Origin of the sequence: Nocardioides limicola, assembly GCF_016827675.1 — a bacterium.
GTDB classification, from domain to species: domain Bacteria; phylum Actinomycetota; class Actinomycetes; order Propionibacteriales; family Nocardioidaceae; genus Nocardioides; species Nocardioides limicola.
On the sequence record NZ_JAERJA010000010.1, the window covers coordinates 56,855 to 114,119 of the forward strand.

At 69.8% G+C, this 57,265-nt stretch carries 54 protein-coding genes (2 of these 54 cut by a window edge); 34 read left to right on the forward strand and 20 right to left on the reverse strand.

From position 1 onward, the window contains the following. The 3 genes in view from JKG67_RS15380 to JKG67_RS15390 are tightly spaced (at most 8 nt apart) and all read left to right on the forward strand, a layout consistent with a single transcriptional unit that may run on beyond the window. Positions 1-564, forward strand: partial view of a hypothetical protein gene (locus JKG67_RS15380; protein ID WP_203338219.1) — the final stretch only. It extends 705 nt beyond the left edge of the window; 564 of the gene's 1,269 nt are visible here — the last part of the coding sequence; its start codon lies off the left edge, out of view; its stop codon occupies positions 562-564. Then, positions 561-1,163, forward strand: coding sequence for a class F sortase (locus tag JKG67_RS15385; RefSeq protein WP_203338220.1), 603 nt, complete (start codon positions 561-563; stop codon positions 1,161-1,163). Before JKG67_RS15380 ends, JKG67_RS15385 begins: the two co-directional genes overlap by 4 nt. Before the next feature lie 8 nt (positions 1,164-1,171). Further along, entirely contained in the window at positions 1,172-2,005 is an 834-nt protein-coding gene (locus JKG67_RS15390; protein ID WP_203338221.1) for an alpha/beta hydrolase, read from the forward strand. Here the strand turns inward: JKG67_RS15390 and JKG67_RS15395 are convergent. Further along, positions 1,989-2,375: a hypothetical protein gene (locus JKG67_RS15395; RefSeq protein ID WP_203338222.1), complete on the reverse strand. Its 387-nt coding sequence runs from the start codon at positions 2,373-2,375 to the stop codon at positions 1,989-1,991. The genes JKG67_RS15390 and JKG67_RS15395 overlap by 17 nt on opposite strands. Then, a complete protein-coding gene (locus JKG67_RS15400; RefSeq protein ID WP_203338223.1) occupies positions 2,375-2,737 on the reverse strand; it encodes a hypothetical protein in 363 nt (120 codons plus the stop codon). Before JKG67_RS15400 ends, JKG67_RS15395 begins: the two co-directional genes overlap by 1 nt. A gap of 56 nt (positions 2,738-2,793) precedes the next feature. On the opposite strand from JKG67_RS15400, the gene JKG67_RS15405 reads away from it, so the two are divergent. The 3 genes from JKG67_RS15405 (at position 2,794) to JKG67_RS15415 (ending at position 5,959) form a co-directional block, all read left to right on the forward strand. Next, positions 2,794-3,621 carry a DUF1707 domain-containing protein gene (locus JKG67_RS15405; RefSeq protein ID WP_203338224.1) on the forward strand — a complete coding sequence of 276 codons (828 nt, stop codon included), beginning with the start codon at positions 2,794-2,796 and terminating at the stop codon, positions 3,619-3,621. A 65-nt stretch (positions 3,622-3,686) separates the two neighbouring features. After that, a complete protein-coding gene (locus JKG67_RS15410) occupies positions 3,687-5,111 on the forward strand; it encodes a YncE family protein (RefSeq protein WP_307816592.1) in 1,425 nt (474 codons plus the stop codon). 17 nt (positions 5,112-5,128) lie between these two features. After that, complete coding sequence (locus JKG67_RS15415) at positions 5,129-5,959, forward strand: alpha/beta fold hydrolase (protein ID WP_203338225.1); 831 nt, start codon at positions 5,129-5,131, stop codon at positions 5,957-5,959. 1 nt (position 5,960) lies between these two features. On the opposite strand, the gene JKG67_RS15420 is transcribed toward JKG67_RS15415, so the two are convergent. Continuing rightward, positions 5,961-7,835, reverse strand: coding sequence for a penicillin-binding transpeptidase domain-containing protein (locus JKG67_RS15420; RefSeq protein WP_203338226.1), 1,875 nt, complete (start codon positions 7,833-7,835; stop codon positions 5,961-5,963). 84 nt (positions 7,836-7,919) lie between these two features. Continuing rightward, the gene (locus JKG67_RS18935) at positions 7,920-8,051 is read right to left on the reverse strand and encodes a hypothetical protein (RefSeq protein ID WP_275403394.1); all 132 of its coding nucleotides are present in this window, start codon (positions 8,049-8,051) and stop codon (positions 7,920-7,922) included. 194 nt (positions 8,052-8,245) lie between these two features. Here JKG67_RS18935 and JKG67_RS15425 point away from each other — a divergent pair, with 194 nt between their 5' ends. From JKG67_RS15425 to JKG67_RS19115, 3 genes are read left to right on the forward strand one after another with little or no spacing between them, the layout of a single operon-like run. Next, positions 8,246-8,989: an SDR family oxidoreductase gene (locus tag JKG67_RS15425; protein ID WP_203338227.1), complete on the forward strand. Its 744-nt coding sequence runs from the start codon at positions 8,246-8,248 to the stop codon at positions 8,987-8,989. A gap of 34 nt (positions 8,990-9,023) precedes the next feature. Next, a complete protein-coding gene (locus JKG67_RS15430; protein ID WP_203338228.1) occupies positions 9,024-9,656 on the forward strand; it encodes a histidine phosphatase family protein in 633 nt (210 codons plus the stop codon). 55 nt (positions 9,657-9,711) lie between these two features. Continuing rightward, complete coding sequence (locus tag JKG67_RS19115; RefSeq protein ID WP_203338229.1) at positions 9,712-11,445, forward strand: DEAD/DEAH box helicase; 1,734 nt, start codon at positions 9,712-9,714, stop codon at positions 11,443-11,445. A gap of 22 nt (positions 11,446-11,467) precedes the next feature. Here JKG67_RS19115 and JKG67_RS15440 read toward each other — a convergent pair whose 3' ends face one another. Continuing rightward, positions 11,468-11,863: an SseB family protein gene (locus JKG67_RS15440; RefSeq protein WP_203338230.1), complete on the reverse strand. Its 396-nt coding sequence runs from the start codon at positions 11,861-11,863 to the stop codon at positions 11,468-11,470. An 82-nt stretch (positions 11,864-11,945) separates the two neighbouring features. On the opposite strand from JKG67_RS15440, the gene JKG67_RS15445 reads away from it, so the two are divergent. The 3 genes from JKG67_RS15445 to zwf are packed head-to-tail and all read left to right on the forward strand — an operon-like array spanning position 11,946 to position 15,476. After that, a complete protein-coding gene (locus JKG67_RS15445) occupies positions 11,946-13,154 on the forward strand; it encodes a TerC family protein (RefSeq protein ID WP_238998534.1) in 1,209 nt (402 codons plus the stop codon). A 38-nt stretch (positions 13,155-13,192) separates the two neighbouring features. Then, positions 13,193-13,993 carry a metallophosphoesterase gene (locus tag JKG67_RS15450; RefSeq protein ID WP_203338231.1) on the forward strand — a complete coding sequence of 267 codons (801 nt, stop codon included), beginning with the start codon at positions 13,193-13,195 and terminating at the stop codon, positions 13,991-13,993. A gap of 43 nt (positions 13,994-14,036) precedes the next feature. After that, positions 14,037-15,476: a glucose-6-phosphate dehydrogenase gene (gene zwf / locus JKG67_RS15455; protein WP_203338232.1), complete on the forward strand. Its 1,440-nt coding sequence runs from the start codon at positions 14,037-14,039 to the stop codon at positions 15,474-15,476. Positions 15,477-15,484: 8 nt separating this feature from the next. Here zwf and JKG67_RS15460 read toward each other — a convergent pair whose 3' ends face one another. Both JKG67_RS15460 and JKG67_RS15465 read right to left on the reverse strand, forming a co-directional pair. Beyond that, positions 15,485-17,011, reverse strand: coding sequence for a flotillin family protein (locus JKG67_RS15460; protein ID WP_203338233.1), 1,527 nt, complete (start codon positions 17,009-17,011; stop codon positions 15,485-15,487). A gap of 22 nt (positions 17,012-17,033) precedes the next feature. Further along, positions 17,034-17,543: an NfeD family protein gene (locus tag JKG67_RS15465; protein ID WP_203338234.1), complete on the reverse strand. Its 510-nt coding sequence runs from the start codon at positions 17,541-17,543 to the stop codon at positions 17,034-17,036. A gap of 122 nt (positions 17,544-17,665) precedes the next feature. Between JKG67_RS15465 and JKG67_RS15470 the strand changes: the two genes are divergently transcribed. The 3 genes from JKG67_RS15470 to JKG67_RS15480 all read left to right on the forward strand — a co-directional run bounded on the left by JKG67_RS15470 (position 17,666) and on the right by JKG67_RS15480 (position 24,048). After that, positions 17,666-18,970, forward strand: a complete 1,305-nt coding sequence (locus JKG67_RS15470; protein WP_203338235.1) for an MFS transporter — start codon at positions 17,666-17,668, stop codon at positions 18,968-18,970. A 96-nt stretch (positions 18,971-19,066) separates the two neighbouring features. Next, the gene (locus JKG67_RS15475) at positions 19,067-20,377 is read left to right on the forward strand and encodes a copper amine oxidase (RefSeq protein WP_275403401.1); all 1,311 of its coding nucleotides are present in this window, start codon (positions 19,067-19,069) and stop codon (positions 20,375-20,377) included. A 422-nt stretch (positions 20,378-20,799) separates the two neighbouring features. Beyond that, positions 20,800-24,048, forward strand: coding sequence for a choice-of-anchor G family protein (locus tag JKG67_RS15480; protein ID WP_203338237.1), 3,249 nt, complete (start codon positions 20,800-20,802; stop codon positions 24,046-24,048). A 58-nt stretch (positions 24,049-24,106) separates the two neighbouring features. Here the strand turns inward: JKG67_RS15480 and JKG67_RS15485 are convergent, their stop codons facing one another. Continuing rightward, entirely contained in the window at positions 24,107-25,633 is a 1,527-nt protein-coding gene (locus tag JKG67_RS15485) for a glycerol-3-phosphate dehydrogenase/oxidase (protein WP_203338238.1), read from the reverse strand. Continuing rightward, complete coding sequence (locus tag JKG67_RS15490; RefSeq protein WP_203338239.1) at positions 25,630-26,199, reverse strand: TetR/AcrR family transcriptional regulator; 570 nt, start codon at positions 26,197-26,199, stop codon at positions 25,630-25,632. Before JKG67_RS15490 ends, JKG67_RS15485 begins: the two co-directional genes overlap by 4 nt. 17 nt (positions 26,200-26,216) lie before the next feature. Between JKG67_RS15490 and JKG67_RS15495 the strand changes: the two genes are divergently transcribed. From JKG67_RS15495 to JKG67_RS15515, 5 genes are all read left to right on the forward strand, one after another. Beyond that, positions 26,217-27,788: an FAD-binding oxidoreductase gene (locus tag JKG67_RS15495; RefSeq protein WP_238998536.1), complete on the forward strand. Its 1,572-nt coding sequence runs from the start codon at positions 26,217-26,219 to the stop codon at positions 27,786-27,788. Continuing rightward, the gene (locus JKG67_RS15500) at positions 27,785-28,690 is read left to right on the forward strand and encodes a diacylglycerol/lipid kinase family protein (protein ID WP_203338240.1); all 906 of its coding nucleotides are present in this window, start codon (positions 27,785-27,787) and stop codon (positions 28,688-28,690) included. Before JKG67_RS15495 ends, JKG67_RS15500 begins: the two co-directional genes overlap by 4 nt. Positions 28,691-28,959: 269 nt before the next feature. After that, the gene (locus JKG67_RS15505; protein WP_203338241.1) at positions 28,960-29,439 is read left to right on the forward strand and encodes a hypothetical protein; all 480 of its coding nucleotides are present in this window, start codon (positions 28,960-28,962) and stop codon (positions 29,437-29,439) included. A 14-nt stretch (positions 29,440-29,453) separates the two neighbouring features. Beyond that, positions 29,454-30,848 carry a helix-turn-helix domain-containing protein gene (locus JKG67_RS15510; RefSeq protein WP_203338242.1) on the forward strand — a complete coding sequence of 465 codons (1,395 nt, stop codon included), beginning with the start codon at positions 29,454-29,456 and terminating at the stop codon, positions 30,846-30,848. A 255-nt stretch (positions 30,849-31,103) separates the two neighbouring features. Continuing rightward, on the forward strand, positions 31,104-31,826 hold the full coding sequence (locus JKG67_RS15515) for a hypothetical protein (protein WP_203338243.1): 723 nt from the start codon (positions 31,104-31,106) through the stop codon (positions 31,824-31,826). Positions 31,827-32,136: 310 nt separating this feature from the next. On the opposite strand, the gene JKG67_RS15520 is transcribed toward JKG67_RS15515, so the two are convergent. Then, entirely contained in the window at positions 32,137-32,883 is a 747-nt protein-coding gene (locus tag JKG67_RS15520) for a pirin family protein (RefSeq protein WP_203338244.1), read from the reverse strand. Between JKG67_RS15520 and rfbB the strand changes: the two genes are divergently transcribed. From rfbB to JKG67_RS15535, 3 genes are all read left to right on the forward strand, one after another. After that, positions 32,882-33,874 carry a dTDP-glucose 4,6-dehydratase gene (gene rfbB / locus JKG67_RS15525; protein WP_203338245.1) on the forward strand — a complete coding sequence of 331 codons (993 nt, stop codon included), beginning with the start codon at positions 32,882-32,884 and terminating at the stop codon, positions 33,872-33,874. The genes JKG67_RS15520 and rfbB overlap by 2 nt on opposite strands. Positions 33,875-33,958: 84 nt before the next feature. After that, a complete protein-coding gene (locus tag JKG67_RS15530; RefSeq protein WP_203338246.1) occupies positions 33,959-34,384 on the forward strand; it encodes a hypothetical protein in 426 nt (141 codons plus the stop codon). Between the two features lie 171 nt (positions 34,385-34,555). Continuing rightward, complete coding sequence (locus JKG67_RS15535; RefSeq protein ID WP_203338247.1) at positions 34,556-34,882, forward strand: hypothetical protein; 327 nt, start codon at positions 34,556-34,558, stop codon at positions 34,880-34,882. Between the two features lie 6 nt (positions 34,883-34,888). Here the strand turns inward: JKG67_RS15535 and JKG67_RS15540 are convergent, their stop codons facing one another. The 6 genes from JKG67_RS15540 to JKG67_RS15565 all read right to left on the reverse strand — a co-directional run bounded on the left by JKG67_RS15540 (position 34,889) and on the right by JKG67_RS15565 (position 39,473). Continuing rightward, positions 34,889-36,892: an NADPH-dependent 2,4-dienoyl-CoA reductase gene (locus tag JKG67_RS15540; RefSeq protein WP_203338248.1), complete on the reverse strand. Its 2,004-nt coding sequence runs from the start codon at positions 36,890-36,892 to the stop codon at positions 34,889-34,891. A gap of 15 nt (positions 36,893-36,907) precedes the next feature. Continuing rightward, on the reverse strand, positions 36,908-37,435 hold the full coding sequence (locus JKG67_RS15545) for a PadR family transcriptional regulator (RefSeq protein WP_203338249.1): 528 nt from the start codon (positions 37,433-37,435) through the stop codon (positions 36,908-36,910). Between the two features lie 95 nt (positions 37,436-37,530). Next, positions 37,531-37,854: a hypothetical protein gene (locus tag JKG67_RS15550; RefSeq protein WP_203338250.1), complete on the reverse strand. Its 324-nt coding sequence runs from the start codon at positions 37,852-37,854 to the stop codon at positions 37,531-37,533. A 65-nt stretch (positions 37,855-37,919) separates the two neighbouring features. Further along, a complete protein-coding gene (locus JKG67_RS15555; protein ID WP_203338251.1) occupies positions 37,920-38,312 on the reverse strand; it encodes a hypothetical protein in 393 nt (130 codons plus the stop codon). A gap of 4 nt (positions 38,313-38,316) precedes the next feature. Next, positions 38,317-38,982, reverse strand: coding sequence for a hypothetical protein (locus tag JKG67_RS19315; protein WP_238998537.1), 666 nt, complete (start codon positions 38,980-38,982; stop codon positions 38,317-38,319). 44 nt (positions 38,983-39,026) lie between these two features. Continuing rightward, positions 39,027-39,473 carry a hypothetical protein gene (locus tag JKG67_RS15565; RefSeq protein ID WP_203338252.1) on the reverse strand — a complete coding sequence of 149 codons (447 nt, stop codon included), beginning with the start codon at positions 39,471-39,473 and terminating at the stop codon, positions 39,027-39,029. Positions 39,474-39,548: 75 nt separating this feature from the next. Between JKG67_RS15565 and JKG67_RS15570 the strand changes: the two genes are divergently transcribed. From JKG67_RS15570 to JKG67_RS15585, 4 genes are all read left to right on the forward strand, one after another. Beyond that, entirely contained in the window at positions 39,549-39,926 is a 378-nt protein-coding gene (locus tag JKG67_RS15570; protein WP_203338253.1) for a hypothetical protein, read from the forward strand. 1 nt (position 39,927) lies between these two features. Next, on the forward strand, positions 39,928-40,251 hold the full coding sequence (locus JKG67_RS15575) for a hypothetical protein (protein ID WP_203338254.1): 324 nt from the start codon (positions 39,928-39,930) through the stop codon (positions 40,249-40,251). A 64-nt stretch (positions 40,252-40,315) separates the two neighbouring features. Then, entirely contained in the window at positions 40,316-41,467 is a 1,152-nt protein-coding gene (locus JKG67_RS15580; RefSeq protein WP_203338255.1) for a CaiB/BaiF CoA transferase family protein, read from the forward strand. 103 nt (positions 41,468-41,570) lie between these two features. Beyond that, positions 41,571-42,215, forward strand: a complete 645-nt coding sequence (locus tag JKG67_RS15585; RefSeq protein WP_203338256.1) for a DUF5701 family protein — start codon at positions 41,571-41,573, stop codon at positions 42,213-42,215. Positions 42,216-42,274: 59 nt separating this feature from the next. Here the strand turns inward: JKG67_RS15585 and JKG67_RS15590 are convergent, their stop codons facing one another. Continuing rightward, on the reverse strand, positions 42,275-44,374 hold the full coding sequence (locus tag JKG67_RS15590) for a DUF2207 family protein (RefSeq protein WP_203338257.1): 2,100 nt from the start codon (positions 44,372-44,374) through the stop codon (positions 42,275-42,277). 179 nt (positions 44,375-44,553) lie between these two features. Between JKG67_RS15590 and JKG67_RS15595 the strand changes: the two genes are divergently transcribed. Beyond that, the gene (locus JKG67_RS15595; RefSeq protein ID WP_238998539.1) at positions 44,554-45,918 is read left to right on the forward strand and encodes a cytochrome P450; all 1,365 of its coding nucleotides are present in this window, start codon (positions 44,554-44,556) and stop codon (positions 45,916-45,918) included. 290 nt (positions 45,919-46,208) lie between these two features. Continuing rightward, the gene (locus JKG67_RS15600; RefSeq protein ID WP_203338258.1) at positions 46,209-47,720 is read left to right on the forward strand and encodes a DEAD/DEAH box helicase; all 1,512 of its coding nucleotides are present in this window, start codon (positions 46,209-46,211) and stop codon (positions 47,718-47,720) included. A 15-nt stretch (positions 47,721-47,735) separates the two neighbouring features. Here JKG67_RS15600 and JKG67_RS15605 read toward each other — a convergent pair whose 3' ends face one another. Beyond that, a complete protein-coding gene (locus JKG67_RS15605) occupies positions 47,736-48,443 on the reverse strand; it encodes a MerR family transcriptional regulator (RefSeq protein WP_203338259.1) in 708 nt (235 codons plus the stop codon). 53 nt (positions 48,444-48,496) lie between these two features. Between JKG67_RS15605 and JKG67_RS15610 the strand changes: the two genes are divergently transcribed. The 5 genes from JKG67_RS15610 to JKG67_RS15630 all read left to right on the forward strand — a co-directional run bounded on the left by JKG67_RS15610 (position 48,497) and on the right by JKG67_RS15630 (position 55,130). Next, a complete protein-coding gene (locus tag JKG67_RS15610; RefSeq protein ID WP_203338260.1) occupies positions 48,497-49,705 on the forward strand; it encodes an acetyl-CoA C-acetyltransferase in 1,209 nt (402 codons plus the stop codon). 23 nt (positions 49,706-49,728) lie between these two features. Then, a complete protein-coding gene (locus JKG67_RS15615; RefSeq protein ID WP_203338261.1) occupies positions 49,729-51,912 on the forward strand; it encodes a 3-hydroxyacyl-CoA dehydrogenase NAD-binding domain-containing protein in 2,184 nt (727 codons plus the stop codon). 248 nt (positions 51,913-52,160) lie between these two features. Further along, positions 52,161-52,916 carry an ABC transporter ATP-binding protein gene (locus JKG67_RS15620; protein WP_307816593.1) on the forward strand — a complete coding sequence of 252 codons (756 nt, stop codon included), beginning with the start codon at positions 52,161-52,163 and terminating at the stop codon, positions 52,914-52,916. Then, positions 52,913-53,629 (forward strand): hypothetical protein, encoded by a 717-nt coding sequence (locus JKG67_RS15625; RefSeq protein ID WP_203338262.1) that lies wholly within the window; start codon positions 52,913-52,915, stop codon positions 53,627-53,629. Before JKG67_RS15620 ends, JKG67_RS15625 begins: the two co-directional genes overlap by 4 nt. Next, positions 53,616-55,130 carry a hypothetical protein gene (locus JKG67_RS15630; RefSeq protein WP_203338263.1) on the forward strand — a complete coding sequence of 505 codons (1,515 nt, stop codon included), beginning with the start codon at positions 53,616-53,618 and terminating at the stop codon, positions 55,128-55,130. The genes JKG67_RS15625 and JKG67_RS15630 overlap by 14 nt, the downstream gene beginning before the upstream one ends. 70 nt (positions 55,131-55,200) lie before the next feature. On the opposite strand, the gene JKG67_RS15635 is transcribed toward JKG67_RS15630, so the two are convergent. After that, entirely contained in the window at positions 55,201-56,385 is a 1,185-nt protein-coding gene (locus tag JKG67_RS15635) for an MFS transporter (protein ID WP_203338264.1), read from the reverse strand. A 444-nt stretch (positions 56,386-56,829) separates the two neighbouring features. Further along, on the reverse strand, positions 56,830-57,265 hold the 3' portion of the coding sequence (locus JKG67_RS15640; protein WP_203338265.1) for an RDD family protein. The gene runs 224 nt beyond the window's last position; 436 of the gene's 660 nt are visible here — the last part of the coding sequence; its start codon lies off the right edge, out of view; its stop codon occupies positions 56,830-56,832.

Here is a 57,265-nt window from a genome sequence, read left to right on the forward strand (position 1 = left end):
CCGAACACCGAGGTCCTGGTTCAGATCGACGACGTGGTCAACGTGCTGCTCGACGGAGTTGAGCAGCAGGTCGCGAACATGCTCGACGGTGCCCTCGCCGAGGTCAACAACGCGCTGCTCAACCCGCTGCGTGACCTGCTCCTCGACGAACTGCTCGAACAGCTCAACGAAGGCCTGCTGCCGCTGACCAGCGCCCTGCAGGACAACCTGCTCAAGGTGGTACTCAACAAGCAGTCCGCTTCCGCCGGCTACATCGAGGTCACCGGTCTGAGCCTTGAGGTGCTGCCCGCCGCGATCGAGTTCATCGACGCTCCGCTGGTGAACGCCGAGATCGCCAACGTGACCTGTGGCCCGAACGGTCGCTTCGCGCCGCCGACGGGCCCGGAGGGGCCGGAGGAGCCTGAGGAGCCGAAGGAGCCCAAGGAGCCCAAGCTTCCTGAGGTCCCGACCGTCGTTGCCTCCGGTGTCAGCGGTGGACCGAACTACGGCGGCATCGCCGTCGGCCTGCTGCTCACCCTGGCCCTCGCCGGTGGTCTGCTTGGCCGGAGGAGCATCCTGCAGTGAATCGTGACCGCGTCGGCGAGTACCTGCGAACCTTCGCAGCATCCCTCCTGGCGTTCTGCCTGGTGTTGGTACTCGCCGGCGCGGTGCTCCCTTCGGCTCCTGTCAAGGAGCCGAAGGTGGCACCGGCCCAACCGGTCCGACTGATCGTCCCCTCGATCGACCTGAGGGCACCGATCCGCAACATCGAGGTCGACATGGACGGGGTGCTATGGCCCCCGGACAACGTCAACGAGGTCGGTTGGTGGGAGCGCAGCGCCAAGCCCGGCGCCACCCGCGGCCAGACCGTCATCACCGGCCACACCGTGGCCCGCGGTGGTGGCGTGATGAACGACCTGGGTGACGTCGAAGTAGGGGACACCGTCCGGGTCCGCACCCGGGAGGGCCTCTTCGACTACGAAGCCACCGAGATCTTCGTCTACTCCCGGGCCGAGTTGGCAGAGAACGCCGAGATGCTCTTCGGTCAGGACCGCAAGCAGGTCAGGCTGGTGCTGATCACCTGCACCGACTTCGACGGCAGGGTGTACCAGTCCAACATCATCCTGTTCGCCAAGCCGATCGGCTCACGTCCTCACGAGGAGCGCTCGGAAGCACTGAACTGAGAGCCGTGATGAGGCCGTCGATCCGCCGTACCGCGGCGTGGTCGGCGGCTTTCGTCGTGGTGGCAGGAGGCATGCTGGTGCTGATGTACTCCCTGCAACGTTCCCTGATCTACTACCCGGACTCCTCGCCGGTGCCGTCGGCGAACGCGGTCATCCCCGGCGCGGCGGACCTGACGCTGAGGACCGAGGACGGCCTGGAACTCACCGCCTGGCACCTGCCGCAGCCCGACCCGGACGCCTGGGCGCTGCTCTACGCCCCCGGCAACGGCGGCAACAGGCTCGCCCGCGCGGACATCGCGGCTCAGTTCGCCGAGGCAGGGTTCGCTGTGCTGGTGATGGAGTACCGCGGCTACGGCGGCAACCCCGGCAGTCCGGACGAGCAGGGGCTCGCGAAGGACGCCCGCGCCGCAGCGGCCGCGTTGCGGGAGCTCGGCCACCCGCCGGAGCGGACCCTGTACGTCGGTGAGTCGCTGGGCACCGGGGTGGTCGCCGCACTGGCTGTGACCGATCCGCCGGCCGGCATCGTGCTGCGCTCACCCTTCCCCGAGCTCGCCGACGTGGCCGCTCATCACTACGGGTTCCTGCCGGTACGCCGGCTGCTGAAGGACCGCTATCCCACCACCGAGCATCTGGCCAGCGCCGGTGTCCCGGTGACCGTGGTCCGCGGTGATGCGGACACGGTCATCCCGACCGAACTGTCCGCCCGCGTCGCCGCGGAAGCCCCGGATCTGGTCGAGGACGTGCTGCTGGGCGGCGTCGGCCACAACGATCCGCCGATGTTCGGCGCGCCCCTGGTGGAGGCCACGCAGCGGCTGCGCGACGAGCTCAGCCGGCGCGGCTGATTTGGGTGCGGCCGACCTTCCCCAACCACCAGAGGCCGACCACCGGCAGCACCAGCGGCAGGTAGCCGTAGCCGGAGCCGAACTGCGACCAGACGGTGGCTGCCGGGAAGAGTTCGGGGCGGACCAGGCTCAGCGTCCCGACCGCCAGCACCCCGATCAACTCGATCAGGCAGGCGACCGTCGCCACCCAGAAGGCCACCGGACCGTGCCAGCGCAGCGCGACGGTGGCCACCAGGTAGACCGCCGCCGCGAAGGCGGACAGGCTGAAGGCCAGCGGCGCGTCATCGAAGCGGGTGCCGATCTGCACCGCCGATCGCGCTCCGGCGGCCACTGCGAAGACCGCGTAGACCGCGATCAGCACCGGCCGCATCAGTTCAAGGTCTGCTGGAGCCGGACCAGCATCACGCAGGTGGCCGCCGCCGTCACGGCGACGACTGCCAGGTGCGGTTTGGGTGCCGGCTCGCCCTCGGCCTCGGGGCGCCGGGACAGCAGCAGCACCGGGAGGCCCACCGCCGCCACGGCGTAGCCGATGTGGGTGGTGCGTTCAGGCGGCTGGTGACCCTGCAGCAGCATCACCACGTCGAGCGCGACCACGGCGACCACCGCGAGTTGGCCGACCCGCATCGCCATCCGGGCGAACTCCTCCACCGCGGGGACCGCCAGAGCGAGCAGCGACAGCACCGCGACAGCGGCGAGGAAGAGGGCGATGGTGAAGGTCAGTGTCGGGAACACGGCGCCGAGCCTATCCATCCGGCGCCGTGTTCGCCGATCCCGGCTAGTCTCAGAAGGTGTTCGGAGAAGACGCACAGCACCGGGTCGGCTCACTCGAGCGCGCCCACGCCCTGAAACGGCTCGCCCAGGCCCGCGATGCCGGCGTACTCAGCGAACCCGACCACGACGTCAGGGTCCGCAACGTCCAGGTCGCGCAACGGCGTGGCGAGATCCAGATGACCCTGATGGGGCTGCACGCCAGCACCTCCAGGGACGGGGCACCGGCCCCGTATCAGCCCGCCTCCATCCCGGTCCAGACCCATCACGTGGTCACGCCCGCCCGGCCCCCGAGCGGCAAGCGGACCAACTGGATCGCGCTGGTGGTGATCGCCATCGCCTTCGTGGGCTTCAACGTGGGGTCGGCGGTGTGGGAGCAGGGCCGCGGGCTCCTCGATGAGTTCACCAGCGTCCTCGACGACTCTCCCGACGAGATCGCCGCGGAGGGCCCGGAGCAGCTGCTCGACGGCGCCGGGGTGGCTGCGATCCGCGCTCTCGTCGAGGAGGAGTTGGGCCACGACGAGGTCGCCCACCTGCAGATCTTCGAGGACTCGTTCGTGGTCCGCGTCCCCGCCGGGGAGGGCAGTGTCGAGACCTGGTGGTGGCGCGCCGGCGTGTTCACGAGCGGCTCGGTCTTCACGGGCTTCGGCCCCACCTTCGACCTGGCCGATCTCACCCCCGCACTGGTCGACGAGGCTCTCGCGCTGGCCGGCACGCAGGCGCCGGGGCAGTCGCCGGACTACATCGTCATCTGGCCTCGGGGCGACGCGATGGAGTTGACCGTGCAGCATGGTGGGGCGGGCCATCGGTTCACGATCGGTGCCGACGGCACCCTGGACGGACGCTGATCGTGACCCGGGGCGCGGCTACTCGTTGGTAGTTGCACCGGTTCAACTCACCTGGGAGTGTCGTCGTGTCCCGTCGCCTGTCGCTCATCCTCGTCGCCGCGCTGGTGGCCGCCCTCGTCGCGGTGGTCACCCCGACGGCCGCCTCCACCCAGCGGGGCACCGTTGTCGGGCTCGGCGCTGGGGTGGCCGCCTCGCTGGCCGCTCCGCTGGAGACGGTCGCCCGGCCCCTGAAGCACACCCTTACCGCCGTGAACATGGGGGACCGGCCGGTGATGTTCGTCGGCAACAACTGGGCGGGCACCGCAACGATCGTCGATGCGCGCACCTTCACGCCGCTCAAGACGATCAACATCATCCCGGACAAGGCTGCTCGGATGCAGGAGATCCTCCTCAGCCCCGACAAGCTGGTCTTCTATCTGGCGATCCAGCAGATCGTGGGGGAGGGCAACGACCAGTACGTCGACGACATGTTCACCACCCGCGACGGCAACCTGCTGGCGGTCTCCCGACCGAGCTTCGCCGACGTGGTCTGGATCGACATCGCCACCGGCAGGATCGTCGCCCGGCAGCTGATGAACGGCTACCGCACCGACCACATGCAGGTCTCCCCCGACGGGCGACGGCTGCTGGTCTCCGACTCCACCGACCGCACCGTGCACGAGTACGTGATGGGCGGCTTGGACAATCCGCGCACCGGTGAGTACCTGCGCTCCTTCGAGTCCGGCGAGACGCCGCACGAGAGCGAGTACATCCACGACGGCGCGGAGATCCTGCACGCCAGCATCGGACGGGTCTACACCCCCGGCGACTACCCCGAGCTAGGCATCATCCACGACCTGATCAAGGCCGACCGCTGGTTCCAACGGGTCCGCAACTCCGACTTCAAGATCCTCGCGCGCTGGGACATGGGCAAGGAGTTGGCCGAGGCCGGCTTCCCGAACATGAGCTCGGCGGTCCGCCCGATGGCGGTCTCCCCGGACGAGAGGACGGTCTACCTGCAGGTCTCCTTCCACCACGGGTACGTCGTCTTCGACCTGGAGGCGCCCGACCTCAACGGCCAGGTCGACTACGTCGCCGGTGGTCTCCCCGAGCCCCGCACCGGTGCGGTCCGCGATGTGGTGCACCTGCCGATCGCCGACCACGTCCAGGGGATGCTGCGCGAGCAGTACGTGCTCGACTCGGCGCACCACGGGCTGGCCATCAACAAGAACGGCCGCAAGCTCTGCGTCGCGGGCACGATGAGCGACTACGGTGCCATCGTGCACACCGCCGACCCGAGTCGACGGAAGCTCTTCCACGGCGGCAAGAAGCCCTACTGGGCGACCACCAGCCCGTTCAGCAACCACTGCTGGATGTCGATGAGCGGCACTGACGAGGTCTTCGTGATCGACTACGCCACCGAGAAGGTGGTGGCCAAGGTGCCCGTCGGCCGGCATCCGCAACGGGTCCGGGACGGCAAGATCAGCCGCCGCGTCCAGCTCACGTTGTGACCACCGAGCCGACCCCGATGAGGATCGAGTCCTGGCAGCACGATGGCCTGACCTTCGAAGCCACCGACTCCGGGCCGCTGGACGGGCCGATCGTGGTGTTGCTGCACGGCTTCCCGCAGCGGCGTACCTGCTGGCGGCAGGTCGCCGCGCTCCTCAACGACCGGGGCGTCCGCACCATCGCCCCTGACCTGCGCGGCTACTCGCCCGGGGCCCGTCCGAAGCGGCGGCGCGACTACCGGCTGCCGCTGCTGGTGGGCGATGTGGCGGCGCTGCTGGAATGCACCGGTCCGGCGCACCTGGTCGGCCATGACTGGGGGGCCACGGTGGCCTGGGGGACGGCCGCGACTCGGCAGGAGTCGGTGCGGTCCCTGACGGCCGTCTCGGTGGCTCATCCGCGAGCATTCCTCGGCTCGATGCTGCGCAGCACCCAACTCGCCAGGTCGTGGTACATGGGGTTCTTCCAGATCCCGTTCCTGCCCGAGCTGATGATGCGGCGCCCGGCGGCGTACCGACGGTCGTTGAGCCATGCGGGGATGACAGAGGCCCAGATCGAGGAGTACGTCGAGGGGGTGCTCGCCGACGGCGCGCTGCGCGGTGGCCTCGGCTACTACCGCGGTCTGCCACTCACCTGGCCACTGGCTGCCGAACTCGGCCCGGTTTCGGTGCCGACCACGATGGTCTGGAGCGACGACGACGTTGCGCTGGTGCGCAAAGGCATCGACCTCACCCCGCGCCACGTGCATGCCGACTACGACCTGGTGGTGCTGCCCGGAGTGAGCCACTGGATCCCCGAGGAGGCCCCGGAGGCCTTGGCACAGGCCATCCTCGGCCGCGTCGAGGTCGGCTGACTCACCGGGCCCGACGCAGGAACTCGGCCAGGATCGGGCCGGCGGTCCGGGAGCCGGACTCGCCTTCGGCAACCAGTACCGCCACCGCCAGGTCGCCCTGAGCGCCGATCATCCAGGCGGCGGCGTCGGACTGGTCCTGCTCGGCGGTGCCGGTCTTGGCCAGCGCCGGCGGGCCGGGCAGCCCTGCCAGGAACCGGCCGGTGCCATCGCTGACGACGCCGCGGAGCAGCGCCTGCAACGCCTCGGCTTCTGCCTGAGTGAGTGGCTGCTCCGGCCGCGTCGGTGCGGTGTCGTGGTCGAGGACCAGGGTCGGGGTGACCGTCTCGCCCCGGACCACCGACGCCATCACCGCGGCCATCGCCAGCGGCGAGGCGAGGACCTGGCCCTGCCCGATCAGGGAGGCGGCCCAGCCGGTCTCGGACGCAGGCTCCGGCACCGAGCCGAAGTATGCCGGGAACCCCACCGACTGATCCACGCCCAGCCCGAGGGCCGCGGCGGCCTGACTCAACTGCGTCGGCTCGATCCGATCACGCGCCGCCATGAAGGCGGTGTTGCACGAGTGCGCCACTGCCCGGGCCAGGTCGATCCGGCCCAACTGCCCGCTGGGGTAGTCGCTGTAGTTGGTGAAGCGTCGTCCGTCGACCACCTGAACCGCGGCGCAGTCCAGTGCTGAGTCGGCCGTCAACCCCGAGCGCAGCAGCGCCAACGCGGTGACCGTCTTGAAGGTCGATCCGGGCGGGTACTGCCCCAGCGTCGCGGTGCTGTAGCCGGCCGAGCCCGGACCGCTGGCAACGGCCACCAGGTGGCCGTCGGAGGGGCGGACGGCGACCAGGGCGCTGGCGGGCGCCACGTCGCCGAGGAGCTCCTCGGCCAGTTCCTGGAGGTCCAGATCCATGGTGGTGCGCAGCGCCCGGCCGTGTTCCACCTCGACCGTGTGCAGCTCACGGGCGGTGGCGTCGACCGCTACCGCCTCCACCACCAGCCCGGGGTTGCCGGCCAGGTGCTCCTGATAGCGGGCCTGTAGTCCGGACAGGCCGACCCGGTCCCCAGGCTGCAACTCACCGTCGGACTGCTCGATCATCTCGGCGGTCGCTTCGCCGAACCGTCCCAGGATCGGCGCGGCGAAGGTGCGGGTGGGAGCAAGCGGGATCCGGGTGCCCAACGCGGCGGCGCCGGGCACCTCGTCGTACGAGCCGTCGGCGAGCAGGGGCGCCGCGTCGTCGGCCCGCAGGGTCACCGCCTCGACGAAGGCCCGCTCGCCCGCGGCGCGCACCCGGGAGACGTAGGCACGCCGGTCCACCCCCACGGTGTCCGCGACATGTCGGGCGGCCTCGATGGCTTGGGTGAGGTCGCCGCGGGACTTGTCGACGCCGAACCGCACCACGTCACGCAGCGTGACCAGCGGTTCGTCGCGGGCACCCAGGATGTCGCCGCGGCGGGGGGCGACGGTGCGCAGCCGCAGCCGTTCCCCCTCGACCAGCGACGGCTCCACCACCGAGGGATCCCACTGCAGCCGCCAAAGGCCGCCGTCGTCGGACGCGACCGACTCCAGGTGGGCGTTCGTGGTGTAGCTCCAGGTCTCGTCCTCAGTCAGCGCCCAGCGCCAGCGAAGTTCGGCGACCGCCACCACAGGTGTCTCGTCGGCATCGAGTCGGAGCTCGCCGAGTGAGACCTCCGGATCGCCTAGACCGTCGGTGATCTCGGCGTACGACGTGTCCGCATCGGCGCCGTACTCGGCCAGATCGCCGCCTTCCAGCGCCGCAACGAGCCGGGTGGCCGCGTCCTCGGCGCCCTCCAACGGGTCCGACCCCCACAGGGCGCAGGAGGAGGTGATGAGTGCGGTGAGCAGCGCGAGCGAGCCGAGACGCGAGGGCATGAGTCACATCCTGCCCGAACGCTGCGCGAACCCTGCATGACGCGACCCCCGGACCGGAAGGTCCAGGGGTCGAGGTCGATTGAGTTAGGCTGCGGTGCGTGGTGCGACGGCCTCGGGGGCGGTCCAGCGGGCCTCCATGTGCACGCGGCCGCTCTTGTCCTTGACGGGCACCCAGCGCAGGGTGAGGCCGCTTCGGCCGCACGTCCGATCCTTCATGAGACACCTCCTGTTCACCTTCTGTTCACTTAACGTACCCCAACACGTCACTCACCGCAAGCGATTCCCCACTGAGACACGAGAATCGGGTCCGGAGTGGACTCGTTGCTCCACTTGTGGGGCCATCCGAGCGGGGCGATCGGCGATCTCGCTCCACTGTGTCCGTCGGGCGCCCCCGCCACTAGGGTGCAGCCATGACCACCACCCTGATCACCGGCGCCAGCTCCGGTCTCGGCGCCGAGATGGCCCGCCAGTTCGCGGCGCTCGGCCACCACCTGGCGCTGACTGCCCGCCGTACCGACCGGCTCGAGGCCCTGCGCGAGGAGATCCTCGCCGCGCACCCCGACGTCCGGATCGAGGTACGCGCACTCGACGTCACCGACGACGAGGCGGTCTTCGCCGTCTTCGCCGAGGTCGCCGAGGCGTTCGGGACCCTGGACCGGGTCATCATCAACGCCGGACTGGGCAAGGGCGCGCCGCTGGGCACCGGCCGCTACGCCGCCAACCGGGAGACGGCGATGACCAACTTCGTGGCCGCACTGGCTCAGACCGAGGCAGCCATGGAGATCTTCCGCGCCCAGAAGCAGGGCCACCTGGTGATGATCTCGTCCATCTCCGCGCTGCGTGGCATGAAGAAGAACCTGACCACCTACGCCGCCACCAAGGCAGGGGTCGCGGCGCTGGCCGAGGGGCTGCAGAACGAGCGGGTGCCCGGGGTCGACGTGACCATCCTCTTCCCCGGCTACATCCGCTCGGAGATGAACGACAAGGTCGAACAGGCGCCGATGTTCATGGTGGACACCGAGACCGGCGTCAAGGCGATGGTGGACGCGATCGAGAAGCGCAAGGCCAAGGCCTCCGTGCCGGCGTGGCCCTGGATGCCCCTGGGCAACGTGGTGAAGCATGCGCCGATGCCGGTGGTCCGCCGACTCACCTGACCCCGATGTCAGGGGACCGCTTACGCTGTTCGGTGTGACCCTGCTGCTCGCTCGCCATGCCCAGGCCTCGTGGGGGGCCGACCACTACGACGCCCTCTCCGACCTCGGTCACGTCCAGTCACAACTGCTCGGCGAGGGCCTCGCGGCCCGGGACCTGCGTCCGGACCTGGTGGTGTCGGGGTCGCTGACCCGGCACGCCGAGACCGTCGACGGCATCTTCAAGGGCGCCGGCTGGGATCTCGACGTGGCCGTCGACGAGGGCTGGAACGAGTTCGACCACGAGAACGTGATCGAGGTCTACCAGAGCGGGCCACGCCGCGGAGTGATCGATGACGACGTCTTCCTCAACGCCATCGCCACCTGGCAGTCCGGCACCCGCGACCACGAGTACGCCGAGAGTTGGCCGGACTTCGCAGCGCGGGTGGCTGCGGCGATGGAGCGCACCGTCGCGCTGGCACCCTCCGGCCGGGTGCTCGTGGTGACCTCCGGTGGTCCGATCGGCTCCAGCGTCTCCCGGCTGCTCACCGGCAGCCCCGAAGGCTGGTTGCCGATCGCGTTCTCCTGCGTGAACGCGTCGCTGACCAAGCTGGCTCGACGTGACGGCAACCCGGTGCTGTTCAGCCTCAACGAGCACAGCCACCTCGGCGAGCACGTCACCCACCGCTGAGGCCGGTTCGCACGACGAATCGCCCGGCGCAGGCGGTTGCGCCTACCCTTGGACGGTGAACGACAGCCCGGCAGCCGCCGATACTTCCCCGAACTTCGCCGATCTTGGCCTCGATGATCGCGTCCTCGACGCCATCGTGAGCGTCGGCTACGAAACCCCTTCCCCGATTCAGGCACAGACCATCCCCGCCCTCCTCGAGGGCCGCGACCTGATGGGTCTCGCGCAGACCGGCACCGGCAAGACCGCCGCCTTCGCGTTGCCGATCCTGTCCCGCCTCGACCTGGCGCAGAAGACCCCGCAGGCGCTGGTGCTCGCCCCGACCCGTGAGCTCGCCCTGCAGGTCTCCGAGGCCTTCGAGCGCTACGCCTCCAAGTTGTCGGGCGTGCACGTGCTGCCCGTGTACGGCGGCCAGGCCTACGGCATCCAACTCTCCGCGCTGCGCCGCGGCGTACACGTCGTGGTCGGCACCCCCGGCCGGATCATGGACCACCTCGACCGAGGCACCCTGGACCTGTCCGAGCTGAGGTTCCTGGTCCTCGACGAGGCCGACGAGATGCTCAAGATGGGCTTCGCCGAGGACGTGGACACGATCCTGGCGACGACCCCGGCCGACAAGCAGGTGGCACTCTTCTCCGCCACCATGCCGGCCGCGATCCGCAGGATCTCCGCCAAGCACCTCAACGACCCGGTCGAGATCACGGTCAAGAACAAGACCACCACCGCGACCAACATCACCCAGCGCTACCTGATGGTCGGCCACCGGCAGAAGGTGGACGCGCTGACCCGGATCCTCGAGGTCGAGAATTTCGAGGGGATGATCGTCTTCGTCCGCACCAAGCAGGCCACCGAGGAGCTCGCCGAACGACTCCGGGCCCGCGGCTTCTCCGCCTCGGCGATCAACGGCGACCTCTCCCAGCAGCAGCGCGAGCGCACCATCGGCCAGCTCAAGGACGGCAGCCTCGACATCCTGGTGGCCACCGACGTCGCCGCGCGCGGTCTCGACGTGGAACGGATCAGCCACGTCGTCAACTACGACATCCCCACCGACACCGAGGCCTACGTGCACCGGATCGGTCGCACCGGCCGGGCCGGCCGCTCCGGCGAGGCCCTCTCCTTCGTGACCCCCCGGGAGCGGTACCTGCTCAAGGCCATCGAGAAGGCCACCCGCCAGGCGTTGACCCAGATGCAACTGCCCAGCATCGAGGACGTCAACGAGCAGCGGCTGGCCAAGTTCGACGACCAGATCACCGCCGCCCTCGAGGAGCAGGAGAAGGTCGCCTTCTTCCGCGATGTCGTCGCCCACTACGTGCGCGAGTACGACGTCGCCGACATCGACGTGGCGGCCGCACTGGCCGTCGTACTCACCGGCGAGGAGCCGCTGCTGCTCGACGAGCGGGCTGCGCTGCCGCCGCCGTCCGAGGGCGGCCGCGACCGGGCTCCGAGCGGCCGGCCTCCGGGCAGGGGCCGTCCCGGCTCCGAGGGGCGCGTGGTCTACCGGCTCGCCGTCGGCAAGCGGCACAAGGTCGAGCCGCGGCAGATCGTCGGCGCGCTGGCCAACGAGGGCGGCCTCAGCCGGGGCGACTTCGGTCGGATCACCATCCACCCGGCGTTCTCGCTGGTGGAGCTGCCCGCCGACATGTCCGTGGAGGTGCTGAACCGGCTCCGCGGCACCCGGATCTCCGGGAAGCTGATCGAGATGGAGGCCGACAGCGGTCCCGGCCCCCGTGGTCGCGGCGCAGGCGGCCCCCGGCACAGCGGCCCACCGAAGGGCCGCGGCCCGAAGGGCTGATCAGCGCGTCACACCCGGCCAGTCACACCCGCAGGCCGTGGTCGGCCAGGTGGTCGCGGAGCATGGTGGCGTTCTGGGCGTCGATGGAGAAGCTGGCCTCGCTGCCGGGGTTCACCGCGATCCCGGTGTCGTCGGGGAGGCTGAACAACGCCTCCACGCCGCTGATCTCGTCGAAGGCCGGCTCGAACTCCCCCAGGTCGGGGACCTGGTCGACGTCGGTGAACAGCGCCAGGCAGTCACCGCCGTCCTCCTCGATGACCAGCGCCACCGTCTCCCCGTCGGCCTCCACCTCGGGCAGCAGCAGCACCGAGGAGGCCAGCACCCAGAGCAGGGCCTCGGCTTCGATGTCGCCCTCGGCATGGGCCTGGATGGCCGCCTCGAGCACGGTCGGGGGGCGGGTACCGTTCACCTCGGTCATGTCGCCACCCTAACCACCTTGGCCGTATCGTGATCGCAGCGTGGCGACGCCGCCCCTGCACCGGTGGAGAAGGAGATCCGAGTTGTCGGTACCCATGTGGGTCTGGGCGGTCACCATTGCCGGGATCGCCGGACTGTTGCTCTTCGACTACGTCTTCCATGTCCGCAAGGCGCACGCGCCGACCCTGCGTGAGGCCGCGATCTGGTCGTCGATCTATGTCGGCATCGCGATCCTGTTCGGTGTCGGGGTGTGGCTCTTCGGGGGACACCAGATGGGCACCGAGTACTTCGCCGGCTACATCACCGAGAAGGCGCTCTCGGTGGACAACCTCTTCGTCTTCCTGGTGATCATCGCCAGCTTCCGGGTGCCCCGCGAGGACCAGCAGAAGGTGCTCCTCTTCGGCATCACCTTCGCGTTGATCGCCAGGTCCAGTTTCATCGCGGTGGGTGCCGCGATGATCAACACCTTCGCGTGGACCTTCTACCTCTTCGGCGCCATCCTGCTGATCACCGCGGTCAACCTGCTCCGCTCCGACCACGAGGACCCGGACGCGGACAACTTCATCATCAGGGCCGCGAAGCGGATCTTCCACACCACCGACCACTACGACGGCGACAAGCTCTTCACGATCCACAACGGCCGCCGGGCGCTCACCCCGATGCTGCTGGTGATGGTGGCCATCGGCGGCACCGACCTGCTGTTCGCCCTCGACTCGATCCCGGCGATCTTCGGCCTGACGCAGAACGTGTACATCGTCTTCACCGCCACCGCCTTCTCGCTGATGGGGCTGCGACAGCTCTACTTCCTCATCGACGGACTCCTGGATCGACTGATCTACCTCTCCTACGGCCTGGCGGTCATCCTCGGCTTCATCGGCGTCAAGCTGGTGCTGCACGCCCTGCACGAGAACAACCTGCCGTTCATCAACAACGGTGAGCATGTGGACGTGCTGGAGGTGCCCACCGTGGTGTCGCTGCTGGTGATCCTGGGGGTGCTCAGCGTCACCGTCACCGCGTCCCTGCTCAGCGCCAAGGGCAAGGCGCAGATGGTGGTCAAGGGCGCCCGGCGGCACGCCGAGGCCTACCTCGACCTCGAGTACACCGCCGACCCGCAGGAGCGGGAGCGGGTCTACCTCAAACTGCTGGACGAGGAGGCTGCGGTGCGGTCGCTGGAGGCCAAGTACGCCGACGAGATGCTCGCCGACGACGACTCACTGCTGGAGATGTTCCGCCGCGCCCACGCCATCCACGACGACCATCGCGCCGGCCGGGCGGACGACGCGAACTCCTGAGGCATGCGCCCGGACCCCCGGAGTGCTTGACTGAGCCGGTGACATTCACGATCGCCCACCTCACCGACACCCACTTCGGGGGCCTTCCCGGAGCGGCGGCGCGGACCCGCCGGGTGCTGCAGCACCTGGCCGCGATGACCCCCGCGGTGGACGTGCTGCTGGTGACCGGGGACATCGCCGACCACGGCACCGACGAGGAGTACGCCGAGGCGCGCGAGGTGCTGGGCAGCTGGCCCGGCCCGGCGCCGATGCTGCTGTGCCCGGGCAACCATGACGTGCGGGAGCCCTATGCCCGGCTGCTGAGGTCGACCGACACCGGCGGTGCCCTGGACCCGGGCTACCGCTGCGACGAGGTGCACGACGTCGGCCCGGCGCGGTTCGTGATGCTCGACTCGCTGATCAGCGCGCCGCCGGGCGAACGGGTGGACCCGGGGGAGCTGTCCGCCGCGTCGTTGGAGTTCCTCGCCCACGCGCTGGCCGAGACGCGGGCCGAGGCCGGGGCCGCCGGACGCCCGACGTACCTCTGCCTCCACCACCCGCCGACCTCGGTGCATGTCGGTCTGATGGACTCGATCATGCTCGCCAACCCCGAGGCGCTGGCCGAGGTGATCGCCGACCATCCGCAGGTGCAGGCGATCCTCACCGGGCACGCGCACACCGCCTGCGCCACCACCTTCGCCGGCGTACCGGTGCTGGTCGGTGGCGGCGTCGCGTCGACGGTCACTCTCGATGCCGAGGACCTGCCGCTGGTCACCGATGAGCTGCCCCCGATGTTCGCGGTGCACCTGGTCGGTGACGACGGTCGGGTGGTGACGCACTGGCGAGCCGTCCCGATGTAGTCCGTACTCGCGAGTCAACGAGGTTTCGTGACAGGCTGACGCCATGGCCAGGAACAAGGATCCCCAGGGCACGCCTGGGCCGCCGACAACCGTCGTCCTCTTCGGTGCCACCGGCGATCTCGCCCGTCGCAAACTGCTGCCGGGGATGTTCCACCTGTTGCGTTCCGGGCTGCTGCCGCACGTCCAGATCGTCGGCACCTCGCTCGACGAGCACACCCGCGAGTCGTTCATCGAGTTCACCCGTGCCTCGCTCGACGAGTTCGCCGGGGACGTCACCGAGGCGGAGTGGGCCGACTACTCGAGCCGGCTCTTCTGGGCCAAGCCGGGGATCGGCAACCTGCACGCGGCGATCGAGGAGGCCGAGGCCGGCTGCACCGAGCCGCAGCAGCGGTTGCACTACCTCTCGGTGCCGCCGAAGGCGGCGATGAGCGTGATCCACGACCTCAAGGCAGCCGGCCTGGTGGACCGCAGCCGGGTGATCATGGAGAAGCCGTTCGGGACCGACCTGGCCAGCGCCCGGCAGCTCAACGCCGCCGTGCACGAGGTGTTCGACGAGGAACAGGTGTTCCGCATCGACCACTTCCTGGGCAAGGAAGCGGCGCTGAACATCCTGGCCTTCCGGTTCGCCAACGGCCTCTTCGAACCGATCTGGAACCGGACGATGATCGACCACATCCAGATCGACGTACCCGAGGAGCTCGGTCTGGAGCAGCGGGCCTCGTTCTACGAGTCCACCGGCGCCTACCGGGACATGGTGGTCACCCACCTCTTCCAGGTGCTGGCGTTCACCGCGATGGAGCCGCCCACCGAGCTCAACCCGCAGGCGATCACCGAGGAGAAGAACAAGGTCTTCCGGTCGATGCTCCCGATCGAGCCCAAGGACGTGGTCCGCGGCCAGTACGCCGGGTACCGCGACGAGCCGGGGGTGGCGCCGGACTCGGAGACCGAGACCTTCATCGCCCTCAAGTGCTACGTCGACAACTGGCGGTGGGCCGGAGTGCCGTTCTATCTGCGCACCGGCAAGCGGCTGGCGGCCGGTCAGCGGATCATCTCGGTGGCGTTCAAGGAGCCGCCCAAGTCGATGTTCCCGGCCGGGTCCGGGATCGGCCAGAACGGGCCGGACCACCTCACCTTCGACCTGGCCGACCGGTCCAAGGTGTCGCTCTCCTTCTATGGCAAGCGGCCCGGTCCGGGCTTCCGGCTGGAGAAGGTCTCGATGCAGTTCAGCATGGAGGAGACCAGCTGGTCAGGGTCGGTGCTGGAGGCCTATGAGCGGCTGATCCTGGAGGCCGTCAAGGGCAACCACACCCTGTTCACCACCGCCCAGGGTGTGGAGCGGCTCTGGGAGGTGTCGGCACCACTGCTGGAGAACCCGACCCCGGTGCGCATGTACGAGCCCGGGAGTTGGGGTCCCAATCAGATCCACCAGCTGATCGCCCCGCACGCCTGGCGGCTCCCGTTCGAGCGCCGTTGGCGGGACTGACCCCGCCCTCAGTCGCTCTCGGCCTCCTCGACCAACGCGCTGGTGATCAGGCCGGTGTTGTCGGCCGCCTTCTGCACCGAGCGGTGGATCAGTGACTCGATGTCGAGCCCGGTGGCGGTCTTGAGCATCTGCATCGTCTGCACCACGTTGTCGGTGACCTGCTTGGGCAGCACGCCCGCGCCGTCGGTGGAGATCACGGACATGTTGCCGATCGCGGCGATCGGGGCGGCCACCTCCTTGGCGATCTGCGGCAGCACCTCGACCAGCATCTGCAGCACGGCGGCGTCGTTGTAGCCGGCGAACGCCTCGGCGCGCTTCTCCATCGCCTCGGCCTCGGCGTGACCCACCGCCAGCGTCGCGGCGGCCTGGGCCTCACCCTCGGCCCGGGCGGCCTCGGCCTCGGCGACTCGGCGGGCCTTCTCGGCCTCACCGCGGCGGGCACCTTCGATCGCCTCGGCCTCGGCGAGCGCGGACCGGCGGGCCTTCTCCGCCTCACCGCTGAGGCGGGTCTCCTCGGCCTTGGCCTGGGCGTTCGCGATGGCGGCCGCCTTGCGAGCCTCGGCGGCGGCGATGTCGGCGTTGCGGCGGCCCTCGGCCTCCTGCTCCACCCGGTAGCGCTCCGCGTCCGCGGGCTTGCGGACCTGGGTCTCCAGCTCACGCTCGGTGAGCATCGCCTTCTGGACGGCGACCTTCTCCTGCTCGGCCATGATGGCCTGGTCGCGGTCGGCCTGGGCGAGCGGGCCGGCGGCCGCGGCCTGGGCGGAGGCCGCATCGGTCTCGGCCTTGATCTCGGCCTGCTTGAGCTCCAGCGCCCGCTGGGCGATCGCGATCTCCTCCTCGGCCCTGATCCGGGCCTGCTCCGCGGCCTGGCGGGCCTCGGCCTCGGCGATGGAGGCCTGCTGCTGCAGGCGGGCGGCCTCGGGTCGACCGAGGTCGGCCAGGTAGCTGCCGTCGTCGGTGACGTCCTGGATCTGGAAGGTGTCCAGGATCAGGCCCTGGCCGGTCAACGAGGTCTCGGACTCGTCCGCCACCCGCTGGGCGAAGGCGGCCCGGTCACGGATGATCTGCTCCACGGTCAGGCCGCCGACGATGGAGCGGAGCGCACCGGCCAGCACCTCCTGGGTGAACGGCTCGATGTCGTGCTGCTGGGAGAGGAACCGCTGGCCGGCGAGGCGGATCTGGTTGGCGTTGCCGCCGACCTTCACGATGGCCACGCCGTCCAGGTTCAGTTTGATGCCCTGACCGGAGACGGCTCCCCGGATCTGCACCGAGATCCGGCGGCTGGACAGGTCCATGGTGGCGAGCTTCTGCACGAACGGGATCACGAAGACGCCGCCGCCGAGCACGACCTTCTGGCCGGAGAGGTCGGTGGTCATCTCCCCGGTCTCCGGGTTCAGCACCGCCTTGCCCTTGCGGCCGGTGACGATGTACGCCTGGTTGGGGCCGGCGACCTTGTAGCGGCTGGTGACCAACAGCACCAGCAACACCAGCAGCGCGACGAACCCGAGGATCGGGATCAGGGCTTCGATTGTCATGGAGTGACCTTTCCGAGGGGGATCAGTGGAGTTCGCCCCAGACCGGTGCCACGGTCACGGCCGTGGGCGACAGGATGCTGGTGACATGGACTTCGGTGCCGGGCTCGATGGGTTGCGCGGCGCGGGCGTTGAACTGTTTGGTGTGACCGCCGATGACGACCCGGACCACTCCGAAGCCGTCGGCGGGGATGGCGGTGACGACGCGGCCGGAGCGGCCGATGCTGTCCTCGGAGTTCACGGTCCCGTCGCTGGAGCCGTCACGGAGCAACCGGGTCAACCACCAGGCGAACCAGCCGAAGAGCAGCCCGCAGCCGGTCGCGATGGGGAGGGAGACGAGCAGCGGCAGGCCGAAGGCGTCCGCGGTGGCGCCCCCGAACCCGAACGCGGAGACGAAGCCGCCGATCACGGCGCTGGAGAAGGTGTCGCCCAGGGCCTCGAGGCTCTCGAAGAGGCCGTCGAAGAGGTCCCCGATGACCAGCGAGACCGTCAACAGCATCAGTCCCACGAGCCCGAGCACGAGGAAGGTCGTCATGTCACTCTCCGATGGTTGCCGTGATCCTAGCCACAGCCCCCGCGCTCACGAAAGCGGACGAAAACCTGTTGACGAAGAAACCAGTTGACCTCAAGTGTGGTTGAAGTTGCACCATCGTCGTCATGGCCACCACTCCGACCCTGGATCCGCTCGTGCCACCGACCCCACCCCGGTCGCTGCCGCGGGCGCTGACCCCGTTCCGCACCCCCGCCTACCGCCGCCTGGCAGTGGTCCTGTGCCTGATCGTCTTCGCCCACGGCGCCTGGCTGATCGGTCAGGTCTGGGAGGTGATCCGGCTCGGCGGCGGACCCACCCACCTGTCCCTGGTCGCGGCCGCCTCGGCGCTCGGCCTGCTCGCGCCCGCTTTGCTGGCCGGCGTGGTCGCCGACCGGGTGCCGCAGAAGGTGATCATCACCGTCGTGCTGGCTGTCGAGGTGGCGATCATGGCCGTGATCAGCGTCATCTCGCTGGTCGGCGTCACCCAGTTGTGGCATCTCGCGGTGGCGGCGCTGGGCTCCGGCTTCGCGCTGGCCTTCTTCTACCCGGCGTACTCGGCGTGGCTGCCGGCGCTGGTCCCCGAGCAGGACCTGCTCGCCGTGAACGGGTTCGAAGGCACGGTCCGTCCGGTGCTCGGCCAGGCCCTGGGCCCGGCGGTGGCCGGGGCGGTGGTGGGCGCGGTCAACCCGGGCACCGCGCTGCTGGTGGCGACCGTGGCCGCAGCCCTGGGGCTGCTCGCGTTGAGGGCGGTGCCGCATACGCCGGTACGCCGTGACTTCAGCGACCAGGTGGAGCGGCACCCGGTGCGGCACGCGCTGTCCGATATCGGCGAGGGCTTCAGCTACATGGTGCGCACCCCGTGGCTGCTGTTCACGCTGATCTTCGCCTGCCTGTGGGTGCTGCTGGTGGTCGGGCCGATCGAGGTGCTGATCCCGTTCCTGGTCAAGGACGGCCTCGGCGGCGGCGCCGAGCAGCACGCCTGGGTGCTGGCCTCGTGGGGGGTCGGGGGTGCGGTCGGGGCGCTGGCGATGGGGTCGATGCGGATGCCGCGCCGCTACCTGACCGTGATGAACCTGATGTGGGGCGTCGGCTGCCTGCCGATGGTGGTGATGGCCTTCGCGACGAGCATCTGGACGGTGATCGCGGCCGGCTTCGTGCTCGGCGTGATGTTCTCCGGCCCGATGGTGATCTGGGGGACGCTGCTGCAGCGCAGGGTGCCTCCGGCGCTGCTGGGCCGGGTCTCCAGCCTGGACTTCTTCGTGTCGCTGAGTCTGATGCCGGTGTCGATGGCGCTCGCCGGGCCGGTGGCCGAATGGATCGGGCTGCAGATGACGTTCGTGATCGCCGGGATCCTGCCGCTGCCGATGGCGGTGGCGGCGATCGTGCTGGCCCGCATGCCGGCGGATGAGATCGCCCATCCGTTGGATTGACAGGGGCGGGCACTCAGACCACGAGGATGCATCCTTCGATAGCCTCAGCGCGTGCGCCACAGAATACGCAACGTCGTACTGGGATCGGCCATGTCGATGGCGCTCATCGGTTGCACGTTCACGGCACCAGCACACGAGGGTCCCGGCAGTGAGGCGGTGCCAGTCGGAGATCTGGAATGTTCTGGAGCCGGGATTCCGCTGAGCCATGAACTCTCGAACGGCGCGGCGTGGTCCCTTTGTTTCGGTGTGGACAACAAGCGCGGGATGGTGCTCACTGACATTCACTACGCCCCCGTGGCGGGTGAGTGGATCAGTATTGCTGCGGAGATCTCGCTGGCCCAGTTGGAGGTTCCCTACGATCACGGGGAGCGCCTGACCGCTGACATCACCAGCGCCGGCTTCGGTGGTCTGCGGATGCACACGCTGACGGACCTGGAGTGCCTCGGCGACCGCATCGCAGCGCCGGTGCCCAACATTGGCGACGGCAGCAGCTTCGGAGAGACTCCGGTTCGTGAGGTGCTCTGCACGGAGGTCGCCGACTCCGGGCTGGCCTTCCGATCCCGGGAGAACAACACCCTGCTGGCCGCCCGAGGAAGTGAGTGGCGACTGTCGACCATCTCCAAGGTCGGCTGGTACGAGTACGTCAGTCAGTACACATTCGGTTCCGACGGGTCCATCGCCGCGGCGTTGGGGGCCACCGGCGACCTGTCCCCCGTGGACTACGCCGAGGATCCCACGCACGGCTGGTCGGTGGGTCCAGGCGACTCCGATCACGCGGCCAGCCACTCCCACAATGCGGTGTGGCGGATCCATTGGGCGCTCGGCGAGGGACCGCTGAGCGTCGAACAGTACGACGCGACCCCGATCGGCCGGACGGGGAGCCGGTCCCCGATCCTGGAGGGGCGGCTCACCCCGATCGAACGCCCCACCAGCGCCCGATGGGCTGACCGCCGCTGGTGGCGGGTGCTGGCCCCGGGGTCCCTCAACCACGATGGTCGGCCCATCTCCTATCAGTTGGACCTGGGACGTTCCGACGGGTTCACATTCGTCGCCGACCAGGACCGGCATGGGCCGGACGCCGGCTACGACGTGGCCTTCACCAACGCCGACGGATGCCAGGTGTTCGCCACCGCGAACCGGGGTGGGTGCGGCTCCGGGGTGGTGGACTTCGTGAACCGCTCGGCCACCGAGTCGCTGCACGACGTCGTGTCGTGGGTGGCGATCGGGTATCACCATGTGCCTCGGGACGAGGACCAGTCGCCGATGCAGTTGCATTGGCAGGGGTTCACGGCCACACCCCGGGATCTGACCGCACAGCGCGTGGACGTGCCCCCCGGGCGCGAGGAGATCAACGGACAACCCGAGCACTGGGAGGGTGAGCCCGTGGAGGAACTCCTCGGCAACTGAGGTTCGATATGTGAACAATCGTCACGCTGTGAGTCTGTGACTTGTTTCTAGGCTGAACTATTCGCACGAAGAATGCTTGACAGGCGCCCGTCGATACTGCTGTGATAAGCGCCCGGGGTTCCTGTTGTGTGCCTATGACGCGCTTCATTCTCGGAAGTTGCGCGAAAAGGAAACACGTTCCTCTGAGCTTTTCGGTTCAATAGCGCCGAAAGTATTGACAGGAATCTCGTCAACGCGGTGAGGTTGTCTCGGATTGCTCAAGGCGTCTCCCTCCCATTCTTCGTCCTTGATGTCAATCCTCCTCCCATTGGCATGGCAGAAGGGTTCTCGAGATGAGTCGGTCGACAGCATTACGCAGTCCTGCCCGTCGCAGGGTCACGCGAACGTTCCTGGCAAGCGGAATCGCCATCACGCTGGCCGCCTTGGCCCACGCAGCTCCGATGACCGCCCGCGCCGAGGCCGGCGAGGGTGAACAGTCGACCGCCTCCGCCTCCGTCGTCGACGCGACGCTCCTGGGCGCCGACCTGGTCGGCGCCGGCCGCTCGTCGGCGTCGTTCCCGTCCGACCCGGGCCCGGACACCGACGCGCTCAACGTAGACCTGCTCGGCGGGCAGGTGATCCAGTTGGGTGACGTCGCGGTGCCGCTGGACGACTTCATCGACTTCGGTCAGCTCGGCGTGCTCGGCTCGCAGTCGCGCGCGGCCGGCCCGCTGGATGCCTCCGCGATCTCCGGCCTCGTCGCGGGCGACGGGTCGGTGACCCTCGATGGTGCCGAGGCCGGATTCGGGGCCGCCGAGGTGGACCTGCTGTCGTTGTTCCGGTTGATCGGCGCCGATGGGTTCACAGACCTGCTGGTGGACCAGGCGTTGCTGCGGCTCGGTGCCGGTGGAGCCGAGGTGATCGCAGAGAACGGCGAGTTCCTCGACCCCGACGGGGTCGGCGGCCCGGGCCGCTATCGAGTGGTCGAGGCGAGCCTGCTGCTCGGCTCACCGGCCATCGAGGAGGCTGCGGCGCAGATCTACGACGCCATCGGTCTGATCGATGACGCCGTCACCGACGCCATCAACACGATGCTCGACACGAGTGTGATCACCGGAGCGCTCCCGGATGGGTCCGAGTTCTCGATGCAGGTCGAGTCGACGGTCCAGGAGTCGGTCTTCGCGGCGGTGCTCGCCGAGGAGATCACCACCAAGAACAAGGTGCTCAGCGTCGACTTCTCCACCGGTCAGGCTCGACTGCACCTGGATCAGTTGATGTCGGGTGAGATGCGGCCGGGTCAGCCGACCGGGATCAACGCGCAGAACCCGAACACCGAACTGATCCACCACGAGATCTATCCGATGATCGCCGAGACGGTGCACGACCTGATGGAGGAGGTCACCTCGATCGTGCTGGGCGCGGTCGGAGGCGCCCTGGAGTCAGTCACCCTGCACTTCTCCGCGCACTCCGAGGACCCGTCCACCGACAGCAGCGGCACCGCTACCTGGCGGGCCAACCTGATGGACGACGAGCTGGAGTCGTCCGAGTGCACCGGCACCGGTGACAACGGGGACTGGATCTGCCTGTGGCTGACCGGATCGATCGACAACCTGATCGCGCCGTCGTACAACTTCTTCGTCAAGCCCGTCCGCGACTTCCTGATCAGTGACGCCGGCCAGGAGGTCTTCGACCTGCTGATCCGCGACATCAAGACCGGGATGATCACCGTCCCGATCCGAGGCTTGATCGCCCCCGCCCTCGACTTCATCGCCGAGGTGGTCTCCATCCAGGTGAACCGACAGGTCGTCGAGAGCTGCGAACTGGCTGACGGCTCCGAGGTGGTCTCCGGACTCCAGGTGTCGGCACTGAGTCTCGGCATCCTGCAGGGCGCGGACGCCGCTCGGATCAACCTGGGCAACGCGGCTTCCCGGACTGCGAGCTGTGACGGCGTCGTCGGCCGGGCGATCACCGTCGACCCGGACGAGGTCGAGGCCGGTGAGACGACCACGGTTGCCGGTGTGGGCTACACCCCACACGGCACCACCAGCGTGCAACTGACCGACGACCAGGGCGACCCGGTCGGCGATCCGGTGCCGGTCGACAACAACGAGGACGGCTCGTTCAGCACCACCCTCGGAGTCCCGCCGGGCACCGAGCCCGGTGACTACACGGTGGTCGCCACCGACGACAGCACCGGGCTCTGGGCCCAGGCACCCTTGACGGTGTTGCCGCCGCGGGACCGATCCACGGCGCGGGCGAGCCTCGTCGACGCATCCTGGCCCGACTGGGATGCGTTGGGAGTCGGCCGCACCGATGCCGCGTATCCCACCGATCCGGGCCCGAACGCCGAGGCCAACAACCTCCATCTGGCAGGAACCCAGGTGATCAGCTTGGATGACGTGCTGGTGCCGCTGGACGAGTTCGTCGACTTCGGTCAGCTCGGGCTGCTCCGCTCGCAGTCGCGTGCCGACGGGCCGTTGGACGCCTCCGCGATCTCCGGAGTGGCTTCGGCCGACGGCTCGGTGACCCTCGACAGCAGCGAAGGTGGATTCGACCCCGCCGAGATCGACCTGCTGTCGCTGTTCCGGGCGGCGGGCTGGGACGCCTTCACCGATCTCCTGGTGGACGAGGCGCTGTTGCGGCTCGGAGTCGGCGGGGCCGAGGTGGTCGCCGAGAACGGCGAGTTCACCGACCCAGACGGGGTCGGCGGACCGGGCCGCTACCGGGTGGCCGAGGCGAGCCTGCTGTTCAGGTCGCCGGCCATCGAGGAGGCGGCGGCGCAGATCTACGACGCCATCGGCCTGATGGACGCAGCGGCCGAGGAGCAGATCAACCAACTGCTCGACCTCACCGCACTCCTCGATGGGCTCTCCGGCGACACCAAGGTTCGCGCCACCGTCGAGTCGACGATGCAGGAGTCGATCTTCGCGGCGGTGCTCGCCGAGGAGATCACCACCAAGAACAAGGTGCTCAGCGTCGACTTCTCCACCGGCCGGGCCACCATCCACCTGGATCAGTTGATGTCGGGTGAGATGCGGCCGGGTCAGCCGACCGGGATCAACGCGCAGAACCCGAACACCGAACTGATCGACGACGAGATCTATCCGATGATCGCCGAGACGGTGCACGACCTGATGGAGGAGGTCACCTCGATCGTGCTGGGCGCGGTGGAAGGTGCCCTGGACTCGATCACGGTGCGCTTCCTCGCCGACCTGGATGGCGGGCTGCTCGGCGGCGGCACCGCTACCTGGAGCCTGAACCTGATGGCGGCCCAGGTCGAGCCGGTGACCTGCGAGCCACGCGGGCTCAGTGGCGGGCTCCTCTGCGGCATCCTGGTCGGCACGGTGCAGGGTGTCCTCATCCCGCTGGCGGACACCGTCCTCATCCCGGTGCGCGACTTCTTGGTGGGTGATGCTGGACAGCAGGTGTTCGACCTGTTGATCCGCGACATCAAGACCGGGATGATCACCGTGCCGATCCGCCAGGTGGCCGAGCCGTTCCTGGAGGCGATCGCCGAGGTGATCTCGGTGCAGGTCAACCGCCAGGACGTCGGCACCTGTCTGCACGAGGACGGGACGGAGGTCGTTGATCACCTTCGGGTCTCGGCGCTGAGCGTCGGCTTCGTCCGCAGTCAGGACGGGGCCAGGCTCGACCTGGGCAACGCCGAGGCGCGTATCGACGCCTGCGGCTGACGCCGGCACCCACGGACCGCCCCCACCCGCCAGGGTGGGGGCGGTCGCGTGTTCACGGTCAACGCCCGGCGATCTCCAGGGCGCGTTCGGCCTGGTCGACGGCCAGGTCCCGGTCGGCGGGGATCAACCCGATCCGGGTACGTCGATCGAGCAGGTCCGCCACATCGGAGGCGCCCTCGTGGGTGACCCCGAAGATCAACTCCGCCAGGGTGGCCGGGAGTTCCTCACCGATCGGCGCCAGCAGCTCCTCATCGCTCAGGCCACTGACCCGACGCGCCGTCTCGAGCACCAGGGCGGCGTCGGTGCCGAACCGGCGTACCAGTCGTGGATGGTCGGTCAGCCGCGCCAGCCGGGGCCTACTGGCCGCGCCGGAGAGAGGCAGCGTGGCGGTGACGCACGGCCCGGCCTGCTGGCCGCTGACCGCGAGCGCGGCGTCCACCGCGTCCTCGGCCATCTGGCGATAGGTGGTCAGCTTGCCGCCGACCACGGTGACCAGGCCGCTGTCCGCGGTCAGCACGGCGTGCTTGCGGGAGATGTCGGCGGTGACGTCCTCGGCGCCGACCACCGAGTCCAGCAGCGGCCGCAGCCCGGCGAAGGCACCGACCACGTCCTCGCGGCGCACCGAGTGTGTGAACGCGGCCCCGATGACGTCCAGGAGGAAGCCGATCTCGGGCTCGGTCGGCTCGGGGACGTCGGGCACCGGCCCGGTGACGGGTTCATCGGTGAGGCCGACGTAGATGGTGCCGTCGGGCTGCGGCAGCACCAGCACATAGCGGGCCAGCTCGCCGGGCACCGGAGCGGTGACGGCGTGCGCGATGCCGGGCAGGGTGCCGGCCCGGAGCACCAGGTGGGTGCCGCGGCTGGGCCGCAGTCGGATCGAGTCGTCGAGCTGGTCCGCCCACACCCCGGTGGCGTTGATCGTCGAGCGGGTGCTGACCTCGAACTCCTCGCCGCTGGCGTCGGCGAGCACCACCGTGTCGCCGGTGGCCCGGACCGCCCGCGCCCGGGTGCGGATGTGGGCGCCGGCCTCGGCCGCGGTACGGGCGATGGTGGTGACCAGGCGAGCATCGTCCTCGAGCTGGCCGTCCCAGGACACGATGGCGCCGCGCAGCCCCTCGGGGCGCAACGCGGGGATGAGGTGCCGAGCCTCGACCGCGGAGATCCGTCGGGGCCGGGGCAGGATGCCGGCCGGGGTCCGGGCGGCGACCCGCAGCAGGTTGCCACCCTCCATCCCGGCACGGGCGAGTACGCCGTTGAGCCGCGGCACCGAGGAGGCCAGCGGCAACAGCATCGGCAGCGGCCGGGTCAGGTGCGGGGCGGTGGTGCCCATCAGGATGCCGCGTTCGACGGCGCTCTCGTGGGCCACCGCGAGCTGGCCGTGGGCGAGGTAGCGCAGGCCGCCGTGCACCAGCTTGGAGGACCAGCGGGAGGTGCCGAAGGCGAGGTCATGGGCGTCCACGGCCAGCACCGAGAGGCCGCGGCTGACGGCGTCGAGGGCGATTCCGGCACCGGTGACGCCGAGGCCGATCACCACCACATCGACGTGGTCGGGGAGGTCGGCCAGGCCGGCCTGGATCCTGGTCACGGCCGCAGCCCCGCGGCCAGGGCGTGCCGCAGCACGTCGTCGAGCTGGTCGAGGGTGGCCAGGTCGTCGACCATCGTGGATGAGGAGAGCGCGTGCCCGTGCAGCATCAGCATGATCGCCCGGGCCATCACCACCGGGTCGCCGTCGCGCACCTCGCCGGCCCGCTGCCCGGCGCTGATCCGGTTGGCGAGCAGGTGGATCGAGGTCTCCTGGGCGCGGCCGCGACGCTGCAGCAGGTAGGGGAGCAGGAGCTCGGGGTCGAGGTCGAGCACCCTGCGGATCAGGTCGTTGGAGCGCAGGGCGCCCAGCGAGGTGATCAGGGCATCGGCGATGCCGTCCGCGGTGGTGGGCGCGTCCTTGCCATCGACGACCACGCCGGCGATCTGCGACCACTCCTCGGTGAGCAGGTCGCCGAGCAGGCGTTCCATGTCGGGCCAGGCGCGATAGATCGTCATCCGGGAGACGCCGGAGCGGCGGGCGACCTCGGTCAGGGTGGCGCGTCGCCACCCGACGTCGAGGATCAGCCCACGGGCCGCAGCCAGGTACTTGTTACGAATGGACGTCATGTGTCACACTGTAACACATGACCCTTCCCGAGATGCACCCCCAGCGTTGGGGCGACCCGGCCCGTCAGACCGATCTTCCCGAGGGTGCCGACGGCCTGATCGCCCTCGCTTTCGGCGAGCTGCAGCCCGCCCCGGCGGTGCCCCAGGCGCCGCTGCCGGCCCCCCGACTCAGCGCCGAGCAGCTGCGGCAACTCGCAGCCATCGTCGGCGCAGAGCACGTGCTCACCGAGGACGACGTACGCCGGCTGCGGACCCGGGGCAAGTCCACGCCGGACCTGCTCAAGGCCCGCGCCGGTGACCTCAGTGACGCCCCGGACGCCGTGGTCCGGCCCGCTACCGCGGCCGAGATCGCCGACCTGGTGGCCTTCTGCCAGCAGGAGCAGGTGGCGCTGGTGCCGTTCGGTGGCGGCACCTCGGTGACCGGCGGCCTGGCCGTGGCCCGGGAGGGGTTCGCGGCGGTGCTCAGCCTGGACCTGATCCGGATGAAGGCGCTGCGTTCGTTCGACCCGGTCTCGATGACCGCGGTGCTCGAGCCGGGACTGCGCGGCCCTGAGGCCGAGGCGTTGCTCGCCGAGCGCGGCCTCACCCTCGGCCACTTCCCGCAGTCGTTCGAGTACGCCACCATCGGCGGCTTCGCGGCGACCCGCTCCTCGGGCCAGTCCTCGGCCGGGTACGGGCGGTTCGACGCGCTGGTGGTCGGCCTCGAGGTGGTCACCCCCGCAGGCCTGCTCACCCTCGGCTCCTCCCCGGCCAACGCGGCGGGCCCGGACCTGCGACAGCTGATCCTGGGCTCGGAGGGCACCCTCGGGGTGATCACCGCGGTGACCGTCCGGGTGCGGAAGCTGCCCGAGGAGAAGGTGTACGAAGGGTGGCGCTGGCCCTCCTTCCAGGCCGGCGCGGCGGCGATGCGGCGGCTGGCCCAGGCCGGTGTGATGCCGACCGTGCTGCGGCTCTCGGACGAGGCGGAGACGGCGATCAACCTGGCCGATCCCGCCGCGATCGGGTCGGCCGGTGAGGGCTGCCTGATGATCGTCGGCCACGAGGGCGAGCCGGAGCTGGTGGCGGCCCGCCGGGCCGTGGTCACCGCGGTCCTCACCGAGCTGGGTGGCAACTGTGTCGGCGAGGAGGCGGGCGCCAAGTGGGCGCACGGCCGCTTCGACGCGCCGTACCTGCGCGACAGCCTGCTGGACGCCGGGGTGCTGGTGGAGACCCTGGAGACGGCGACCTTCTGGAGCAACGTCGACCGGCTCTACGCCGACGTCAAGCAGGCGCTGGAGACCAGCCTGGGGGCGGGGACGATGGTGCTCTGCCACATCTCGCACGTCTACGAGACCGGCTGCTCGCTGTACTTCACCGTCGCCACCAAGGCGGCCGAGGAGCCGCTCGCCCAGTGGCAGGTGGCCAAGCAGGCCGCCAGTGACGCGATGATCGCAGCCGGCGCGACCATCACCCACCATCATGCGGTGGGCACCGACCACCGGCCCTGGCTGGCCGAGGAGATCGGGCCGGTGGGGGTCGGCATCCTGCGCGCGGTGAAGGCCGAGCTTGACCCGACCGGCGTACTCAACCCGGGGGTGCTGATCCCATGAGGTCCTTCACCTTCCTGGTCAACCCCAACAGTGGCGGCGGCGCAGCGCCTGAGTCGGTGGTGCCGCTGACCCGCCGGCTGCGCGACGCCGGCGCCGAGGTCGAGGTGACCTACTCGCCGGGACCCGAGGCGGTGCCGACCCTGGTGGGTCGGGCCGTGGGCCGCGGCGACGTGGTGGTGGCCGTCGGCGGCGACGGGATGCTCTCCTCGCTGGCCGGCGAGGTGGCCGCCGCGGGCGGCACGCTGACGATCGTGCCGGCCGGACGTGGCAACGACTTCGCCCGGATGCTCGCGCTGCCGACCGAGGATGAGCCGCTGGCGCGGTTGCTGCTCGACGGTGAGGTGCGACCGGTGGACCTGGTCGCGGCCACCTTCGGGGACCAGCCGACGCGCATCGTGGCCGGATCGGTGTACGCCGGGGTGGATGCCCGCGCGGCAGCGATCGTGGACACCGCGCACTGGTTGCCGGGGAAGCTGCAGTACCCCTATGCGGCGGTCCGGGCGTTGGCCACCTACCGACCGCACCGGGTGCGTGTCGAGGTCGACGGGGAGGGGCGCGACTACCAGGCGGCAGCGGTGGTGGTGGCCAACTCCGGCTACTACGGCAAGGGGATGCACATCGCCCCCGACGCCGTGGTCGATGACGGCCTGCTGGACGTGGTGGTGATCGAAGCGGCCTCACGGCGCGACCTGATCCGCCGGCTGCCCAAGGTGTACGACGGGACGCACGTGCAGTTCGAGCAGGTGCACGTGTTGCGCGGTCGCCGAGTGGTGCTGCACACCCTCGACGGCCTGGGTATGCCCACCGGTGGTGACGGCGAGCCGCTCGGTCCGGTGCCGGGTGTCGGCCGGCCACCGCTGGTGGTCGAGGTGCGTGAGGCGGCCCTCAACGTCATCCGCTGAGGAACCCTTGGCTCCTGGCTCCGCTCATGGAAGGTGGACAGATCGCTCCCGGCCTCCCGGCCGGTGCACCGCCTCCCCTTCTCACGACTCAAAGGGTGCCTCAGCTCTCACGCCGGGCCCTTTGCTGGAGTCGCAGATCCCGATCCTGACCTGAGGTCGATACCGCCCGACCCTTCCAGGCCGGAAAGACCCGTGGAAGTGTCAGGAGACCCGATTTAGGTGGTTTCGCCGATGCCAGGTCAGGCGAGGCCGCCCTAGCGTCTGCTGGCATGAACCTTCTCTCCTGGCTCGCCGACCGACCGGTGTCCAGCCTGTGGCTCGTCGTCGTCCTGCCGTTCTTCACGATTCCGACCGTCCTCATCTCCCCGCTCGTGCTGCCCGAGGACGCCACGTGGGCCCACGCCACCTTCCACCTGGTCTATCTTCCGGTGATCGCGCTGGCGATCGCGCTCATGGTCACGCTGCTCCGAGCGCCGTCGCGCTCGCACGTCCGGAAGCTCTACGCGCTGATCCTCGCCTGCCAATCGGCAGCCGCGTTCGGTCATGCCGGCGAGTTGGTGGTCACGATCCGGGAGGGCTTCTTCGCTGCTCCGGAGGCGGTGTTCGAGCAGGCCGATCACATGTTCTTCGCCAACTTCGCCGTCTTCGGGCTGATGCTGAGTGTCCTGGTCGTCATCGCCACCAGCATCGTCATCGGAGTCGACCGCGCGCGTGCGCGTCGGAGAGTCAGCAGATCTGTGCCCGGGTGAGGCAAGATCAGCTCATGCGGGGTTCTGCTCTCGTACGCGTGGCGCTACTGGCGATCGCCGGTGCGACTGGTCTCGTCCTGACCGCACGCCCCGGGGTCGACTCGTTCGCGTCCTCGCCGGTCATCGCGGCCGGGCTGGCGGCGGGCGCCGTCCTCACCGGCCTCGTCGCAGCACGTTCGGCGGCCGGTCGGTTGACCGCGCTGCTGTGGTGGGGCGCGGCGATGCTCGCCTTCTACCAACTGCTGCTGGCGTCGGCTGGTCCCGTCTATGCGTCCTGGCCAGGAGAACCCTGGGCCCATGCGCTCGTGCGCCTCGCGTTCGCCGCCCACATTCCGCCGATGACCATCGCCGCGCTGGCCGCGCTTGCGGTGAGGAGAGCGCTGCATGAGGGATCACGACGGCGACCCGGTCGCGGCCTCTCGATCACGATCGTCGTCCTCGCGATGGCCTCGGCCGGGACGTTCCTCGCAGCCGCCGAACCGTTTCCGCCGTTCGAGCGCGCCGCCGGCCCCATCGGGGGAGGCTGGCTGGTGCCGGCCGGCCTCGTTCTCAACCTCGGCTGGTTGGCCAGTTTCGCTGCGCCCGCCATCGTCCACCTGGCCGATCTGCGCCGCGCCGGCCGCGAACCGGGGGATCGGCGCAAACGACACGCGGTGGCGGCAACCGGTGCCTGCCTGCCCGTCGCCCAGGTGCTGGCGTGTGGACTGCTCGGGGTAGCTGCCGCGTCGTCGGGGCTCGGTGAGGACGCCGCCGCTGTCGTCCTCATCGCCGGCCTGGGGCTGATGTGGCCGCTCACCGCGACCGCGCTCGCGCTGGCTGTCCGCGACACCGGAACCGCTGCGGAATATTCCGTCACACTCCGGGTGCTCTCACGAGCGCTCGCGCTCGCCCTCGGCGCAGTGATCGTCCTGGTCGCAGCCACCATCGCCGTGACGCTGCTCCTCACCTGGCCGGCGTTGGGCGGTCTGGGGGCTGCCTTGGTCGCTGGGGTCGTCGTCGTAGCCCTCCAGCCTCTGGTGCGGCGCCTCGGCGACGGCGTCTCCGGGGTGCCGTCGGGCGGCCCGGTGGGCGCTGCCGAGGACGAAGGCCCGCCCGCCGAGCCGGTGCAACTCGGGATCGTTCCACCGCCGAAGGACGGCAGCCCCATCGACGCACTCTCGACGCGTGAAAGGGAGGTGCTGGGGCTCGTGGCGGACGGTCTGAGCAACGCTGGTATCGCCGCTCAACTCGTGCTGTCAACACGCACCGTGGAGGCGCACCTGCGGTCCGTGTTCACCAAGCTTGACCTCCCCGATGGCCGCGGTGACAACCGGCGGGTCCTTGCAGCTCTGGTCTGGCACTCCGGCCAGTTGTCGGCCCGCGGCAGCCACGATCAGGACGCCGACATGAGGCGCCCCGGGGCTTCCTAGGAGGGTGCGTTCCGCCAATCCCGAGTGAACCGACCTCCAACGCCAGCAGCACCGTCTCGGCCTCCGCCCGCCCTCGTACGCCGGCACTCCCGCGCAGGGAACCGAATCGGTGCGGGCATCGTCATATCGGGAGTCGTGTGCTGAGCCGGGATGAACGGGGGCAGTCTGGACCGTTGTACCGCCTCCCCTTCTCGCGACTGAAAGGGTGCGTCAGCCCTCGCCGACGAATGGAGCGCGGTTGTGAGAGTTCGTCGTGTGGCGGGACTGATGGTCGCGGGGCTACTGGTACTGACCAGCCTGGCTGTGGCGTCTCCGGGAGCCTCGTCGTCCGATGATGAGGCACCTGAGCTCGACCCGGGCTACCTCAATGCCAACCCCGATGGTGAGCTTATAGATGCCGCGGAGGCTGCGTCGGGGCTCTACGACGAGCCCGGGTTCGGCATCGTGGAGATGGACTACGCCCAACGCCGGGTGATCATCCGCTGGAAGGGCCGCCCACCTGAGGCCGTCACGGACCTGATCGCGGCGGCCCCTAAGGGCATCGGGATTGTGGTCGAACCGGCCGATTTCTCTGAGAGTGAAGTGCCAGCTGCTGGGCATCGCCTATTCGAGGAGGCGAGGGAGCGCGACGATCTGGATATCAGCATGGTCGAACCGCTGCCCGACCGGTCCGGCCTCGACGTCTACCTCCTTGGGTATGACGCATCGAGGATCACTCCGCAGGCTGAGAGTGAGCTGCGTGAAGAGCTGTCACGCGTCGCGGGGGTCCCCGTAGTGAAGATCGTCGAAGGCGAGGGGATTCGAGGTCTGGGACGCTGGGATGACGCCGCCCCTTGGATCGCTGGAGGGGCCTTGGGCGTGATCGGGGGTGTCAGGACCATGCACCTGAACTCGCTGGTCGGCGAGCTGGAGTTGCATCGAGACCACGAGGTGCTTGCGGGGTCACGCGACCACCCGGTCACCGAGACCACGTCGTAGTGCACCTTGCCCTTGCCCTTCCTCGAAGACGTCGCGAGCAGACTTCGTGAGTCTCGTCGAACGCTTGACGGCGGCCGGCGCGACCCTCCACGATGTCGCACGTGGATCTTTCCAGCATCCTGCTCGGGTTGTACCTCGCTGTCGTCGCACTGTCCGTGGGCGCAGTGGCGTTCCTCGTTGCTCGGCACCTGAGGACGACGAGGGTCATGCCGGCGGATGCGGGCGGCCCGTCGCGTTCCCGACGCCCCGATACCAAATAGCCGCGGAGATCCTGACGAAGGCCAACCGTCCAACAACTTCCAGTCCGCGACTAGGAAGGGCGGGGGCGGCTCTTGGCGACTGAACTGAACCCCCACGCCAGCAGCACCGTCTCGGCCTCCGCCCGCACTCGTACGCCGGCACTCCCGCGCAGCCGCACCGCGTCACCCGCCCCGAGCGCAGGGCCGCCGTCGGTCAACTGCACCGACCCGGTGGGCACGTACAGGTGCGTCAACGCCTCCCCGGGCAGTGGCAGTTCCCCACCCGGGCCGACCTGAGCGGCGTACAAGGTGGCCCCGGCGGTGCCGATCCTCGCCAGCGCGTCCCCGCGCGACCCGGAGGCGATCGGCACCCACTCCGAGGCCGCTTCGACCGGGACCACGTTGTGGCGCGGCGCGCCTCCGGAGGAGTCCGGGCGCAGCCACATCTGGACGAACCGGGTCGGACCGTCGGCCAGTTCGGAGTGCCGGATCCCGGCGCCGGCCGACATCACCTGCGCAGCGCCGGCGGGCACCTCGACCCGTGCGCCGGTCGAGTCGGTGTGGGTGAGCACCCCGTCGAGCACCCAGGAGACGATCTCCAGGTCCGCATGCCCGTGCATCGGATAGCCGCCCCCGGGGGCGAGCGCGTCGTCGAAGTGACAGATCAGCGGCCCGAAGCCGAGGTTCGCGGGGTCGTAGTGCCCGCCGAACGCGAACGAGTGCTTGGTCTCCCGGCCGGGCTCGGAGATCACCTGGCGGTCCGCGCCCCGGCGTACCTCGATCGAATCGGCCACCGGCTCATGGTAGGACGAAGCCATGGAACGGCTTCTCGTCACCGGCGGTGCTGGCTTCATCGGAGCCAACTTCGTCGCGCACGCACTCGCCCACTCCGAGGCCCGGGTCACGGTGCTGGACAAGCTCACCTATGCCGCCACCCGGGAGGCCTTGGACAGCCTGCCCGGCGACCGGCTGGAGTTGGTCGTCGGTGACGTGGCCGATGCCGGGGTGGTCGGACCGCTCGTCGATGTCGCCGACGCGGTGGTCCACTTCGCCGCCGAGTCCCACAACGACAACGCGCTGGCCGACCCGAGCCCGTTCGTGAGCACCAACCTGGTCGGCACCTTCACCGTGCTCGAGGCGGTCCGCCGCACCGGCACCCGGCTGCATCATGTCTCCACCGACGAGGTGTACGGCGAAGCGGCTGCGGACGAGTGGTTCACCGAGTCTTCGTCGTACGCACCGAGCAACCCGTACGCCGCCACGAAGGCCGGCGCGGACCACCTGGTGCGGGCGTGGGTGCACAGCTACGGCATCGACGCGACGATCAGCACCTGCGCCAACAACTACGGCCCGTGGCAGCACGTGGAGAAGTTCATCCCGCGGCAGATCACGAACCTGATCGACGGGCAGCCCCCGAAGCTGTACGGCGCCGGGCGGCAGCAGCGGGACTGGATTCACGTCGCCGACCACTCGGCCGCGGTATGGCAGGTGCTGGCTGAGGGCCGGGTCGGCGAGACCTACCTGATCGGCGCCGAGGAGGTGCACACCAACCTCGAGATCGCGCGGATGCTGCTGGAGATCTTCGAGCGTGATCCGGGCGAGCTGGAGTTCGTCGCAGACCGCCCCGGCCACGACCAGCGCTACGCCACCGACCCGACCAAGGTGCGCACCGAACTGGGCTGGACGCCGACGCACACCGACCTGAGCTCGGGGCTGGCTGCCTGCGTCGACTGGTACCGCGAGCATGAGTCCTGGTGGCGGCCGGTCAAGGCTGGCGTGGAGGCGCGGTACGCCGCCCGCGGCCAGTAAGACGTCACGCGTAGTGGTCGCTGGAGGAGCCACCACGCATGACGTCCCCCATTGGTTCCGCCCGCCAGTGGCACAATCACGCTCGTGACGCACTGTGGCTGGGAGTTCGCTGGCCCACACTGGCTCGGTGTCTTGTTCTGGGTCGGAGTCGGGATCGGTGTCTGGGGCGCGACCCTGGCCGCGTACGTCTGGCTTCCCCAGCAGGGTCGGGCACGGTACTGGTGGCTCCCGGCGGTGGTGGTCGGGGTCCCGTTCCTGCTTGAGTGGCGTCGTACGCTCAGCCAACTGGAGACCGGGTGGCCCTGGGTGCTCGGGGCCGTGAGTAGCCTGGCGACGGTGGTCGTGGTGGAGCGTCGCAGTCGGCCCCCGAGTGGGCGGGCCATCGTGGCGAGCCCGGCCTGGGTGAAGGCGCTCCGCTGGACTCGCGTCACCACGGTGACTGTCTGCCTCAGCGGATTCGCAGCGGCAGCCGTGTCGATCGCGGTCTTGGCCCAGCCGCGCTGGTGCTGACCGCGGCCAGTGACCTGCTGGACGTCATGGTCGGGCTGCTGAACCCTCGTTCTGGGACAAGCCGCTCGACCGTGCAGTGGTAGGCGTGGGAGTGTTTGTCACCCAGGCGTTGCGCGATCAGAAGCCCGCATCGTTTGAAGAAGCGTTGGATCTCTATGTGCAGGCCGTGAGTTGAGAACAATCCCCAAGGCGCTGAGACGGCTTGCCCATAGGCAGGTCGATGCGTCGGATGACATCGACGCACTGCTCGGCAAGCACGGCGGTGCCACTGTGGTGGTTGACGAATCCTCCATCGAGGAGGTCGGGATGGGCTTTGACCGGATGGTCACGGTTCGGGGCACGAGTCAACATGGAGAGTTCGAGCAGCGCCTGCACTTCACAGGCAATGAGTTCGGAACTTGGTATCTCAACTTCTCATCGGTGCGCGCCACCGTTGTGGCCCTGGTGAGCACGGGGGGCGGTCACCATCGTCTGGTGCCGCCCCACGAGCCCTGCTGACGAGGGTCAGCCGGTGAGGGCAGCGACCACCCGGGTGCCCTGGTCGATCGCCCGCTTCGCGTCGAGCTCGGCGGCCAGGTCGGCGCCACCGATCAGGTGCACGTTGACGCCGGCGTCGGCCAGCTCGTCGTACAACCCGCGCACCGACTCCTGACCCGCGCACAGCACCACCGTGTCGGCCTCGATCAGCCGCTGCTCGCCGTCCACGGTCACGTGCAGGCCGCGCTCGTCAATCCGGTCGTACGACGCGCCGCTCACCTGCACCACGCCGGACTGCTTGAGCACCGCCCGGTGCGCCCATCCGGAGGTCTTGCCCAGGCCGATGCCGATCGGGGTGGTCTTGCGCTGCACCAGCGTCACCTCACGGATCGGGGTGCGCGGCTTGGGGTCGGTGAGGCCGCCGCGGTGCACGGCCGGGTCGCCGACGCCCCAATGTGCCATCCAGTCCTCGTCGGTGTCCGCCGGGTCGTGGCTGAGGAAGTGCGAGACGTCCACGCCGATGCCGCCGGCGCCGATCACCGCGACCCTCTTGCCCGGCGTCACCGACCCGTTGAGCACCTCGTCGTAGCGGACCGCGCGCTCGACGCCGTCGATCGCCGGCACCCGGGGGGCTACGCCGGTGGCCACGATCACCTCGTCGTACGACGCGAGGTCGGTGGCATTCGCCTGCGTGTTCAGCTTCACCTCGACGCCGAGCACCTCCAGCCGGCGACCGAAGTAGCGCAGCGTCTCGGCGAAGTCCTCCTTGCCCGGGATCTGCATGGCCAGCCGGAACTGGCCACCGATCTGCGGTGCGGCCTCGAACAGGGTGACCGCGAAGCCGCGCTCGGCGGCCGAGGTGGCCGCGGCCAGGCCGGCCGGGCCGGCGCCGACCACGGCGACCGTCCGCTTCGTACGGGTCGGGGCGAGCACCAGCGTGGTCTCGTGGCAGGCGCGCGGGTTCACCAGACAGGAGGCCTTCTGGTTCTTGAAGACGTGGTCGAGGCAGGCCTGGTTGCAGGCGATGCAGGTGTTGATCTCATCGGCCCTGCCGGCCGCGGCCTTGTTGGCGAACTCGGGGTCGGCGAGCAGTGGGCGGGCCATCGAGATCAGGTCCGCCTCGCCGGCGCTGAGGATCTGCTCGGCCATGTCGGGGGTGTTGATCCGGTTGGAGGCACAGACCGGCACCGACACCTCGGCCTTGAGCCGGGCCGTGTAGGAGCGCCAGGCCGCCCGCGGCACCTGGGTGATGATGGTCGGCACCCGCGCCTCGTGCCAGCCGATGCCGGTGTTGAAGACACTCACCCCGGACTCTTCCAGGGCGTGCGCCAGATCCAGCGTCTCGTCCCAGGTCTGGCCGCCCTCGACCAGGTCCAGCAGCGAGATCCGGTAGATGATCGGGAACTCCTCGCCGACCAGCTCCCGGGCCCGGCGGACGATCTCGAGCGGGAACTGCATCCGCTTCGTCGCAGTGCCGCCCCAGGCGTCGGTGCGGTCGTTGGTGCGGGCGGCCAGGAACTGGTTGATCAGGTAGCCCTCCGAGCCCATCACCTCGACCGCGTCGTACCCGGCCTTGCGCGCCAGAGCGATCGAGTTGGCGAAGTCGGTGGCGGTCCGGTCGACGCCCTTGGTGGACAGGGCCGACGGCTTGAACGGGGTGATCGGCGACTTGCGGGTCGACGCGCTGACACTCAGCGGGTGGTAGCCGTAGCGGCCGGCGTGCAGCACCTGCAGTGCGATCGCGCCACCCTCATCGTGCACCGCCCCGGTGATCTCCCGGTGCCGCATCGCCTGCAGGCGGGTGCTCAACTCCGAGGCCAGCGGCTTGAGCCAGCCGCGCTTGTTGGGGGAGTAGCCGCCGGTGATGATCAGGCCGGTGCCGCCGCGGGCGCGTTCGGCGAAGTACGCCGCCAACTTGGGGATGTCCCAGCGCATGTCCTCCAGCCCGGTGTGCATGGAGCCCATCACGATCCGGTTGCGCAGGGTGAGGTCGCCGATGGTGAGGGGGCTGGTCAGGTGCGGGTAGGACATGGTGTCTCTTTCGGTTCAGTGGGCGTCGAGGTATTCGGTGAGCCAGGCGATCCAGCCCTGCTCCATCAAAATGCCGCCGCGCAGCACCAGGTAGCGGTCCAGGTCGGCGCCGGTGAGTTGGTCGGGCTGCGGGTAGTCGCGGGCCTGCATCGCCTCGTAGGCGGCCAGTCGGGTCTGGTGGTCGGCCAGATGCTCCTTGACGATGTCCAGCACGGCCGCGATGTCGCCGTACGACGCTCCCCGCATCCGCACCGCGAGGTCGGAGCGGAACGCGTCCGGTCCGGACGGGGTGGCCAGCCATTGGGCGAGTTCGTCGCGGCCGGCGTCGGTGGGTTCGTAGACCTTCATGTCGGGGCGGCCGGTCTGGGTCACCGTGGTGACGCTCACCAGTCCGCCCTCCTCCATCTTGGCGAGGGTTCGGTAGATCTGCTGGTGGGTGGCGCTCCAGAAGAAGCCGATCGAGCGCCCGAAGCGCCGGGACAACTCCAGTCCGGACGCGGGACGCTCGCTCAGCGACACCAGGAGGGCGTGTTCGAGGGCCACGTCCCGATCATCGGCCACCTATGCAACAAATTGCAAGCCCCTGTGGTGGGAGTCATGCTCCCTGGTCGCGGGGGCAGCCACCACGCATGACGTCCTCAGGTGGGCGGGCTCGCCGCCAGGATCGCCGCCACAGCAGCCAGGATGGCGGCCAGCATGAAGCCGATGCCGACGCTGAACAGTGCGACCACCCCGAGGGCTCCCAGCACCGCCGCCGCCGCGATCGCCATGCTCCGGCCGACCGCGACATGTCGGCTCAGCCCGGACCACAACGAGGCCGTGGTGGCGAGCACCATCAGCGCGGCCCAGGGAAAGACCTCCCAGAACGCGGTGTCGCCCTCGCCCGAGACCAGGACCAGGTAGACCGCCGTCGTCACCGCGGCCACACCGGCACTGGCAAGACTCCAGACACGCCAAGTCACAACTCACGGTACGCCGCGACGCTCCGGCACCGCTAGTCATGCGCCGGCGTTCGGCGGGTGCCCGCCTAGGGGGTGTCGCTGGGGCGTTCGGGCCTACCCAGCGCCGGGCCGTCCAACCCGATCTCGGGGGCGTCGATCTCCGGGTCCATCCCCAGGTCCTCCCGCAGCGCCTCGGTCTCCCGTTTGCCCTGCTCGGCCAGTCGGACGCGCTCCTCGGGAGTCATCTCCTCCCATTGAGCGCTCAACTCCTCCATCGCCCCGGCCGCCGCTGTCACGAAGGCGGGGTCCCGGGTGAGTTCCCGCAGGGTCCGCTGACCCTGCAGCACCGACGCCACCGCGCGGGCTACCTCCCGGTCCTCGATGTTGTCCCGGATGGCTTCGAGCGCCTTGGTCAGTTGGGCTGCCTCGACCCGGTCACCGCCGGTGAACGCATTGATCGAGTTCCATTCGGTGTTCATCGTGTCAAACTCCCGGGTGGTCGTAGCCCTCAGCGGGCAGGGCGAGGTTCGCAGACTCGAGGGCAGCTAGGAAGCCTGCGGTCAGGCCTGTGATCCCTTGGGTCAAGGCCAGGGCCGCGTCATGGGCCTGGATGGCGTCTCGCCAGATCTGGGTGGCCTTCCACACGTCGTAGGCGGCCCAGGACCCGAAGCCGATCCCCCCGATGATGGTCTTCGCGGTGGCTGTGGCGGCAAGCGCTTTGATGCCGATGGAGATGAGCCTGTCCATCAACGACTCCAAGATGCCCGCCAGGGCCTGCGTCATCTGGTGCATCCCGAACGCCACCTGCTGGAACTCCCTGGCGGCGCCAGTGAGCGGTTGGCGCATCCCCTCGAGCGTCACCGACAATCCCTCGAAGTAGACCCGGGCGGATTGGGCGGCGTTCCCGTGCCAGGTGGCCGTGACATCGCCGGTCACGCGATGGATCGCCGCGCCGACCGCATGCGCGTACTCGGCGATCTGTCCGAGTGCGCTCGAGGCCACGCTCAGCCTGCGCCAGTCGCCGGCGACCCAGCGGGCAGCCTCCTCGCCGGGATTGAACCCGAAGACCCAGTCAATACCCTTCATCAACATCGCCGAGGGGCTCAGCCACGAACCCAGTCCGAGCAGCTCCTCAAGGAGCTCGGGCATCGGCTGGCTCGGGTAGGGGACGTGCAGAACATCACTTGGACTAGTCACCACGAACCCCCTCCGCCGCCGCTGGGCGGTACGGGCGCGGACGGAGCGACGAAGCCGTCCGCAGGCTGCTCGGGCACCGTGTCTTCGAATGGGCGCACCACGTCGTCGTACCTCTGCCCGGCGGGTAGAGCTGGATCCGGCACGTAGGTGTTGTCCATGGTGGCGCGCACGGACTCGTCCGTGCCGCGGTACAGCGCAGCGGCCAGATCAAGCTCCTCCGCTGACGCATCCAGGGCTGTGCGCAGGTTCTCAACGACTGCCAGGAGCGTGTGCATGGTGTTGGTGACCGTCGCGCGGGAGGTGGCGAACATTCCCCTGTTCGACCAGTACTCTCCATTGAGATACTGGTCCACATACCTGTGGACCAGCGACGTGTCAGCTGCCAACTCTCGGAACGATTCCGCCGCTGCTTCGAGGTCTTCCTCAACTACTTCGAATCCCATGGAATCGTGATACCCAGGAGTTCACCGTTTGAAACACTGCATGTCCGAGACGTTCGGCTGTGGAGGGAGGAAACCATGACCGCCGACCGACCAGTACCCGGACGGGATCAGGACGCGACCGAGTGGTTGGAAGACCGTCGCCAAGAGAACGCGCATCAGATTGACCGGCGCAATCGGCTCCAGCACTGGGTGCTCCTCGGGGCCGCCCTGACGCTGGGCGTCGGGACCGGTGCGGCAGCGCTCGTGATGCGTGCCCCAGTGATGCTGATCGGTCCAGTGCTGATGCTGGCCGGCGCGTACGCATTCCGGCGCGCCGAACGGGCGCGGGTAGATGCCATCGGGCCCGAGCACCTCGGCTCCTACGGCCGCGAGTTCGGTTGGACCGCGTTGGGTGGGGTTCTGCTCTTCGGTGGTCTGGCGGCCACCGTGAAACTCGCGGACACCCTGGGCTGACGTGTTCACGGATCACCACTCGGAGCGCTTGGACCGCCAGCGCCGGTATGAGGCGTTGTTCCTGGCCGGGGCGGCTGGAGTGATCGGGCTGGTCACGGCGATCGCCGCGGTCGGCAACTCTGCCCCTGCCGGGCTGGTCGGCTCGGCGTTGATGCTGTCGGGTGCGGCCCTGATGCTGAAGGCGGACCGAGCCCGAGTCGACGCGATCGACCCGGCGCAGCGACCCGCGCACCTGCGAGAGCTCGGCTTGATGCTGGCTGGTGCGGCCAGCTTCGTCGCCGGGCTGGTGCTCTTCGTCGTACTCGTCGGGCTGACCTCCGGATAACATCCGACCCCCTCACGTCGGCGACCTCCTCGACAGTCACTGGCACATGCAACAATCCACGTCCATGACAGCACTTGGTCAGGGCACCGGCCCGCTTCGCGGCATCAAGATCGTCGAACTCGCCGGCATCGGACCCGGCCCGCACGCCTGCATGATCCTGGCTGATCTGGGCGCGGACGTGATCCGGATCGACCGCGCCGGTGGTGCGCTGCTCGGTGGTGGCACCGGCGATCTGCTCACCCGGGGTCGTCCGAGCGTGGCGCTCAACCTGAAGGACCCGCGCGGTGTGGCCACCGTCCTCGACCTGGTCGCCGAGGCCGACGTCCTGGTGGAAGGCATGCGCCCCGGAGTCACCGAGCGGCTTGGTCTCGGCCCCGACGAGTGCCTGGCCCGCAACCCCCGGCTGGTCTACGGCCGGATGACCGGGTGGGGTCAGGACGGCCCGCTGGCGCACTCAGCCGGTCACGACCTCAACTACGTCGCGATCACCGGCGCTCTGCACGGCCTCGGTCAGGACCCGGACCGCCCGCACTTCCCGATGAACCTGCTGGGCGACTTCGGTGGCGGCTCGACGTACCTGGTGATCGGCATCCTCGCCGCGCTGCTCGAGGCCCGCGTCTCCGGGGAGGGCCAGGTCGTCGACGCCGCGATCGTGGACGGCACTGCCCACCTGAACACGATGGCAGCCGCCTGGCTGGCCAGCGGCGGGTACGTCGAGAAGCGACGCAGCAACATGCTCGACGGCGGCGTCCCCTACTACGACATCTACGAGACCGCCGACGGGGAGCACATCACCCTCGGTGCGCTCGAGGAGCAGTTCTGGGCCGACTTCATCCAGCGGCTCGGCATCGCCGAGGTCGCCCCCAACCGGCACGACCCGGCTCAGTACGACGCGCTGCGCACCCTGATCGCGGACACGTTCCGCACCAAGACGCTGGCCGAGTGGGACGAGATCTTCGCCGGCACCGACGCGTGTGTCGCGCCGGTGCTCACCATCAGCGAGGCCACCAAGCACCCGCACATCGCCGCCCGCGGGATCTTCACCGAGCATCACGGTGTTGTGCAACCCGCGCCAGCACCGCGGTTCTCCCGCACCGAGGCCTCCCTCTCGATCCCGCCCAGCGCCCCCGGCGCGGACACCAAGGCGGCGCTGACCGCGTGGGGTGTCGCTGACGTGGATGCGCTGATCGCCGAGGGTGTGGCCACCCAGGTGTGAGCCCGTCGGCTGGCTGAGGGCAAGAGCGGAAGGTTCGTGGCGCGGATCCCGTCGGGAACTCTTGGGCCGGCTGATTCGTTCACCTCCAGTCCCCGACCCGGAGGTGCCCATCACCCACTCCCACCATCCCACCGTCAGCGAACAGATCGACCGGCTCGTCTCACTCGGCTACCCGGCCCTGACCGGACGTGACGAAGCCGGGTTCCGCGACCTGCTGGCGCCGCTCGCGACTCTCGCTCCGCCTGCCGACAAACTGCGCCCCGGCCATGCCCCGTACGTCGTGGTGGTGGAGGTGGATCCGTACGACGCGGTGCCACTGCTGCGGCTGCCTGCCGGCCCGCGAGCACGCAAGCCGATGCCGCCGGGTGTGGTCGACCGCAACCACGGTCCCGGTGACCTGCACGGCTACCGTCCGTTGCCCGAGTTGGCGGTGCCGGCGAGCCCGTACCTGCTGGTGGACGTGGAGCGTGGCGAGGAGTTCTGCGACGTGCGACCCGAGGAGGCGCTCCCGGTGATCCGGAGCCGCGGCCGGACCCCGCTGACGATCGCCGAGGGGATCGCCCTGATCACCCAGCGCCCCGACCTGCTGGAGAAGAACAAGTGCTTCATGCTGTCTGGCTCCCGGCGCGGTGACCGTCGGGTGCCGGCGCTGTGGATCGCTGATCGAGCGCCCAAGCTCGGCTGGTGCTGGGATGGCAACCCGCACACCTGGCTCGGTGTCGCCTCGACCGCCGCGCGAGTCGCCTGACACCGAGCCGTCACGCGGTCGCCAACCTGCCACCGAGATGGCCGCTACCGGTGCTTCGGTCAGGAGCGACGTGATGACGCATAGCTCGCCACTGCGCTGCCCACGTCCGCGGCGAGGCGGTCCGTGACAGCGTCGAGACTCGGCGTACGTGAGGCCCGTCCGGTGTGGACGAGGTAGGGCGGAAGGTGGCCGGACCCGGCCACCTCCGACCAGGAGGCCGCAAACGGGGCGGTGAGCTCGAAGGCCATCGCGTACGGCAGATACCCGGCGAGTTCCTCCGCACCGTCTCCGGCGAGCTCAGCGGTGTCGGGGGCGGTGCCGGCCATCCGGGCCCGAAAGCCGAGCATCTGTGCCCACAGTTCACGGCCCTTCGCCGTACGACGCTTCCGGGCCGCCGGCTTGAACAGCGGAACTGCGGCGATCGCGAACATGCCGGGCACCAGAGCGACCGCCCGCATCTGCATCGGCTCGTGGACGAGCGCCCAGAGGACAGTGCCGGCGGCGACGACCACGGCGCCCAGGACAGGGAACATCCACCACCGGCGCCCGACGTACTTGTCGGTGAGCGCCCACGACCGGGTGGCCTTCTGCACGGCCGCCCGGCCCTCGGCGAGCACCTTGCCGGCCTGCGCGCTGCTCGGGCCGAAGTGGAGGCCCCTGGCGGGGATGGCCTTGGCCGCCGCCTGGGTCACCGGATCCATGTGCTGCAGCAGGGCGTCGTACTCCGGTGTCCGGGTGATGCTCCACTGGGAGCCGCGCGCCTCCACCCGGAGGGCGCCGCGCGCCGCGGCTTGCATCACCGACATCTCCAACGCGCTGTCGGGAACGTGCTTGGTGAGCAGGTACGACGTCTGCGCCGGCCCGATGTCGTCCGGCGGGGTGAGTTGGAGAGCGGGTGTGGGGTGGCGCTCCCGTGCCCAACGGACGATCAACAGGCCGGCCAGGAAGGCCAGCGCCGCCAGTGCGAGAACCCAGCCGAGGCGTGGCGGATCGGTGCCCAGCACTCGATCCCAGCGTGCCGACCAGGGAAGCAGGCTGTTGCTCGGCGGAACGACCGCGATGTCTCCGGTCACCGTGACCGGGGTGCGAGGCGGGATCCCGGAGGCGTGCACCACCAGGGTGCCGGTGCCCTCACCGGCGACCTCGCCACATGTGTGCGCGGCGGCACCGATCTCGCACTGCACCTTCGAAGCGGCGCCGGGCAGGTTCACGGTGAGGTGTGCCGATGCGATCGGCTGCGGCCAGCCGCCGGGGATCAGGTGCCAGCGGAACCGGGACGTCGTCGCCCCCCGCGCGGAGGGAAGCAGGGCGTCGTCGAACGCATAGCGAATCTCGTAGGTGTAGGAGCCGGGCGGCATGCCGACCACGTGGTTCCCAATCAGCACGGCCGTCACCCGCCCCGACTCCTCGAGTGTGGTCATCACCCGATTGGCGCCCGCGCTGGGGCCGAGCATGTTCCACTCCAGGTAGTTCTGCACCGGGTCAAGGGTCCCCGCGCGCGCCCGCGCGACCAGCTCCTCATAGTGCGCCACGAGAGCCTGGGCTCTGTCGACGTCCGCCTCATACCCAGCTAGTCGCTCCCGAGTGCTGGCCAGGATGTCACTGAACTCCTCGATCCCCGGGTACCTCGCGACGTGCTCTTCGCTCTGCCTGACCGAAGCCTTCGTCCTCACCCGGAAGCCCTCGTACATCTCGGCTCGCTCGGTGTAGTGCTGGACCTGGCCCTCGTAGAACTCGGCGGACCGGTCGGGATCGGCATAGACCGGCTCGTGGTCCACCTCGCGGGTTCGCTCCGACTGGCTTTGGATCCGCCGCTGGATCGCCTTGAGGCCGTCGGCGTTCGGGTGTGCCTCGGTGAGCCGCGCCTCGATGTCACGGGGGACGCGCCGGGCGCCGGGGACGACGGGGTCATGGTGGTCGAAGTGCCGGATGATCCAGCTCTGGTGGACAGGGACTCGGACCCTGATCCGTTCCACCGCCGTCAACGTCCCGTTGTCGTCGATGGTGAATTCGGCCTGGTAGTGCTCGATGGTCATCGGCTCGTCGCCATCGTCGGTGTCGCTCCCGGCCCCCCAGGTGAGGGCCGGCCACCCCACGAGGAGGACGAGCAGGAGCGTCAAGGCTGCTGGCGCAGGCAGCCACCCGAGTCTGTGCCGCATGGGCGGGGAGTCTAGCCGCGTTCGCACCGCATGTCCGCGCCCGTCGCTGCACCGTACGTCGTGGTGGTGGGACCCGGCCACAACCCCCATCTCGGCGGGCCACAACGCCCACCTCGGCGGGCCACAACCCCCATCTCGGCGGGCCACAAACCCCACTTCGGCGGGACTAGGGTGGGGGGATGGGAATGGGAAACGGGAACGGGAACGGGATGGTGTCGTGGGTGGCGGGTCGAGGGCAGGCCCGGGTCCGGTGGGCGTTGGGGCATGCGATGCCGCGGACCCTGCTGAGCACCGCCGCCAAGAAGGGCGACCTGCACGGGCAGATGTTCCTGGCCACCCACCGCCCCGACCTGGCCGAGCTGGAGCCACTGTTGGACCGGTTGCGTGCCGAAGGACCGTTCTACCGCGGGAAGTACGCGATGGTCACCGCGCAGATGGACGCCGCCCGCGAGGTGCTCTCCAGCCATGACTTCGGCGCCGGCTTCGTGCCCGGTGACGGCGGCGGCAGCCCGTTCGGCCGACTGGCCGCCTGGGGCTCCCGGGGCGCGCCGCTGGGTCCGCTCACCCCGCCTTCACTGCTGGTCACCGACCCTCCCGACCACACCCGCTATCGCAAGCTCGTCTCCAAGGTTTTCACGGTGCGCGCGGTCGAGGCACTGCGTGGCCGCACCCAGCAGATCGCCGACGACCTGCTCGACCGGATCGACCCGACCAGCCCGGTCGACCTGGTCGCGACGTACTGCAGCCTGCTGCCGGTGACCGTGATCGCCGAGATCCTCGGCGTGCCCGAGGCCGACCGGGAGCTGGTGCTCCGCTTCGGCGGCGCCGCCGCCCCGAGCCTCGACCTGGGGCTGTCCTGGCGCGAGTTCACCGAGGTCGAGGCCGCGCTGCGCGACTTCGACGAGTGGCTCACCGGACACCTCGACGCGCTGCGCCGCAACCCCGGCGACGACCTGCTCAGCCAACTCGTCGCGGTCACCGACGGCGGCGAGGGGCTCACCGACGTCGAACTCCGCTCGATCGCCGGGCTGGTGCTCGCCGCCGGCTTCGAGACCACCGTCAACCTGCTCGGCAACGGCATCGACCTGCTCGCCCGCAACCCCAAGCAACTGGCGCTGCTCACCGAACAGCCCGAGCACTGGGCCGGGGCGGTCGACGAGGTGTTGCGCATCGACTCGCCGGTGCTGCTCACCGGCCGGATCGCGCAGTCCGACACCGAGGTGCTCGGCGTGCCGATGCGTCGCGGCACCGTGGTGGTCTGCCTGCTCGGCGGAGCCAACCTCGACCCCGAGGTCTTCACCGACCCGCGCTCCTTCGACGTCACCCGTCCCAACGCCCGCGAGCACATCGCCTTCTCGTCGGGCCGCCACTACTGCCTCGGTGCGGCACTGGCCCGGATGGAGGGCGAGGTCGGGCTGCGCACCCTCTTCGACCGCTTCCCCGACCTGCGCCTGGAGCCCGGCGCCGAGCGCCGCAGCACCCGCATCCTGCGCGGCTTCGAACGACTCCCGGCCACCCTGGCCACCTCGGCGATGCCGGTCTGAGTGAACAATGCGCAGGGCCGTTGATTGATCTGCCCCCGTTGATCATCGACGGGGTCACGGTGCACATCACGCCTCCATCGGTGCCCTCGTCGTGACGTGACGTGACGCAGATAATCCGACGATTGTCGGGTGGGAGCGTTCACCCGCTAGGATCATCCGTGTAGTTCGTCCGATCTTGCCTCGAGCTACGCCTGTCGTCGCAGCACGATCCACGTGCTCCGCAGGTCGGTTCCCCCCGACACCTCGGGATCTGGGGCCGTGGCGAGACGCCTTACGGAAGAGAACCCCCCTTGTCTGCCCAGACCTTCGCCGACCTCGGCGTGCCCACTGCCCTGTCCACCATTCTCGCCAACCTCGGCATCGAGACCCCGACCCCGATCCAGGCGGCCACGCTGCCCGACTCGTTGGCCGGTCGTGACGTGCTCGGCCGGGGCCGCACCGGCTCCGGCAAGACCTACGCCTTCCTGCTGCCGATGGTGGCCCGCCTCGACGCCGAACGGCGCGCGCCGCGCAAGGGCGCCCCGCGGGCCCTGATCCTGGCCCCCACCCGGGAGCTGGTCTCCCAGATCGAAGCCTCCCTGGCTCCGCTGGCCAAGTCCGCCGGACTGACCACGCTGACCATCTTCGGCGGCGTCGGTCAGAACCCGCAGGTCCAGGGCCTGCGCCGCGGCGTCGACATCATCCTGGCCTGCCCCGGCCGCCTCGAGGACCTGATCAAGCAGGGCCACTGCTCGCTCAGCGACATCCAGATCAGCGTCCTCGACGAGGCCGACCACATGGCCGACCTGGGCTTCCTGCCCGGCGTACGACGGCTGCTCAAGCAGACGCCCCGCAACGGTCAGCGCCTGCTTTTCTCGGCCACCCTCGACAACGCCATCGACACCCTGGTGAAGGAGTTCCTCACCAGCCCGGTCACCCACCAGGCCGACTCCGCGCAGTCGCCGGTGTCCCAGATGAGCCACCACGTGCTGCACATCGACCGCGCCCACCGGCTCGGCGTCCTGGTCGACCTGGCCAGCGCCCCGGGCCGCACCGTCGTCTTCACCCGCACCAAGCACGGCGCCAAGGCGCTGGCTCGCCAGCTCAACAGCAACGGTGTGCCCGCGGTCGACCTGCACGGCAACCTGAGCCAGAACGCCCGCACCCGGAACATGGACGCCTTCCACTCCGGCAAGGCGCACACCCTGGTGGCCACCGACGTCGCCGCCCGCGGCATCCACGTCGACGACGTGGCGCTGGTGGTGCACGCCGACCCGCCGACCGAGCACAAGGCCTACCTGCACCGCTCCGGCCGGACGGCTCGCGCGGGCGCCGAGGGCACCGTGGTGACGCTGATGACCGATGACCAGGTGCGCGACGTCCGGGCGCTGACCCGGGCCGCCGGCATCAAGGCGACCACCACCCGGCTGTCCGGGTCGAGCCACCCGGTGCTCACCGAGCTCGCTCCGGGGGAGCGGCTACTGGTCGCCGGTGGCTACGTCCCCGAGGGCGGTGTCCCGTCCTCCGGTGGCGGCGGTCGCCGCGGCGGCCAGTCCGGCCGCAACGGCTCCGGCCAGGGTGGTTCCCGCCAGGGCGGCTCCGGTCGTTCCGGTGGTGCTCGCTCCGGTGGCGCACGTTCGGGTGCCGCGAAGTCCGGTGCCACGACCAGCAACGGCGGGTCCGGCGGGGGTCGCTCCCGGGGCGGCAACCGGTCGCGCCCCAACGGTCCCTCCGGCGCGGGTCGCTCCGGCGGCTCCGGCGGCGGTCGTTCCGGTGGCGCGAGCCGCGGCCACAGCGCCGCCTCGTTCAGCTCCGGCCGCTGATCCGGTACGACGCGTTCAGCGCGTCGTGGCGGAGTCGGTGCCGCGGGTGTCCCGGTGGGGCCGGGCGTTCACCGCATCCTCGTAGGCGGCCACCAGGCCGGCCAGGCTCAACGGCTTGAGCCGGTCCAGGATCTGCCCCATCGACTCCGATGAGACACCCTGATACCAGGGCTTGACCTCGTTGAGGAAGATCTCGCGCAACTCCTCGGCGACCGCGCGGCCGTGCTCGGCGAACACCTTGGCCGCCGCATGGGCGGCCTCGAGCGGGTACCCCATCTCCAGCAACTCCAGCCCCACGGTCAGGTGCGCCAGCGCGACCAGAAGCCGGCCGTCGTCGCCGTCCCGGACCACGCCGAGGGTCTTGAGCATCTCCAACCGCTCGTCGGTCACCTCCTGCCCGCACCTCTCGGCGAGCTCGGCCCGGGACATCTCCAGGTACAGGCCGCTGCTCCACGGCGCCAGCATGGTCCGCTGCAGGGCGATCTCCTCCGGAGCCGCATCGGGCGGTACGTCGGCCAGGTAGCGCTCGATCGCGGACAGGGTGAATCCGTGCAGCTGCAGCTCCTGGATCAGCTCCAACCGAGCCACGTGGCTGGACGTGTAGTACGCCGAACGACCCCGCCGCACCGGCGGCGGCACCAGCCCGCGGCTGGTGTAGAAGCGCACGTTCCGCACGCTCATGCCGACCCGTTGGGTCACCTCGGTGAGTGTGAGATTGTCCATGTTCTGTCCAGCCCCTTGACGATTGTGACAGTAATAGTGTCACAATCGTCCCCATGACCGATGCATTCGTCTATGACCACCTGCGCACGCCTCGCGGCAAGGGGAAGAAGGACGGCTCCCTCCACGAGGTGAAGCCGCTCGACCTCGTCACCGGGCTTCTCGACGAAGTCCGCACCCGCAACCCCAACCTTGACCCGAACCGGGTCGACGACGTCGTACTCGGCGTGGTCACCCCGGTGGGGGACCAGGGTGCCGACATCGCCAAGACCGCCGCCATTGCGGCCGGCTACCCGGAGACCACCGCCGGCGTCCAGCTCAACCGCTTCTGTGCGTCCGGACTGGAGGCGGTCAACCAGGCTGCCGGCCGGATCCGCTCCGGCTGGGAGGACATGATCCTGGCCGGCGGCGTGGAGTCGATGAGCCGCGTGCCGATGGGCTCCGACGGAGGCGCCTGGGCGATGGACCCGCGCACCGCGATCGACACCGCGTTCGTGCCCCAGGGCATCGGCGCCGACCTGATCGCCACCGTCGAGGGCTGGAGCCGTGAGGACGTCGACACCTACGCGGTCGAGTCCCAGGCCCGTGCCTCCAAGGCCCAGGCCAACGGCTACTTCGACAACTCCGTCGTCCCGGTCAGGGACCGCAACGGGTTGACCGTGCTGGAGAAGGACGAGTTCATCCGCCCCGGCACCACCGTGGAGTCGCTCTCCGGTCTCAAGCCGTCGTTCGCCTTCCACGGCGACCTCGGCTTCGACGACGTGGCGCTGGCCAAGTACCACTGGCTGGAGTCGATCAACCACGTGCACCACGCCGGCAACTCCTCGGGCATCGTCGACGGCGCCGCGCTGATGCTGATCGGCACCGAGCAGGCCGGCCAGGAGATGGGGCTCACCCCGCGGGCCCGGATCATCTCCGCCGCCGTCAGCGGCGCGGACCCGACCATCATGCTCACCGGCCCCGCCCCGGCTGCCCGCAAGGCGCTGGCCAAGGCCGGACTGGGCGTGGAGGACATCGACCTCTTCGAGATCAACGAAGCGTTCGCTGCCGTGGCGATGCGGTTCATGCGCGACATGGGCATCAGCCACGACATCACCAACGTCAACGGCGGCGCCATCGCCATGGGACACCCGCTCGGCGCCACCGGCGCGATGATCCTCGGCACCCTGATCGACGAACTCGAGCGACGCGACCTGCGCCGCGGCCTGGCCACGCTCTGCGTCGGCGGCGGCATGGGCATCGCCACCATCGTCGAGCGCGTCTGACAACCGGAAGGACATTCATACTCATGACCAGCGCCATCCGCTATGAGCGGGACGCAGACGGAATCGTCGTACTCACCCTCGACGACCCCACGGCTTCGGCCAACACCATGAACGAGTTGTACGGCGAGTCCATGGAGGCCGCCGTCGCTCAACTCGAGGCCGAGGAAGGTCTCGCCGGTGTCGTCATCACCAGCGCCAAGAAGACCTTCTTCGCCGGCGGCAACCTCACCCAACTGCAGGCGATCGGCCCCGACCAGGCCGACGAGGTCTTCGCGAAGTCCGAAGGCATCAAGGCCCAGTTGCGCCGCATCGAGAAGCTCGGCGTGCCCACGGTCGCCGCGATCAACGGCGCCGCCCTCGGCGGTGGCCTGGAGATCGCGCTCGCCTTCCGGCACCGGATCGCGGTCGACGGCCGCTACGAGATCGGCCTGCCCGAGGTCACCCTCGGGCTGCTCCCCGGTGGCGGCGGCGTCACCCGGGTCACCCGGATGCTCGGCGTACAGTCCGCGCTGATGGACGTCCTCGTCCAGGGTCAGCGGATGAAGCCCGCCGCCGCCCAGGCCAAGGGTCTGGTCGACGAACTCGTCGGCTCCGTGGAGGAACTGCTCCCGGCCGCCAAGGCCTGGATCGCCGCGAACGCCGACAACGACGACGCCAAGATCCAGCCCTGGGACGCCAAGGGCTACAAGATGCCCGGCGGCACCCCGTCGCACCCGGCGCTGGCCGGCATGCTGCCCGCCTTCCCGGCCAGCCTCGCCAAGCAGCTCAAGGGTGTCCGGCTGCCGGCTCCCGAGGCGATCATGTCCGCGGTCGTCGAGGGCGCCCAGGTCGACTTCGAGACCGCGTCGCGGATCGAGTCACGCTACTTCGCCAGCCTGGTCACCGGCCAGACGGCGAAGAACATGATCCAGGCGTTCTTCTTCGACCTGCAGGCCATCAACTCCGGCTCGTTGCGCCCCCAGGGCATCGACGTCTGGAAGCCCACCAAGGTGGTCGTGCTCGGTGCCGGGATGATGGGCGCGGGCATCGCCTACGTCTGCGCCCGGGCCGGTCTCGAGGTGGTCCTCAAGGACGTCTCCGTCGAGTCCGCCGAGCGGGGCAAGGCCTACTCGGCCAAGATCAACGAGAAGGCCGTCTCCCGCGGCAAGCTGACGCAGGAGAAGTCCGACGAACTGCTGGCCCGGATCACCCCGACCGACAATCCCGCGGACGCCAAGGGCTGCGACCTGGTGATCGAGGCCGTCTTCGAGGACCCGAGTCTGAAGCACAAGGTCTTCGCGGAGATCGCCGAGCACATCAACCCCGACGCGCTGCTGTGCTCGAACACCTCGACGCTGCCGATCACCGAGTTGGCCACCGGCGTGGACCGGCCGGCTGACTTCATCGGGCTGCACTTCTTCTCCCCGGTGGACAAGATGCCGCTGGTGGAGATCATCCGTGGCGCGGAGACCTCTGACGAGGCGACCGCCAAGGCGATCGACGTGGTGCAGTTGATCCGCAAGACCCCGATCGTGGTCAACGACAGCCGGGGGTTCTACACCTCCCGGGTGATCGGCACCCAGATCAACGAGGGTCTGGCGATGCTCGGTGAGGGCGTCGCCCCGATGAGCATCGAGCGGGCCACCATGCAGGCCGGCTACCCGGTCGGTCCGCTGCAGATCACCGACGAGCTCAACATGGAGCTGATGGTCAAGATCCGCAACGCCGGCAAGGCGGCCGCCGAGGCCGAGGGTGTCGAGTTCGTCGACCACCCGGCGTTCGCGGTGGTGGACAAGATGATCGAGGCGGGGCGCTCCAGCAAGCTCAAGGGTGCCGGCTTCTACTCCTACGACGAGTCCGGCAAGCGCACCGGCCTGTGGGAGGGGCTCGCGGAGGTCTTCCCGGCCGCCGAGGAGCAGATCCCCTTCGCCGACATCGCCGACCGGCAGTTGGTGGTCGAGGCGATCGAGACCGTCAAGTGCTTCGACGAGGGCGTGCTGATGTCCGCGGCCGAGGCCAACATCGGCGGCATCTTCGGGATCGGCTTCCCGCCGGCCACCGGTGGTCCGATCCAGTACATCAACGGCTTCGAGGGCGAGACCGGCCGTGGCCCGGCCGGCTTCGTGGCCCGTGCGCGTCAGTTGGCCGAGCGGTACGGCGAGCGGTTCACCCCGCCCGCCAGCCTGGTCGCCGTCGCCGAGTCCGGAGCCACCTTCCCCACGAAGTAGCCCATCTCGCCCGCCGAAGTGTCACAAATGGTGGGCCGAGGTTGCCCACGTTGCACACCTGACACCGCGCCCCGACCCGAACAGGTCGGGGCGCGGTGCCATTTCCCGCCGAGGTGGGGTTCGTGGCCCGCCGAGGTGGGGTTCGTGGCCGCCCGAGGTGGGGTTTGTGGCCCCCCGACCCGGGACGAAAGTCCGTGGTTCCCGAAGAATCCGCACCAGCCTGACCGGCGGTCGGGGAGGATGGGCGGGTGACCTCCGAAGACACCGCCCCGGTCGCCCTGAGCACCCTGCGCGCCAACGCCGCTGTCACGGTGCGCGGGCTGGTCGTCCGGTTCGGCGAGGTGGAGGCGGTCGCCGGCATCGACCTGACCGCCGGGTCGGGCCTGGCCACCGCGCTTCTGGGCCGCAACGGCGCCGGCAAGTCCACCACGATGCGGGTGCTGGCCGGGCTGGTCCCACCGACCGCGGGCGAGGTCACCGTCGCCGGCCATCCGGTCGCCGACGCGATCGGGGTACGCCGGGCCACCGGCTACTGCCCCGACATCGGCGGCCTGGTGCCCCGCGCCACTCCCTGGGAGCATCTGCAGCTCGCCGCCCGCCTCCGCCGGCTGGGACGAGGCTGGGAGGGCCGGGCCCGGGACCTGCTGGAACGGTTCGAACTGGGTTCGGTCTCACACCGGGTCACCGGCGGCTTCTCGCACGGCATGGGCCGCCGGATGTCGGTGCTGCTGGCGGCCTTCCACGAGCCGCAGGTGCTGCTCCTGGACGAGCCCTTCGACGGTGTCGACCCGGTCGGGGTCGACGCCACCATGACCACCATCGCCGAGGCCACCGGCCGCGGCACCTGCGTGGTGCTCTCCACCCACCTGCGTGAGCTGGCCGTGCAGGCCTGCGACGTGGCCGTCGTACTCCGCGGTGGTGCCGCCGCCGAACCGATGGCGGTCGCTGCCCTCAGCGGATCCGAGGGCGCCGAGAACTATCGTCGACTGCTGACCGCGACGTGACCGTGCACTCGTTCCACCTCGCGGCAGTGCCGCCGTCGAGCACCGCGCGAGCCCTGACCAGGCCGCCAACGTCGGCGACGGTCCCCGGCCTCCAGGACGCCGAGTGCCTGGCGTCGATGCGGCTGGGCGCACCGACGGTGTCCCCGGCTCGGATGCAGTTGGGTCGGATGGCGATGTTCGCGACCTGGCGCGACGAGGAGGCACTCGACGCGTTCCTCACCGCTCACCCGCTGGGTCGGCGGCTGGCGGCAGGCTGGCACGTCCGGCTGGAGTTCCTGCGCCGCTGGGGCCAGGTCTCGGCGCTGCCCGAGTTCGCCGAGCCCGCGGAGCCGGGGCACCCGGACGAGCCGGTGGTCGCGGTGACGTTGGCGCGCCTCAACCTGACCCAACTGCCGCGGTTCCTGCGCTGGGGCAAGCCGGTGGAGCGTCAGGTGCGCGACCACCCGGCCACCACCCTCGCGCTGGCCGCGATGCGGCCGCCGCGCACGATCGCCACCTTCTCGATCTGGCGATCGACCGAGGAGATGACCCGGATGGTGCACGGCCGCGGCGAGCACCCGGGCGCCACCCGGCACTCCGACGCGATGGCCGAGCGGCGGCGCAAGGACTTCCACCACGAGTTCACCACGTTGCGGTTCCGACCACTGGCCGAGTACGGCGAGTGGCAGGGCCGCAGCGGCCTCGTCCCCGGAGGCATCCGTGACCGCGACTAGGCGCCGCAGGCCCTTCGGACCGGTGCGCGATCTGGGGTACGTCCTGCAGTTCCGCCTGGCCACCGCCAGGAACCATCGGGGCCGCTGGGCGGTGGTGGCGATGCTGACGCTGTCCGCCCTGGTCGCGGTGCTGCCGGCGTACATCCCCGGAGCCGGGCAGGAAGGGGCGGCGGTGGACACGCTGATCCTGCTGTCGTCGGGCTATGTGGCATTCCTGGTGCTGGTGAGCATCTCGGCGATCTCCTCGGGCGGCGGCCGGGAGCTGATCCCTCGGGATCAGGCGGCCCCGTTCCCGATCAGCCCCGCCACCGATCACCTGGGCGCGCTGCTCCTCGCGCCGCTGAACATCGCCTGGTTGATGCAGGCGTGGCTGCTGCTGGGAGCCACCGCCTTCGGTGTCGGGACGCAGTACTTGTTCTGGGCGCAATGTGTGTGCGTGCTGTGGATCCTGGCCGCCACGGCCATCGGTCAGGCGGTGGCCTGGACGGTCGAGGCGGTACGCCGTGGCCCGGCCGGGGTGGCCCTGGTGCGCTCGGTGGGCGTGGCCGCGTTGGCGAGTGCTGCGGTGATCTGGGCCACCGGCAACATCAGCACGTTGCTGGACCGGTCCCCGTCGGTGTGGCTGGTGGTGGCGCTGATCGTCGGCCCGGGGAAGATCTGGGTGAATGTCGTCCTGGCCGTGTTGTCGATGGCCGTGCTGGCGACGGTGGTCGGGATCTGGCCGGCACGTTGGGCGGCGTCGCGGATGCCTCGGGACGAGCAACGACTCGAGTCGGGAAGTCATCCGCCGCGAGCCGAGCCGAGGTCGGACCTGGCCGCTCTGGTCCGGGTGGACCGGACCTCGGTGTGGCGGGCGGTGCCGATGCGGCGCGGTGCCGCGATGCTGGCGCTCGCTCCGGGGGTGATCGCGGCGGCGGGTCGGATCGGGTGGGACTCGATGACGGTGCTGCCCGGGCTGGTGATCTCTGGTGCCGTGCTGCTCTTCGGTGTGAACGTCTGGTCGCTGGACGGTCGGGGTGCCCTGTGGCGGGCCAATCTGCCGGTCTCGCCCGGACTGGTGTTCACGGCACGCTGTTGGGTGCTGACCGAGTTCGTGGTGCTGGCCGCCCTGGTCAGCCTCGCGGTGGCTGCCGTGGGGGCCGGGGTTCCCACGGGTGGCGAGGTGGTGGCGCTGGCCTGCACCCTGGTCGTGGTCACCACCCAGGCGGTCGGTTCGGGGATGCTCTGGTCGGTCCGCAACCCGCATGCAGTGGATCTGCGCAGCGCTCGGGCGACACCGGCCCCACCGGTCACGATGGTCGGCTACTCGGCCCGGTTGGCCGTGGTCACCACCCTGACCGGCGTGTTGTTCGCCGGGCTGGCCAGGTTCGGGGCCTGGGAGTTGTCCCTGGCCTGTGCCACCCCGCTGCTCCTGTTCGCGTTGCGTCGGCTGGTGCGGGCCAGGGCCGAGTGGCTGGACAGCGACCGTCGCGCTCAGGTGATCGCCACCGTGGCCGCCTGAGGCGGCTCACGGACAGCACCGCTCACGGACAGCACCGCTCACGGACAGCACCGCTCACGGACACCGCCGCTCACCCAGCCTCCGCCTTGCGAGGCACCCAGACGGCGGCGACCAGCGCGAGGACCGCGATCATCACCAGCGCCGGGAACCGGCTGCCGGCCAGCTCGGTGAGGGCGCCACCGGTCACCGGCCCGATGGCGGCGCCGATGCCGCGGACCAAGGAGTAGGTGCCCAGCACCATCCCGATCGCGGCCACGTCGACCACCTCGGCGCTGTGCACGCTCTCCAGCGTGGAGGCCGCGCCGACGGCGAACCCGGCCACCACGGCGAAGGTCACCGCGATCACCGGGTTGCCGGTCAGGGGCATCACCAGGATCGCCGCCGCCAGCATCACCAACCCGACCCGGAAGACGAGCTGGGAGCCGAAACGGCGTACCAGCCAGGGCAGCGGCAGCCGGCCCGCCAGCTGGAAGAGGCCCCGCAGTCCGGCCAACGCGGACGCGGTGCCCAGCGCCAGCCCGGCGGTGATCATCACCGGCACCTGGTAGAGGAACAGCACCGAGAAGACGAAGCCGCTGCACAGGGCGACCAGCAGCAGCCGGCGGATCACCGGATCGGTGACCGAATGGTGCAGGTCGCCCAGCACGCTGCGCCGCGGCCCGGTGGCCAAGGTGGGCACGTGCGCGGGCGAGCAGGCGGCTGCGAGCAGGAACGCCGCGACCACCGTGGCATTGGTGATCAGCACCGTGGGCCGCCAGTCGACCAGGGTCACCGACAGCGCCATCGAGGGGAGGTAGATCGGGCTGGCCAACGCCCCCCACAGGGTGTTCACGGTGATCGCGCGGGTGCGGTCATCCGGGGACAGTCGGGCGATGGTGGCGTGCACGGCCACGTAGTAGCCGGCGCTGCCCACGAACGTCTGGGTGGCCATCGCCGCGAGCACGAAGACGGTCTGATTCGGTGCGGTGGCGGTGACCACGGCACCCACCGCCACTCCGGTGGCGCAGACCGCGAAGACGCTGCGTGGCCCGACCCGGTCGATCGCCCGCCCGGTCACCAGCGCGCCCAGACCGACCAGGAAGAGGCCGGCGCCGTACGCCGTGGAGAGCCATCCCTCGGACCAGCCGGTGTCGGCGACGATCGGTGAGATCAGGACGCCGTACCCGTAGAACCAGGAGCCGAAGGCGGCGACGACCACCAGTCCGTAGACCACGGTGAGCCGCGTCGGCAGGCGGGGCTGGTCGACCGGAGTCACTGGCGAAGCCTAGTGCCGCCGGTGGATGAACCTGGGGATGAGGTGTGGACAACGCCCGGATGACTGTGGACGACACGCCGTAGGCCTGTAGAACCGAGAGAATGTCGCCGCAATCCCTTGCCAAGGCGGGCGCGGCGGGCGTAGAACTGTCCTACGTCGTCGGACCGGGGCAACTCGGGAAGGGCGGCGGGGCAGATCCGATTCAGGATCCGACCCATACGATCGGGCAACAGCCGTCAGGCCGGAGCCGGATCGCGACGGAAGGGTGACGAAGCCGTCGGGGTTGGGGACACCGGGACTGTCGACCGGAAGCGTCACCGGACCCGGTCAGCAGAAGGCCCCTCGCGACTCATACTCGCGAGGGGCCTTCGTCCATTCAAACGCACGACGCCGGTCGGGAGGTAATCCTCCCGACCGGCGTGTCGTGATCCGCCGCAGCGCCGACTACGGCTTGGGCTGCTCGATCACCACCGTGTTCAGGATCTTGTCGGCGAAGGTCTGCCGCTTCTCGTCCCACAGCGGCCACAGGTAGCCGAGGTTGCAGGGCAGGCTGTCCAGGATGTGCGCCAAGTGCCGGACGAACGCCATCCCGGCGCCGATCGGCTGGCCGGTCTGTGCGCTCAGCAGTCGGATTCCCATCACGCCCTTGCCGATGCTCCAGCCGGTCCGACCGCCCTTGAGGCAGGTGTTCCAGACGAAGACGGCGAGGCCGGCGACGATGCCGAGGAACAGGAAGATCATCGAGATGGCGAACATCGGGCCGTTGACCTCGGTCGCTGGCGCGTAGGGGTCCGAGGGCACCGACAGGCCCAGGAAGATCCCGTAGATCACCATGAACGGAAGCATCACTGCCGACACGATCAGACTGTCGATCAGGTAG

Coding starts and splice junctions, on each gene's coding strand:
- JKG67_RS15425 (WP_203338227.1), top strand. CDS start 8,246: ATGACCACCACCCTGATCACCGGCGCCAGCTCCGGTCTCGGCGCCGAG.
- JKG67_RS15605 (WP_203338259.1), bottom strand. CDS start 48,443: ATGGACAATCTCACACTCACCGAGGTGACCCAACGGGTCGGCATGAGC.
- JKG67_RS15610 (WP_203338260.1), top strand. CDS start 48,497: ATGACCGATGCATTCGTCTATGACCACCTGCGCACGCCTCGCGGCAAG.
- JKG67_RS15505 (WP_203338241.1), top strand. CDS start 28,960: ATGAACCTTCTCTCCTGGCTCGCCGACCGACCGGTGTCCAGCCTGTGG.
- zwf (WP_203338232.1), top strand. CDS start 14,037: ATGGCCAGGAACAAGGATCCCCAGGGCACGCCTGGGCCGCCGACAACC.
- JKG67_RS15580 (WP_203338255.1), top strand. CDS start 40,316: ATGACAGCACTTGGTCAGGGCACCGGCCCGCTTCGCGGCATCAAGATC.
- JKG67_RS15565 (WP_203338252.1), bottom strand. CDS start 39,473: ATGGGATTCGAAGTAGTTGAGGAAGACCTCGAAGCAGCGGCGGAATCG.
- JKG67_RS15470 (WP_203338235.1), top strand. CDS start 17,666: ATGGCCACCACTCCGACCCTGGATCCGCTCGTGCCACCGACCCCACCC.
- JKG67_RS15415 (WP_203338225.1), top strand. CDS start 5,129: ATGAGGATCGAGTCCTGGCAGCACGATGGCCTGACCTTCGAAGCCACC.
- JKG67_RS15510 (WP_203338242.1), top strand. CDS start 29,454: ATGCGGGGTTCTGCTCTCGTACGCGTGGCGCTACTGGCGATCGCCGGT.
- JKG67_RS15390 (WP_203338221.1), top strand. CDS start 1,172: ATGAGGCCGTCGATCCGCCGTACCGCGGCGTGGTCGGCGGCTTTCGTC.
- JKG67_RS15475 (WP_275403401.1), top strand. CDS start 19,067: ATGGCGCTCATCGGTTGCACGTTCACGGCACCAGCACACGAGGGTCCC.
- JKG67_RS15440 (WP_203338230.1), bottom strand. CDS start 11,863: ATGACCGAGGTGAACGGTACCCGCCCCCCGACCGTGCTCGAGGCGGCC.
- JKG67_RS15395 (WP_203338222.1), bottom strand. CDS start 2,375: ATGCGGCCGGTGCTGATCGCGGTCTACGCGGTCTTCGCAGTGGCCGCC.
- JKG67_RS15590 (WP_203338257.1), bottom strand. CDS start 44,374: ATGCGGCACAGACTCGGGTGGCTGCCTGCGCCAGCAGCCTTGACGCTC.
- JKG67_RS15495 (WP_238998536.1), top strand. CDS start 26,217: ATGACCCTTCCCGAGATGCACCCCCAGCGTTGGGGCGACCCGGCCCGT.
- JKG67_RS18935 (WP_275403394.1), bottom strand. CDS start 8,051: ATGAAGGATCGGACGTGCGGCCGAAGCGGCCTCACCCTGCGCTGGGTG.
- JKG67_RS19315 (WP_238998537.1), bottom strand. CDS start 38,982: ATGCCCGAGCTCCTTGAGGAGCTGCTCGGACTGGGTTCGTGGCTGAGC.
- JKG67_RS15520 (WP_203338244.1), bottom strand. CDS start 32,883: ATGGCTTCGTCCTACCATGAGCCGGTGGCCGATTCGATCGAGGTACGC.
- JKG67_RS15615 (WP_203338261.1), top strand. CDS start 49,729: ATGACCAGCGCCATCCGCTATGAGCGGGACGCAGACGGAATCGTCGTA.
- JKG67_RS15570 (WP_203338253.1), top strand. CDS start 39,549: ATGACCGCCGACCGACCAGTACCCGGACGGGATCAGGACGCGACCGAG.
- rfbB (WP_203338245.1), top strand. CDS start 32,882: ATGGAACGGCTTCTCGTCACCGGCGGTGCTGGCTTCATCGGAGCCAAC.
- JKG67_RS15540 (WP_203338248.1), bottom strand. CDS start 36,892: ATGTCCTACCCGCACCTGACCAGCCCCCTCACCATCGGCGACCTCACC.
- JKG67_RS15465 (WP_203338234.1), bottom strand. CDS start 17,543: ATGACGACCTTCCTCGTGCTCGGGCTCGTGGGACTGATGCTGTTGACG.
- JKG67_RS15595 (WP_238998539.1), top strand. CDS start 44,554: ATGGGAATGGGAAACGGGAACGGGAACGGGATGGTGTCGTGGGTGGCG.
- JKG67_RS15460 (WP_203338233.1), bottom strand. CDS start 17,011: ATGACAATCGAAGCCCTGATCCCGATCCTCGGGTTCGTCGCGCTGCTG.
- JKG67_RS15555 (WP_203338251.1), bottom strand. CDS start 38,312: ATGAACACCGAATGGAACTCGATCAATGCGTTCACCGGCGGTGACCGG.
- JKG67_RS15500 (WP_203338240.1), top strand. CDS start 27,785: ATGAGGTCCTTCACCTTCCTGGTCAACCCCAACAGTGGCGGCGGCGCA.
- JKG67_RS15490 (WP_203338239.1), bottom strand. CDS start 26,199: ATGACGTCCATTCGTAACAAGTACCTGGCTGCGGCCCGTGGGCTGATC.
- JKG67_RS15420 (WP_203338226.1), bottom strand. CDS start 7,835: ATGCCCTCGCGTCTCGGCTCGCTCGCGCTGCTCACCGCACTCATCACC.